Source organism: Myroides gitamensis, assembly GCF_029894455.1.
Classification (GTDB): domain Bacteria; phylum Bacteroidota; class Bacteroidia; order Flavobacteriales; family Flavobacteriaceae; genus Flavobacterium; species Flavobacterium odoratum.
The window spans coordinates 1,556,345-1,614,015 of record NZ_JARYHN010000001.1; the positions used below are offsets into that span (position 1 = coordinate 1,556,345).

Annotated in this window: 50 protein-coding genes, 2 tRNA genes and 1 pseudogene (2 of these 53 running past the window's edge); 25 read left to right on the top strand and 28 right to left on the bottom strand. The window is 38.3% G+C overall.

The window, feature by feature from the left end:
* Positions 1 to 145, bottom strand: partial view of an SDR family oxidoreductase gene (locus M2306_RS06770; RefSeq protein WP_259190038.1) — the start only. The gene continues 701 nt to the left of window position 1, outside the view; 145 of the gene's 846 nt are visible here — the first part of the coding sequence; the start codon lies at positions 143 to 145; the stop codon falls past the left edge of the window.
* A 410-nt stretch (positions 146 to 555) separates the two neighbouring features.
* Between M2306_RS06770 and M2306_RS06775 the strand changes: the two genes are divergently transcribed.
* A complete protein-coding gene (locus M2306_RS06775) occupies positions 556 to 1,305 on the top strand; it encodes a hypothetical protein (RefSeq protein ID WP_259190037.1) in 750 nt (249 codons plus the stop codon).
* A gap of 928 nt (positions 1,306 to 2,233) precedes the next feature.
* On the opposite strand, the gene M2306_RS06780 is transcribed toward M2306_RS06775, so the two are convergent.
* From M2306_RS06780 to M2306_RS06795, 4 genes are all read right to left on the bottom strand, one after another.
* Positions 2,234 to 2,428 (bottom strand): CsbD family protein, encoded by a 195-nt coding sequence (locus tag M2306_RS06780; protein ID WP_259188502.1) that lies wholly within the window; start codon positions 2,426 to 2,428, stop codon positions 2,234 to 2,236.
* A gap of 62 nt (positions 2,429 to 2,490) precedes the next feature.
* A complete protein-coding gene (locus M2306_RS06785; RefSeq protein ID WP_259188501.1) occupies positions 2,491 to 2,631 on the bottom strand; it encodes a hypothetical protein in 141 nt (46 codons plus the stop codon).
* A 101-nt stretch (positions 2,632 to 2,732) separates the two neighbouring features.
* Positions 2,733 to 2,897: a lmo0937 family membrane protein gene (locus M2306_RS06790; RefSeq protein ID WP_002991967.1), complete on the bottom strand. Its 165-nt coding sequence runs from the start codon at positions 2,895 to 2,897 to the stop codon at positions 2,733 to 2,735.
* A gap of 485 nt (positions 2,898 to 3,382) precedes the next feature.
* Positions 3,383 to 5,098 carry a 3-ketosteroid-delta-1-dehydrogenase gene (locus M2306_RS06795; RefSeq protein ID WP_259188497.1) on the bottom strand — a complete coding sequence of 572 codons (1,716 nt, stop codon included), beginning with the start codon at positions 5,096 to 5,098 and terminating at the stop codon, positions 3,383 to 3,385.
* A gap of 273 nt (positions 5,099 to 5,371) precedes the next feature.
* On the opposite strand from M2306_RS06795, the gene M2306_RS06800 reads away from it, so the two are divergent.
* Together M2306_RS06800 and M2306_RS06805 are read left to right on the top strand one after the other, a co-directional pair.
* Positions 5,372 to 5,941 (top strand): TetR/AcrR family transcriptional regulator, encoded by a 570-nt coding sequence (locus M2306_RS06800; protein WP_115090160.1) that lies wholly within the window; start codon positions 5,372 to 5,374, stop codon positions 5,939 to 5,941.
* A gap of 70 nt (positions 5,942 to 6,011) precedes the next feature.
* Positions 6,012 to 6,503: a GNAT family N-acetyltransferase gene (locus M2306_RS06805; protein WP_259188495.1), complete on the top strand. Its 492-nt coding sequence runs from the start codon at positions 6,012 to 6,014 to the stop codon at positions 6,501 to 6,503.
* A 387-nt stretch (positions 6,504 to 6,890) separates the two neighbouring features.
* Here M2306_RS06805 and M2306_RS06810 read toward each other — a convergent pair whose 3' ends face one another.
* The 10 genes from M2306_RS06810 to M2306_RS06855 all read right to left on the bottom strand — a co-directional run bounded on the left by M2306_RS06810 (position 6,891) and on the right by M2306_RS06855 (position 22,330).
* Positions 6,891 to 7,199 (bottom strand): hypothetical protein, encoded by a 309-nt coding sequence (locus M2306_RS06810; RefSeq protein ID WP_259188494.1) that lies wholly within the window; start codon positions 7,197 to 7,199, stop codon positions 6,891 to 6,893.
* The gene (locus tag M2306_RS06815) at positions 7,199 to 11,041 is read right to left on the bottom strand and encodes a DUF6443 domain-containing protein (protein WP_259188492.1); all 3,843 of its coding nucleotides are present in this window, start codon (positions 11,039 to 11,041) and stop codon (positions 7,199 to 7,201) included. The genes M2306_RS06810 and M2306_RS06815 overlap by 1 nt, the downstream gene beginning before the upstream one ends.
* Before the next feature lie 2 nt (positions 11,042 to 11,043).
* On the bottom strand, positions 11,044 to 12,597 hold the full coding sequence (locus M2306_RS06820; protein WP_259188490.1) for a T9SS type A sorting domain-containing protein: 1,554 nt from the start codon (positions 12,595 to 12,597) through the stop codon (positions 11,044 to 11,046).
* A gap of 4 nt (positions 12,598 to 12,601) precedes the next feature.
* The gene (locus tag M2306_RS06825; RefSeq protein ID WP_498882795.1) at positions 12,602 to 13,678 is read right to left on the bottom strand and encodes a hypothetical protein; all 1,077 of its coding nucleotides are present in this window, start codon (positions 13,676 to 13,678) and stop codon (positions 12,602 to 12,604) included.
* On the bottom strand, positions 13,647 to 15,986 hold the full coding sequence (locus M2306_RS06830; protein WP_498882796.1) for a hypothetical protein: 2,340 nt from the start codon (positions 15,984 to 15,986) through the stop codon (positions 13,647 to 13,649). Before M2306_RS06830 ends, M2306_RS06825 begins: the two co-directional genes overlap by 32 nt.
* 485 nt (positions 15,987 to 16,471) lie before the next feature.
* Complete coding sequence (locus tag M2306_RS06835; protein WP_259188488.1) at positions 16,472 to 17,446, bottom strand: LLM class oxidoreductase; 975 nt, start codon at positions 17,444 to 17,446, stop codon at positions 16,472 to 16,474.
* A gap of 85 nt (positions 17,447 to 17,531) precedes the next feature.
* Complete coding sequence (locus M2306_RS06840; protein ID WP_115090157.1) at positions 17,532 to 17,831, bottom strand: ArsR/SmtB family transcription factor; 300 nt, start codon at positions 17,829 to 17,831, stop codon at positions 17,532 to 17,534.
* A gap of 162 nt (positions 17,832 to 17,993) precedes the next feature.
* Positions 17,994 to 19,052 (bottom strand): NAD(P)-dependent alcohol dehydrogenase, encoded by a 1,059-nt coding sequence (locus M2306_RS06845; RefSeq protein ID WP_259188486.1) that lies wholly within the window; start codon positions 19,050 to 19,052, stop codon positions 17,994 to 17,996.
* A gap of 78 nt (positions 19,053 to 19,130) precedes the next feature.
* On the bottom strand, positions 19,131 to 19,988 hold the full coding sequence (locus M2306_RS06850; protein ID WP_498882797.1) for a helix-turn-helix domain-containing protein: 858 nt from the start codon (positions 19,986 to 19,988) through the stop codon (positions 19,131 to 19,133).
* 281 nt (positions 19,989 to 20,269) lie between these two features.
* On the bottom strand, positions 20,270 to 22,330 hold the full coding sequence (locus M2306_RS06855; protein WP_259188485.1) for a CLIPPER-2 domain-containing protein: 2,061 nt from the start codon (positions 22,328 to 22,330) through the stop codon (positions 20,270 to 20,272).
* A gap of 733 nt (positions 22,331 to 23,063) precedes the next feature.
* On the opposite strand from M2306_RS06855, the gene M2306_RS06860 reads away from it, so the two are divergent.
* Positions 23,064 to 23,987, top strand: coding sequence for a helix-turn-helix domain-containing protein (locus M2306_RS06860; protein WP_259188484.1), 924 nt, complete (start codon positions 23,064 to 23,066; stop codon positions 23,985 to 23,987).
* On the opposite strand, the gene M2306_RS06865 is transcribed toward M2306_RS06860, so the two are convergent.
* From M2306_RS06865 to M2306_RS06875, 3 genes are all read right to left on the bottom strand, one after another.
* Entirely contained in the window at positions 23,984 to 24,550 is a 567-nt protein-coding gene (locus M2306_RS06865; protein WP_259188483.1) for a Crp/Fnr family transcriptional regulator, read from the bottom strand. The two genes, M2306_RS06860 and M2306_RS06865, sit on opposite strands and share 4 nt — an antisense overlap.
* Positions 24,551 to 24,604: 54 nt before the next feature.
* A complete protein-coding gene (locus tag M2306_RS06870) occupies positions 24,605 to 25,882 on the bottom strand; it encodes an adenylosuccinate synthase (RefSeq protein WP_259188481.1) in 1,278 nt (425 codons plus the stop codon).
* Between the two features lie 376 nt (positions 25,883 to 26,258).
* Entirely contained in the window at positions 26,259 to 26,573 is a 315-nt protein-coding gene (locus M2306_RS06875) for a MerR family transcriptional regulator (RefSeq protein WP_172462241.1), read from the bottom strand.
* Between the two features lie 104 nt (positions 26,574 to 26,677).
* Between M2306_RS06875 and M2306_RS06880 the strand changes: the two genes are divergently transcribed.
* Positions 26,678 to 27,169, top strand: coding sequence for a nuclear transport factor 2 family protein (locus M2306_RS06880; protein ID WP_259188479.1), 492 nt, complete (start codon positions 26,678 to 26,680; stop codon positions 27,167 to 27,169).
* Positions 27,169 to 27,825 (top strand): cysteine hydrolase family protein, encoded by a 657-nt coding sequence (locus tag M2306_RS06885; protein ID WP_259188478.1) that lies wholly within the window; start codon positions 27,169 to 27,171, stop codon positions 27,823 to 27,825. Before M2306_RS06880 ends, M2306_RS06885 begins: the two co-directional genes overlap by 1 nt.
* Positions 27,826 to 27,973: 148 nt before the next feature.
* Here the strand turns inward: M2306_RS06885 and M2306_RS06890 are convergent, their stop codons facing one another.
* Positions 27,974 to 28,828 (bottom strand): AraC family transcriptional regulator, encoded by an 855-nt coding sequence (locus tag M2306_RS06890; protein ID WP_259188476.1) that lies wholly within the window; start codon positions 28,826 to 28,828, stop codon positions 27,974 to 27,976.
* 84 nt (positions 28,829 to 28,912) lie between these two features.
* On the opposite strand from M2306_RS06890, the gene M2306_RS06895 reads away from it, so the two are divergent.
* Entirely contained in the window at positions 28,913 to 30,289 is a 1,377-nt protein-coding gene (locus M2306_RS06895; protein WP_259188475.1) for an MFS transporter, read from the top strand.
* Positions 30,290 to 30,298: 9 nt separating this feature from the next.
* On the top strand, positions 30,299 to 30,697 hold the full coding sequence (locus M2306_RS06900; RefSeq protein WP_259188473.1) for a hypothetical protein: 399 nt from the start codon (positions 30,299 to 30,301) through the stop codon (positions 30,695 to 30,697).
* Between the two features lie 106 nt (positions 30,698 to 30,803).
* Here the strand turns inward: M2306_RS06900 and M2306_RS06905 are convergent, their stop codons facing one another.
* Positions 30,804 to 31,175 carry a winged helix-turn-helix transcriptional regulator gene (locus tag M2306_RS06905; RefSeq protein ID WP_259188472.1) on the bottom strand — a complete coding sequence of 124 codons (372 nt, stop codon included), beginning with the start codon at positions 31,173 to 31,175 and terminating at the stop codon, positions 30,804 to 30,806.
* 150 nt (positions 31,176 to 31,325) lie between these two features.
* Here M2306_RS06905 and M2306_RS06910 point away from each other — a divergent pair, with 150 nt between their 5' ends.
* The 12 genes from M2306_RS06910 (at position 31,326) to M2306_RS06965 (ending at position 43,906) form a co-directional block, all read left to right on the top strand.
* Complete coding sequence (locus M2306_RS06910; RefSeq protein ID WP_002991944.1) at positions 31,326 to 31,646, top strand: DMT family transporter; 321 nt, start codon at positions 31,326 to 31,328, stop codon at positions 31,644 to 31,646.
* Positions 31,647 to 31,779: 133 nt separating this feature from the next.
* Complete coding sequence (locus tag M2306_RS06915) at positions 31,780 to 32,418, top strand: CatA-like O-acetyltransferase (protein WP_259188471.1); 639 nt, start codon at positions 31,780 to 31,782, stop codon at positions 32,416 to 32,418.
* Between the two features lie 169 nt (positions 32,419 to 32,587).
* The gene (locus M2306_RS06920; RefSeq protein ID WP_115090145.1) at positions 32,588 to 33,616 is read left to right on the top strand and encodes a sensor histidine kinase; all 1,029 of its coding nucleotides are present in this window, start codon (positions 32,588 to 32,590) and stop codon (positions 33,614 to 33,616) included.
* Between the two features lie 13 nt (positions 33,617 to 33,629).
* The gene (locus tag M2306_RS06925) at positions 33,630 to 34,346 is read left to right on the top strand and encodes a LytR/AlgR family response regulator transcription factor (protein WP_259188469.1); all 717 of its coding nucleotides are present in this window, start codon (positions 33,630 to 33,632) and stop codon (positions 34,344 to 34,346) included.
* Between the two features lie 149 nt (positions 34,347 to 34,495).
* Positions 34,496 to 35,617, top strand: coding sequence for a serine hydrolase domain-containing protein (locus tag M2306_RS06930; protein ID WP_259188468.1), 1,122 nt, complete (start codon positions 34,496 to 34,498; stop codon positions 35,615 to 35,617).
* A gap of 19 nt (positions 35,618 to 35,636) precedes the next feature.
* The gene (locus M2306_RS06935) at positions 35,637 to 36,113 is read left to right on the top strand and encodes a DUF7000 family protein (RefSeq protein ID WP_259188466.1); all 477 of its coding nucleotides are present in this window, start codon (positions 35,637 to 35,639) and stop codon (positions 36,111 to 36,113) included.
* 87 nt (positions 36,114 to 36,200) lie between these two features.
* Positions 36,201 to 38,609: a TonB-dependent receptor domain-containing protein gene (locus tag M2306_RS06940; RefSeq protein WP_259188464.1), complete on the top strand. Its 2,409-nt coding sequence runs from the start codon at positions 36,201 to 36,203 to the stop codon at positions 38,607 to 38,609.
* Between the two features lie 310 nt (positions 38,610 to 38,919).
* Positions 38,920 to 39,747, top strand: a complete 828-nt coding sequence (locus tag M2306_RS06945) for a phosphatase PAP2 family protein (RefSeq protein WP_115090142.1) — start codon at positions 38,920 to 38,922, stop codon at positions 39,745 to 39,747.
* Positions 39,734 to 41,257 (top strand): phosphoethanolamine--lipid A transferase EptA, encoded by a 1,524-nt coding sequence (gene eptA, locus M2306_RS06950; RefSeq protein ID WP_259188459.1) that lies wholly within the window; start codon positions 39,734 to 39,736, stop codon positions 41,255 to 41,257. The genes M2306_RS06945 and eptA overlap by 14 nt, the downstream gene beginning before the upstream one ends.
* A 125-nt stretch (positions 41,258 to 41,382) precedes the next feature.
* A complete protein-coding gene (locus tag M2306_RS06955; protein ID WP_259188457.1) occupies positions 41,383 to 41,961 on the top strand; it encodes a porin family protein in 579 nt (192 codons plus the stop codon).
* A 150-nt stretch (positions 41,962 to 42,111) separates the two neighbouring features.
* Entirely contained in the window at positions 42,112 to 43,179 is a 1,068-nt protein-coding gene (locus M2306_RS06960; RefSeq protein WP_115090139.1) for a sensor histidine kinase, read from the top strand.
* Positions 43,166 to 43,906 (top strand): LytR/AlgR family response regulator transcription factor, encoded by a 741-nt coding sequence (locus tag M2306_RS06965; RefSeq protein WP_115090138.1) that lies wholly within the window; start codon positions 43,166 to 43,168, stop codon positions 43,904 to 43,906. Before M2306_RS06960 ends, M2306_RS06965 begins: the two co-directional genes overlap by 14 nt.
* A 91-nt stretch (positions 43,907 to 43,997) precedes the next feature.
* Here the strand turns inward: M2306_RS06965 and M2306_RS06970 are convergent, their stop codons facing one another.
* Positions 43,998 to 44,903 carry a DUF6268 family outer membrane beta-barrel protein gene (locus M2306_RS06970; RefSeq protein WP_115090137.1) on the bottom strand — a complete coding sequence of 302 codons (906 nt, stop codon included), beginning with the start codon at positions 44,901 to 44,903 and terminating at the stop codon, positions 43,998 to 44,000.
* Positions 44,904 to 45,088: 185 nt separating this feature from the next.
* On the opposite strand from M2306_RS06970, the gene M2306_RS06975 reads away from it, so the two are divergent.
* Together M2306_RS06975 and pdxR are read left to right on the top strand one after the other, a co-directional pair.
* On the top strand, positions 45,089 to 45,631 hold the full coding sequence (locus M2306_RS06975) for a DUF1697 domain-containing protein (protein WP_259188456.1): 543 nt from the start codon (positions 45,089 to 45,091) through the stop codon (positions 45,629 to 45,631).
* 206 nt (positions 45,632 to 45,837) lie between these two features.
* Positions 45,838 to 47,277, top strand: coding sequence for a MocR-like pyridoxine biosynthesis transcription factor PdxR (gene pdxR / locus M2306_RS06980; RefSeq protein ID WP_259188455.1), 1,440 nt, complete (start codon positions 45,838 to 45,840; stop codon positions 47,275 to 47,277).
* A gap of 2 nt (positions 47,278 to 47,279) precedes the next feature.
* On the opposite strand, the gene M2306_RS06985 is transcribed toward pdxR, so the two are convergent.
* The 3 genes from M2306_RS06985 to M2306_RS06995 all read right to left on the bottom strand — a co-directional run bounded on the left by M2306_RS06985 (position 47,280) and on the right by M2306_RS06995 (position 48,393).
* Positions 47,280 to 47,942, bottom strand: a complete 663-nt coding sequence (locus M2306_RS06985) for a phosphatidylserine decarboxylase family protein (RefSeq protein WP_259188453.1) — start codon at positions 47,940 to 47,942, stop codon at positions 47,280 to 47,282.
* A 203-nt stretch (positions 47,943 to 48,145) separates the two neighbouring features.
* Positions 48,146 to 48,215, bottom strand: a tRNA-Ala gene (locus M2306_RS06990).
* A gap of 108 nt (positions 48,216 to 48,323) precedes the next feature.
* Positions 48,324 to 48,393: transfer RNA gene (locus M2306_RS06995), tRNA-Ala, on the bottom strand.
* A gap of 1,461 nt (positions 48,394 to 49,854) precedes the next feature.
* Between M2306_RS06995 and M2306_RS07000 the strand changes: the two genes are divergently transcribed.
* Entirely contained in the window at positions 49,855 to 50,085 is a 231-nt protein-coding gene (locus M2306_RS07000; protein ID WP_002991915.1) for a thioredoxin domain-containing protein, read from the top strand.
* A gap of 689 nt (positions 50,086 to 50,774) precedes the next feature.
* Here M2306_RS07000 and M2306_RS07005 read toward each other — a convergent pair.
* The 4 genes and pseudogenes from M2306_RS07005 to M2306_RS07020 all read right to left on the bottom strand — a co-directional run bounded on the left by M2306_RS07005 (position 50,775) and on the right by M2306_RS07020 (position 54,603).
* A complete protein-coding gene (locus M2306_RS07005) occupies positions 50,775 to 51,173 on the bottom strand; it encodes an SDR family oxidoreductase (RefSeq protein ID WP_259188452.1) in 399 nt (132 codons plus the stop codon).
* A gap of 1 nt (position 51,174) precedes the next feature.
* Entirely contained in the window at positions 51,175 to 51,444 is a 270-nt protein-coding gene (locus tag M2306_RS07010; protein ID WP_115090132.1) for a hypothetical protein, read from the bottom strand.
* Entirely contained in the window at positions 51,441 to 52,460 is a 1,020-nt protein-coding gene (locus M2306_RS07015; RefSeq protein WP_259188450.1) for a cbb3-type cytochrome c oxidase subunit II, read from the bottom strand. The genes M2306_RS07010 and M2306_RS07015 overlap by 4 nt, the downstream gene beginning before the upstream one ends.
* Before the next feature lie 9 nt (positions 52,461 to 52,469).
* Positions 52,470 to 54,603: pseudogene (locus M2306_RS07020) on the bottom strand (cbb3-type cytochrome c oxidase subunit I).
* 717 nt (positions 54,604 to 55,320) lie between these two features.
* Here M2306_RS07020 and M2306_RS07025 point away from each other — a divergent pair.
* Entirely contained in the window at positions 55,321 to 55,845 is a 525-nt protein-coding gene (locus tag M2306_RS07025) for a c-type cytochrome (RefSeq protein ID WP_002991908.1), read from the top strand.
* Between the two features lie 17 nt (positions 55,846 to 55,862).
* A protein-coding gene (nosZ, locus tag M2306_RS07030; RefSeq protein WP_259188448.1) for a Sec-dependent nitrous-oxide reductase crosses the window boundary here: on the top strand, positions 55,863 to 57,671 show its 5' portion. The gene runs 150 nt beyond the window's last position; 1,809 of the gene's 1,959 nt are visible here — the first part of the coding sequence; its start codon is at positions 55,863 to 55,865; its stop codon lies beyond the right edge, outside the window.

Sequence of the window (57,671 nt, forward strand, 5' to 3'; positions counted from 1 at the left end):
CTATTCCAGAATCTCCTCCTGTAATCAAGACGGTTTTACCTGTAAATAATGCATGTCCTTTATACGTATACTCTCCATGATCCGGATAATTCTTCATTTGGTGCTCACTTCCAGGAGGCTGTTGTTTTTTTTCTTTTTCTCGCATAATGTTCTTTTTTATTTTAACTTAATAAAACTAAAACCATGCAATTCTTAACCTTCCCTTGTCATTCTTCACCTCCTGCTTTTACAATTCTTTTATATTGTAGAATTATTGGGTATTATTTCTACACTATGTATAACATCCCGTCAATAAAAAGATAAAAAACAAAATAGATTTACTACTGAATAATAGTTTGAAAAACAATTATTTAAATACAAAAAATACGCTTTACGAGGTATATACCTTTACTTCTATCTTTAGTCTAATGGAGAATTAATAACAATATTTAAATAAAATAATAACACTGTTTATTCTTTTGCATGACTTTTGCCTTAGTTATAACAACATTGAAGCAATGAAATAATAAATACTAGCTGTCACTACTTTTTATTAATCACAAAAACTTCAAGACTATGAATAATCGCAATAACAGCCGATCAAGATCAAATCGCCAAAGAAGCAACAGGAATAACTCAGGTTATTCAAGAAACTACGATAACCACAACGAGAATCAGTTCCAAGATAATTATCGTTTTGACGATTATAATCACAACACAAATGATAGAGAGGATTATCGATTCAATAATACGAGAAACCCACAATACGACAGTAATGTAGATTATGAAAATGACGGGTATTTCAATGACAATGAATACCACCCAAATCAACGTTCAAACTACATGGATAGCTATGACAGAAACTTGGAATATCCAATGAACCGTCAAAGAGATTACAACAAAGAAATCTACGCTAGAAACGATCATTACTCAGATCATCCCAATTACAATGATAATTACAATGATAATTACAATGATAATTACAATGACAATAGTTACGAAAACAACGACGATAACTATGGTTATAATGAAACGTTTCGCAATCGATATGATGAGGAGTACGATCATCCTTACCGTATGAACTCACCGAGAGAATACGGTCATCAAGATCAACGATACAACCAAAATCAGCCCTATAATCAAACGTATAACCAATCGCAAACAGGACGCAGTAGTCGTTCTCGTAACACTGCAGGAAGAACATCTCGCAACTACGATGCGATGGATACGTCAAGAGATTCAATCTTTACTGACTCTAATTCAGACTCATCCCACAACAACCGCAGATCGAAACGCTACGGTTTTGGAAGTCGATACAATTACTAGTTAGTACATTTTTATATTTCGTTATTTTCTGTATACAAAGAGGAGGCTTTATGTTTCCTCTTTGTTTTTTTATAGGGATGAGATTGGTGAGGGGGTGTTTCGGTGAACGGTTGACAGCGGACAGTTTATGGTATAGTGTCGGGGAACAGTGCCCTCCTTTTTTTATTAGGAATTACCAGTCCGATCGCGCTCACGAATAGTATGTCTCCCTGAGGCAACGAAGGGTCGCATTCCGCGCTCACCTATTACTAAACGGAATAACTAGCGTTGAGTGACGGATGCGGCCCCTCCTGCGTCGGGGAGACATACCGGGGTCGGGATGGGTGTTTCGGTTGACAGTTTATGGTTTTGTACTTTGTGAGGTTTGCTCACCGCCTTATCATCTCATCGGGAATTATCCAATTACTTGGCAAATTGCCATTTGCCACTACGGGATTTTACACCTCACTACCTTATCATCTCATTGGAAATTATCTTGTTACTTGGCAAATTGCCATTTGCCACTACGGGATTTTACACCTCACCACCTTATCATCTCATTGGGAATTATCCTGTTACTTGGCAAATTGCCATTTGCCACTACGGGATTTTACACCTCACCACCTTATCATCTCATTGGGAATTATCCTGTTACTTGGCAAATTGCCATTTGCCACTACGGGATTTTACGTCTCACCCCCTTACAAAAAAACAAAAACACAAAAAAACAAAACCCCATATGACCAGCATACAGGGTTTTTCTTCTTTTTCACAGACTTACGTTTTATATGGGGCCTAACAATCAAACCTTAACCCCATTGAGATGGATTACTCTTGATTATCAAACACCTATACTGTTTTAGTAAAAAAAGAGAAGCCTATCGCAGAAATACCTGTTTAGTACTTCTCTTTTCGTAAGTTTAGTATATTGAACTAAAACAGAATTATATTATTCCTCCTTCCAATTTCGGATTATATCTTCAATTTCTTCACGAGTTTTTCCGCTTTTCTCTTGCATCTTCCCTACTATTTCATCTAATTTTCCTTCAGCGAAAACTTTATCGTTATCAAACCATTCGCCATATTTTTGTTTAACGGCTCCTTTTACTCTTTTCCATTTTCCTTCTAATTCTAACTTATTCATAGGTATTGTTTTTATGATTATTATTTAATTTATACGGTGAACGGTATTGTCCACTTAAACATTTAGTCTTCATCGGTTGCACATTCATCTAGACATGCCCCTTGGCTAAATATTGTTTTCTTTAAAACCACGGCTAATACAGCTAGGCCTGCAGCCGCACAACAAAGGATTTTTCCATACTTGTAAATTTCATCTTTTTTCATCGGTTATCTTTTTTAAATTGATTTATAAAAATTGATCAAGCAACATTTTACAATTTATTTTCCTTTTGTTTTTATGCTATTCGTTGGGATGAGTTTGTCTATTATACGTTCCTTTTCGTTCCTTGAACAAGGCGTACAACTAACATGATTAAGGCTACTACCAACAAAATATGTATCAGTTCTCCAATTACTTGCCCAAAGGCAAAATAACCAACTCCCCATCCTAGCAGTAGAAGAATAACAATGATCCAAAAAATATCTCTCATTTTTTTTGATTTTATTATTTTTACTCTATCTATTTAGTCATCCTATTTTCTAGGGATAACTTCTTTTTCTTTGGTAAGAAAAAATTTCGTTCTAGTTGAATATACTCGTTATTTCGTATTTATTTTCTGTTTAAAATAGAACCGTGCATCGCGATACTGTACGTTCTGTTTTTCTTAAAAAAGAAATCGCTTTCTTACTTAAATAAATGCAAAAAGCATACTATATCGAGATTATTCACAAAAAATAACTAAAAAAATAAAGCTAAAAGTTAACGTAAAGCAAGTGAGCCCCTTCGTTCGCTCCCCCTTGTAAATAATATAGCGTTTAAAGGAAGTAAATCACAAAAAAACAAATAATGTAGAAAAAATTGGGGATATCATACACTAAATGCATACAATATCCCCGTTAAGTGTAATATAAAACAAAAAATAGGATGTATTTCGTATTGGGATGTTCTTTATACCCAAACGCTAAGAAGAAGTCCTTAAGAAACTTCGTTTATTTTCTTTTGATTTGCAGCGTGTTTAGCGGCAATATAACCGAATACCAATCCTTGTCCAATTGTTGCTCCAGCACCAGGATATACTGGACCAAAAACATTAGCGGCCGTATTTCCAATAGCATAGAGTCCTTCGATTTTCTCGTGATGCTCTAAAAGCACTTCTGCATGTTCATTCGTCAATACCCCACCACACGTACCCAAATCAGACAAGACAATTTTTACCGCATATAATTTTCCTTTGAGCGGGCGCAAACAAGGGTTCGGCTTTACTGTTGGATCCCCATAATATTGGTCATACTTACTTTCACCTCGTTTAAAATCTGTATCTACACCACTATTGGCTAGTGTATTAAATCGTTGAAAAGTTTGATCAAATACACTTGGTGCAACCTTTATTTTTTTCGCTAATTCATGAGCATTAGGTGCTGAAAAAGCAATTTTTGCGTCATACCAAGCCTTTGGAATAGGCATCATCGGAAAAACAGAACCTGCCAATAGATATTGGTTGCGGTACTTCTGATCAAAAATTAACCACATATCACCAACTGGTTGTTTTTCTTGTTCCAGTTGTAATATCTTTTGTCCGAAAGACATATAATCAACGGATTCATTAATAAATCGTTCTCCTGCTGCATTAATCATAAAACTACCAGGAAGTGAACGCTCTGCCAAAAGTACTTGAGGGCCTTCTTCCGCTGTTACTGGAGCAACTGCTGGAAACCACCACGATTCTTTCATATTGCCCAGTGTAGCTCCCATCTCTTTTGCTAGGACAATCGCATCACCCGTATTTCCTTCCGCCCCAAAACTTAAGTTGTTTTCCAAGGTAGGCGATTGATACTGTTGACGCATCAACATATTATGATCAAATCCACCAGCTGCTAAAACAATCCCATAGCGCGTTTTAATCTCTACCTCTTTTCCTTGCTGCACTACCGTAACACCTGTCACTTTACCCTCATTTACATGAATGGCTGTAAGCGCTGTATTCGTATATACGGGAATTCCCGCTCGCAATACCCCATCAAACATCCCCGCAGCAATAGCCTGACCACCAGCCACATATTTCTTTCCTAAAAGCAAGCCTCCAACTCCTTGAACTAATCGTTTTAAAATAATCGGAAAAGCTTTCCATGGTTTTTTCAGCATCAGGTTGATCCATTTATAATCATAGCCTGTTACTGGCATAGGCAGAGGTGCTTCCATTTTACCTAAGCGAAAGCGTTCTTTTTCTTTGCCCAGTCGATTTAAATCAAACGGCCTAGATTCACAAGTACGCCCACTAGCCGATCCTCCTGCTACTTCAGGATGATAATCGGAATAGCCCTTTGCCCAGAAAAAATGTAAGGCAGTTTGTCGATACAGCATAGCTATCGTGGCATTTCCTTTATTGAGAAAGGCCTCCCATCGCTCTTTAGGGTATTGTTTGGTAAGTAACGCCTCTAAATATTGTTGTCCCGCTTTTATATCATCCTTTGATCCATCCACCTGCAATACTTGGTTCCCTGGAATCCAAAACGCCCCACCGGATAACGCAGTTGATCCCCCTACATAAGGCGTCTTTTCAATGACAAGGGTTGATAGTTCATTTTCATGAGCAGCTAGCGCTGCCGCTAAACCTGTTCCTGATCCAACAACGAGTAAGTCTATCGTTTGCTGTTCTATTAATTTGCCTGTTGTTGCTTTTGTATTTTTCATCTGTTTAGAGTTAAATATTAGAGATAATTCTTTTCTATCTACAAGACAAACCGAATTGCTTTCTATGCTTTACCTATGTAGTACCCTCAACTAGTCGAACGAAGGAAGATGAACAATCAAAATAGGCTGTCCATGGGGCAGCAAGACGAGTTATTGTTTTATATCTGTAGTATATGAGTACTCTCCCTTATTAAACCTTCAACTAAAACCCTAAGATACAACATTTTATTTATATGTTACACAATGTAACACTTAAACACTTATCTTTGAAAGATGAAAACAAATCAAAGCCAACAGATGAAAGAGCAGCCAACAGCAAGAAAAGATGCCCAACAAAATAAACAAACGTTGATACAAACTGCACTAGAACTTTTTAAAACACAGGGGCCTGAAGTATCTTTAACGGATATTGCCAAGGCGGCCCAAGTATCGAGAATGACCTGTTATCGCAATTTTCCTGATAAACAAGCCCTCATTGCTGCGGTATTCCAACATAACTTAGATCAACTGGCGAGCTATGGCCAACAGCTGAAAGATGAAGATCAAGCTTTTTTTAAATTACTCCATGCCGTAGTAGAGTTACAGATAGATTACAGTCTTTTGCTTCCTCACATGAAAGAGGAACAAAACCGAGAAGCTTCTCAATTCTTATTTTCCATTTTCAGCGATTCGGTTACACAAGCGAAAGCGGCTAATCAATTGCGTCCTGATTTTACACTAGAAGAAGATTTAATTCTCGTATTGATGATGATGGGAGGTGCGATTGCTGCATTTACAGCGACGCAAGATAAGCAACAAGCGCAACGTGCCTTGACTTTACTTGTACAAGGATTGCAATACTAGCTCCCCTAAAAGAATCTAACACTCACAAAAGAAGAAATTCCTATCTTTGGTGCAACTTTCAATTCAACTTATGGAGCCGATTCAACTTATTCCCTACACCCCAAATGATTTTGCTATCTTTTATTCTTTAGTTAAAGAGGATGCTGTTATGCGTTATGTTTCTGGACAGGGACTGACTGAAGAACAAGCACAAGAAAAATTTGCTTCTATTCTTGAAGTAAATGCACAAAGTCCGATGTTGGGTTACTTTAAAATATACGATGCCACTGGCGCATATTTGGGGGATGGTAAAATGGAGTGGAACAAACGCGATCGCACGCAATTGGAAATTGGTTATATCCTTAAGGAGTCGTACTGGGGTAAAGGGTATGGAACCCAAATTTGCTCTGAGCTTTTAGCCCTTGCAGCACGTACCAATCCAACTACTTCTATCATTGGGATCATCGATCCAGCGAATATAGCATCACGAAAACTGCTTGAAAAATTTGGATTTAAAAGCTATTTTATTAGTATTGAAGATGGACTACCTACAGAAAAATTGATTTTAGAAAAAGGAGTTTGATTTTTTATTTAGGCACATGCCCTATAAGGCCTCAACTATAAAAACAACGATTAGTAAACCTTTTGTTTCTGTCCTTGATGCTTGGTTAACGAATCATCTTATTAAAAAACCAGCATCTACAATAGTGTATAAGCAATACTGATATCGTAATCGAAAAAAACTGCTTAAGAAAGTAAAGCGATCCAAAAACTCCTAGGCGACAAAAAACATGTAGATATAGAACTGCTCCACTCCTTCCTTAAACAAGTGAAACTATAAAGTATTAGGTAACATAAAACCCGCTAATCAAGGACTAGCGGGTTTGTTTTTTTATCTTTCTATCCTAGTATGAGTAAAATTAATCAACTAGATAATATCCTCTTTACTGTGAATTAAGTTTTCCAAAAGTTAGTTATTCAAATCACTTAAAAATATCTTTATTTCATGCATTAGTTCTTCCTCTCCTATATTTCTTCCTTCTTTCACAACATTAATATTTTCATTATCATCCTTATCTAATATTTCCAAATCAAAATCATACATTAATTTCTCATCGTCTACATAATTAAATGTAGAAATATAAATTAATTTATTCTCTTTCATTATCCCAATTGAGCAAAGATCTGACTCCCAGAAATCAACTATTTTGATTGCATTGAAATTAATCCTTAATCGCAATCTTTCTATAAAATCCAATATTGTTATATCCTTCTCCATTATTTTACAAATCTTCCATCTGTTAATAATTTTCTTAACGTTGTATTACCACTTCTCAAAGCTTCTTCTACTGTTTGATTTAAATATTGCCCTGGAATTTCAGCTCTTATAGACGATTTTCGATAGGTTGATATAAAAGACTCTACAGGCTCATCTAAACTATTTAGTACTTGTCTTGTTGTCGGGCTATTAATATTCATCTTTAATTTTTTTGCCAACATTTCTGCTTTTGATGCAGCACCAATACTTTTAATAATAGGCCCTGAATTAGGAAGAGCTGTTTTTATAGCAACCTTTGTCACTGTAGCACCAACTCCAATAAATGGAATCGTGGCAGCTAAACTCAAAGATCCTTCTACGTACCTACCTCTACCATACGAAATACCTGCATTAATCAAATCAATCGGTTCGCCTATTATCGGTACCATCCCAATAATATCTAACCCTGATTGTAAATTATCTAATTGTGTTTCTCGAAGCCCATCTCTGAAATACTGATAACCCGATGCATTTTTATACACATGGTCCTGAATCAATATTCCACGTTGACTACTGCTAAAACTACTCGAAATTGTAATATTAGGCAAACTTTCATAAAATGTACTCTTCCCTGTTGTACTATTTACACCTATATTTCCAAAATCATTAAAAAAGTTGTCTCCCTGATTCGTCCAAGTATTCCAACCACTACTAGAACTATTATTCCATAAACTTTGAAGAAAAGCTTGTGATAAAAGACCACTCGGATCACTCATCATAATAGGATTGTTATATCCAAAATGAAAAGGTGTTATTCCAGGTATAGCCTCCGTCAACTTATCAATCCCGTAAAATCTTCCCAATGCATTATCATACATTCGAAAATCCATGGCTGTTATATTCAGACCTAATTCATGTTGCCACTCTCTATCATTATACTGATACTTATAGTTTTGGGCTATTGTATTATTCTTCTCATTATACCCTTGATGTGCCAATCCAAATGGATAGTAATTCGTTTCTTCAATAATCTCACCAACGTCGATTTTATCGTTTTTGTTTGCGTCCGAATAGCTTAAACGGACGTTGCCTAAATGGTCTCGGTATTGGTATACATAGCTACTAGTCTCTGCATTGAAATACCCTTCTGCTGTAGGGAAGAAACTCAATATACCATCTACATACTGGAAGCCATCCACATAATCCGTAACGACTGTTGTACTGCCTTGGGTTACTTTTTTCTGTACTTTTTCACCTGTGGCTGTATAAAGGTAAGTAATTTTTCCCGCTGCAAAAACTACTTCAGTAGGTAAATTCAAATGGTTGTACTTCATCGCCGTAATCCCCTTGTTTCGGTCTACTTTCAGGTTACCAAAACTATCGTAATCGTAGTGTTTATCAGCCGTACTCCCTTGTTTAAATCCATCAGTATTGTTAGAACTGTCTACTACTTTTTGTAGGATATTACCCTCATAACTGTAAGTCAGTTGATCCAAATCTAACGCAATAGCTGTATTCACACTGCGTCCTTTTCGATTTAAGTAGGTAATATTACCATTGGCATCGTAGCTCATTTTTTCATCATACAATCCGATGATAGGTGTGATACCTCCAGGTTCTTGGTAGCTTCCTGCTTTTAGACGATTAACTTTATCATACGCATAGCTATAGCGACGCAATACATTGTCTTGGGCTGTTTTCCAGGTTTGTTCGGCAATGTTTCCGTTGTATAATTTCTTGACTCCACTAATTCCCTCACTATCCAAGGTATTGTAGTTCAGCTTCATTGCAAACAAAGCTTTCTTGCCAAAATCACCAGCCTCTAAATTACTCGTACTGTTTACCTGGGTTAACCAACCTCGAATATTATACGTATAGTTTAACTCTTGCAAAAAAGAGGAACGAATAGTACTATTAATATACTTTATAATAGGAGAATCAAGAGCAGCTGGTCTAATTACAGGATCTGTTACCAAAATAGCCGTTTCTCGACCACCTATTCTCTTTTGTTTTACACGCCCTAATTCATCGTATATATTTTCAAAAAGAACTACTGGATCAGCATTACCTATTTTATGGGTTTGATACAACAGACGTTCAGCCTTATCATAATAAAGACGCTGTTCTATAGTGGTGGGTTCTACTCCATTTTTATACTTATGACTGGTCAGCGTTTTGGTTGGAAGACCTCGGAAGTTGTACTTCGTATCAACTTGGATATAACCTCCCAAAGTATTGGTTTTATAACTTCTCAATACGCGTTCTTTGTAATCGTAGAGCATATAACTGAGTGTTCCTTGTGCTTCATTCGCTGTGGTAATCACTCGAGTCCAAGCACCTGTAGGCAATCCCTTAACCTGGGTGATTACTTCTTCTGCTTCTATCGTTTCAATAGCTGCAGGCGCTCCTGCAAAGCCATAATCATCATAGTAGTTGACTCCTAAAATTTTGATTGCGGTTTTAGGCATAGTTGCATTGGTATAGGGAACTGATACTTGATCGATTGTACTAACCGTAGCTTTTTTCTCGTGAAAATCAACTGTTGTGTCCACCTGTCCTTGAAACGTAGCTCTTCCTGCCGCTGTACTTGGAGTTCCCGTATAGAACCCAGTATATACCACACGCCCAAAAGCATCGTATTTGCTAAACATCCAACCCTTCGCTTCATCTCCAAAAGGGCTATACACCGGGCCTTGTGCCAATAGGCGATCGGCTTTATCATACACCATAAACTCCCACTCTTTCCCAGGGAGTTTCTTCGCTACCAAGCGATTCTTGTGGTCGTATTTGTACTGATAACACAACTTATCTAAAGTAGTAGCATCCGTCTTTCCATAAGCCAAAGGAGGTAATACATACGTTAAGTTATTATACTGGTCATAGACATAATAAGTATAAAGCGGAATTCCAAAATATGGGCTCAAAGTACCTGGATCTTTTGGTATGACAGGTGGAGTAAGTGAGTTCACTCCTTCGGATACCTGATCCGTCAAGTTATTCCCGATGTCTTCCGCATGATCGATGATTTCACTTACACTTTTACCTGCTAGCTCATTTGAAATGCCTCCAGTGATGCCTCCAGATAACGAACCACCTGGCCAAGTAGGATCTACAACAGCTAATTCACGGTCTAACACCTGAACCGTAACCAAGACTTTGTCCTCTTGATCCGTGAAACGATCCGAATAATTGCCATCCTCATCTTTGGTTGAAATCGAATACAGCTTATTAGCTGCGAAATACCCCTCATCCACCAGGCGAATGTCATACGCTTTCAAACTCGCATTCCAAGTCGCTATCGCTTTGAATTTCTTTACTTGATTGGCTTTGTTAAAACCATAGGTGTGTTTAACCGTATGACTCGCATTGGCTGCCATTTTCCAATCTTCCCCAGGGGAAGCCTGTTGTAATACCCGTTTTAATGGCGATTTCTCAAACTCCGTTTCACTATACGGGTTGGTCGTGCGTTCGTATTTTGCACTGTTGTAAAACTCCTCCGTTTGACTTTTAGCATTGGGTATAAAATCTCGTTTTGCACTGAGATGCAATTGAAGTGAATTATCTGGATAATATTGTTCTACAAAAGGTAAATAGTCCTTTGTTTGGCCTACATTCAACTCATATTCGATATGTTTAACCACATTGCGATTTAAAGCGCCTATACCCACTGCAATTTCCTGCTTCGGACGGCCTAAACCATCATAATACACCACAGTTTCTAACTTGGGCGGATTATACAAAGAAGTAAATGAGCTATTCGTTGCGTACTGAGGTTGTGTCGTCTTGATGTAGTTTTCTGTGCGAGTTTGTCCGAAAACACTAACTCCCAAACAAAATGCTACCAGTATATATATCTTTTTCATTTTTATCTTCTTACTACGTTAATACTTCCACTTTCCGTATCCGTTTTCACCCAAATAATATAGGTCCCTCGAGATAGCGCTGTTAAATCAACAGGTTCCGTTTGATACTCAATCGATCTGCTGTGCAACAAGCGTCCACCTAAATCGTAAACTTCCATTTTTCCTGTGGTATAGGCAAAATTCATCACGATATTCGAAAAACCAGTCGTTGGGTTAGGAAAGGCCTCCAATGTAATACGCGTAGGCTCTTCTCTTTCTTTCTCCTCTGGTTCTACTTTGACAATCCAAAAGTCATTCCCTCCTTTTTGTGTGGCCTTCACCTTACTCTTTTCACCATTGGACGTACCCGCAAAAACATACCCTCCATCGCGGGTTTGAATTACTTTAGTCAACACATCGTTGCCTTTGCTGCTGATGGATTTCTCCCAAGCAACACTGCGTTCTCCATCTAGGCGAGTACCTAAATACTCAAAAGTCGATGCCTTTTCCATACTAGCGATACTACTCCCACCTAAAAAGAATTCTCCCTTAGGGTTTACAAAACCATTGGTTAAGATATTATAATCCCCATAGCTATATACAAATGATTCGACTTCGCTGCCGCGTTCATCTACTTGAATCAGCCAATAGTCTAACTGACTTTCTTGTTTGTTGGTTTTATTTCCCGATACATCCGAATTAGACATACCAAACAACGCATAACCTCCGTCTTTTACTTGTTGAATTTCTTTTAGTTCCTCTTCTTGTTCTCCACCATAGGTGCGTTGCCATTGCTCTTTTCCTGTGGCATCTAACTGAATCAACCAATAATCCATACCTCCATAAGCTTCAGCTGTTTTAGTGCCACTGCGAGGAGAATTCGATTGGGCTCCTATCAATAATCCTCGATTAGCGGTTTCAATGATATCGATCCCTACTTCTTTATATTCCCCGCCATAGCTCTTCTGCCATAAAATAGTTCCCTGTGCATTTAATCGCAAAACCCACAAATCCATTCCTCCATAATAAGGAGCTGTTTTATCACCTGACACAACGGAATTACTATTGGCTAGCACGGCATAATCCCCACCTTTTAAAGCAATCACCTTGACGATTTCCTCCGTTCCTATTCCGCCATAACTGCGTTGCCATTCGATTGTTTTAGCGGCATTGAGCTTCACCAACCACAAATCTTCCTTGCCTTTATTCTCTTGTGTTTTATCTCCTGATATTCCAGAGGTAGACGTAATGCCTAATAAAAAACCACCATCTGCCGTATGGCAAATGCTGTGCAAATAATCATTCCCATCTCCTCCTAGGCGATATTGCCATTCTTGGGCGCCATCCTCTTTCATCTTCCATAACCAAGCATCGATATTCCCACGGCGCTTCGCTTTGATATCTCCTCCTTCATTGGATAGCGAACTCCCCGCTAATAAAAAGCCATAATCCGCTGTTGGTACGACATCAAATAGGTATTCCGCATGGGTACTACCCAACGTTTGCTCCCATTTTACTTTTTGACTAAATCCAAAAGTGGAAACCAAAAGAGCTACTGCTAATAATTTTATCTTCATACCGCTATTGTTTATAGTTATATTCATATTCAATTAGGGTATTTTTCTTACCATCTTGCACTTTTTTCAAACGTCCAAATCCATCATACTCGTAGTATTCTTTACCCCCTCTTTCATTCTCTTTATAGATTAATCCTTTGATAGGGTCATAGAGATAATGATTTATAACAGCTTCTTTTAGATCTGAACTTTGTTTTAAAAGAGTATTAACAGCTTGTACATCGGCTTCTAAGGGCACTAAATCACTTCCTATTTTAGAAATTTTATCACCTAATAAATCACTGATTGAATAATAAGGAGCATTAGCAATTACCCAGACAGGTAAACTCCTATTATATCCCCAGATATAGCTGGTTTCAAAACCTGTTTTATCTTTAGAACTTACTAGATTATATTTTAAATCATAAGATAAAAAATCAACTTCTTTCTCCCAATCCCCTTGTTTGTTTTGCTTTTCTATATTACGTAAGACCGGCAAATTACCTAATAAAAATATTGGTGGATTTGAAACATTATTTTGAGGAGTTACTTCAGGTTCGCTAGTAGAATTGAGAACAAGATCTCTCCAACCTATACTTAGAAACCAAGTATCATAGTTATTCTTTTGACTAAAAACTTTTTCACCATCAATGTATTTTTCCTCTAAAATAACAGGAGAAATCATATTCTTTTTCTCCATATTTATATAAACCGATGGATATATATAATCAAATGGATATTTATAAACCGTTTTATAGACTTTATCTCCTATTTTTTCTTCTTTTTCCCTAATCATTTTATATTTTTCATGATACCTATAAGAAGTCTCATTTTTGACTATGCTATTTGAACCGAAATAATCAATTTCACTAGCCTTTACTAAATAAGGAGTATAAGTATAAATCTTACTCGTTATGTACGTCCACGACAACATATCTCTTGTTGCAGCATAAAACAATTTATTTTCATATCGATTAATTTCTCTAATATGATTATTAAATCTTTCTGGATCAGAATTATACTCAAAATTAAATTCTTTGACTTTCTTTTTATCCTGATTAAAGTAACTCTTATTTAAAAGTTGCCCCCGTTCTAAATCCAATGCTTATTACATCATATTTTTTCCAAAAATCTTTATTTTGTCCAAATTCATCTTTTAAAATATTGTCGTGATTTGCAAGCCACTGTAAAATAGGCTGATCCTGGTATCCATTATCGAAATTCTTATACTTATAAGTAACAAAACTTCCATCCATATCATCAATTTCTGTTACTTCACTATAAGTAATATGATTCCCCCTTAATCGATTTGCAGGATATATATCTGACGTGCTCCAATTCAAATAATCGATTTCATAAATCTTAACAGCATCTGATTTCTCTCCTAAATAAAAGTTATCTGTCCTAATAATATCAAAATAGGTAGGTTCATGAGTTAGAATTCCACTAGAACTAGTTCCTCCTTGATTATAATTTTTAACATACATAAAACTTTTTGACTTTTGCAATTTCCCCGCTTCGTCATAACTTTTTATTCCTTTAATTCTAACTCCTCCAGTAATTTTAGCAGTATTGGATTGTACAACAAAAGGGTAATTTTTAGCAACACCTCCATACATATTTGATTCATATTCAAATTTGGTAACTCCACCTGTTGGGTATGTTATACTAGTAAGAATTTCGTTGGTATTAAAAGTAGTTTTAGAATCTCTTGAAGCGATATAGTTGTTTCTTTCTTGTGTAGAACTCCAAAAATTCGTCCATATACTATTTTTATCACTTACATCTAAAGCATTGTTAGATTGACTTTGGTGATATACTCCATTATAAAAACCTTGATTATCTACACGATATGAATCATAATTAGGGAGTTTATTTGTATTATAGTTAAACTTATATTTTTCAGAAACGTAACTTGATGATTCTAAGCTTTTAATTTCTATATCTAATAATTTTAATCTTTCTTGATAATTACTAGTAAAATTGAAGTCTATTTCTCTTATCTTCGTCCCCACATTGTTATATACTTCGATTTTATCTAATTGATCAGGCAATTGTTTAAACTTTGTAAAATCCGTATAGTTAATATCGTCAACGAATCTATAGAAAAAACTATTTTTTAAAGGTAAATACAGACTTGTAAAAAAATCAAAATCACAAGTAAATCCTCTTGGATTCTCTCTATACACACAATTATTAAATCCCACTAAATCTTTCAAATGCGTCTCCAATTGTTTTGATTTAGAATACTTATACACTATTTTTTCTCGTGGAGTAGTTATTTTTTCTAGATAAACTGGATTTATCAAAGTAGAAGTAACAATATTCCCGAAAGTGAACATATTTCCATAATGATCCCTTGGTTGTGAATGACTTGGTCGAGTATGTAAATTTTTTTTTAAATTTGTCTCTGTAAAACCATTATATAAAACTTCTCCTCTTCTATATTGGAATGATACATATTCTCGATTCGGATAAATAATTTCTGTTATATGCCAGGTTAAAGGATAAACTCTTTTATCTGTATTAGGAACATCTCCTTCATACCCAGAATGTCCGAATCGACTTAATTCTATAGCATTTTTATCTCCACCAAAAATATACTGTACCCCATTTGCATCAGTTAGTGTTATTCGATAAACATCATCACTATCTAAGGTAGCTGCACCAGGATTCAAAAGATGTTTGGGCAAAATATTTATATAGGGATATGTTTTCGCTACAGCATCTCGATTAAAATATTGATTCATCGGTGGTAAATCAATAACAGGACCATCGGAACTACTAGATACTAATTCAAATTTCACATTAAAGTAAATATTATCTTTCGATCGTATTTTAGGTTGTTCATCATGATCAAAGTAAATTTCACCTGACATATTATTAAAATTAAACGCAAAAACATTTTTTTGCAATGACTTATATCCATTATTAATAACCGACTTTGCTGAATATGGGTATTTAGGATCTCCAAAAAAACTTTTAAGGTGGTCTAATGATGCCCAATTATCTGCTTTTGTCACATCAAAGCTCGTCGACATCAACTCTCCTGTATTAATATCCATTTTTCTAGAATCTACTAATGTAATTGTACCTCCACTTGTCAAATGCCAACCTAATCCGACAGAACCTGGCACAGAATTAACGATATTTCCCATTCCATTGTGATATCTCAATGCAACGGCATAATTTGTATTCCTAATTTCAAAATCATAAAGAGGAATACTTATGTCTGTAACTCCAATAAAATTACTAGGAGGAAACTCTCCGAAAGTTCGAAAAGATGCAGCAGTTGGGGAGTTAGTAATTTCGAATAATGCATTGTTATTTCTACTCCCTACAATATTTGAATTGAGCTGGGCGAAACAAGTTGTTCCAAATAACAAAATAGTTGCTTTAAGTAGTTTCATTTGATTTAATATTAATAAAAAGTACATTTAACGCAAGTATTTAATCAAAAAACAATACATTAAATTATCATAAAATTTATGCAAATTTAATATATTAATTAAACTTCGCATATTTTCTACGTATTTTTATATTTTTTTGAAACACAAAAAAGATATTCTAATTTTCTATCAAGAAAAGTTTCTTATTTATAAACAAAAACAAACATAAAATACAATGCATTAAATATAACAAAGTGCTCATTTTCTTGCTTTGTACTAAAAATAGTTTGTACATGGTGCACCACAATACCGCAGGATATAGCAGTAGACTATAACCTTTAGATTTACTAAATAAGAAAATTATAAATTTATAAGAATTAATAAAACCATATATTTCACATAAAAATCCCTAAATAGAGAAGTAAAAAAACAAAAACAGAAAAAAAACAGAAATACAACTTTTTATGCAGCGTATTTCTGTTTTACAAAAGTGCATCACCACCAAATCATCCCTTGTCCTCCTTAAAATAAGGCAATACCTCTTGAGCCAATTCTGCCAGTGTTTCACCGATATCTCGTTTGCCAAACTGTATTCCTAGAGCAGCGTGATTCACCCCAATTTCCTCCCACTGATGAAGTAATTCCAGTAAACCATAGCGCCCTGTTTTCAGGACAAATCCTCCCCTTAATGGCGTTCGTGGAAAATGCGGATCTTCATCCAATTCAATCCATTCGTTGGTCATATGTGGTTTGAATTCCCCCTGAGGGATTAGATTTCTAAATGCCGCTATTTTTTGTTTTAATCCCAACGTATCCTCCTTTGTTGTTGTAGGTCCGGGGTATGTGATCCAACCATCAGCATGAGTAGCAATCCAATCTAAAGATTGTTGACTCGCCCCTGTGACTAACATCGGAACCCCTTGGTGTATGGGTTTAGGCACCACGTTTAAATCCTGCATTTGCGTTAAGCTCGAATTCATTTTAGGCGTATCGATGCGATGTAAGGTCTGTAGATCTTGGAAAACCTCGCGAAACAATTCCCCTCTACGCTCAAAAGACTTCCCAAAAGCTGGAAACTCAGCATAACGATCGCCAGACCCTACCCCTAAAAGCAATCGACCATTGGCCAATTGATCAATAGAAGCGGTTGCTTTGGCCAAGGCAATAGGATGCTGTAAAGGCAAAACAATACTCGCTGTTCCTAAAGCCACCTGCTCCGTTTGTCCTGCGAGATACGCCAAATACGTCAAAGGATCATACACCTGCCCTACATCCCTGAAATTCGGATCATAGACAGGAATATCCCTCACCCATAGCGCGTCAAACCCACTGCGGTCAATTTGTTGGATATACCTTAAGTGCTGATGTAAGGGCTCCGTATAGGATTCATAAACCCGTAGCGGTAAGAAAATACCCAAGGTCAGTTTCTCTGGGCGAAACACGCGATTAAAAACCGAATGTGTAGTAAAAGAAGTATTCATATTAATAGATATTTAGATATCGGGAATTATAGATATAGTAGAATATAACAATAGCGCAGTTAGTCGACATTATCGAGTCAATGCTTTACAACGTATGTTGAATATAATGCGCCAATTCGGCTATCTTCTCTTCATTGCGTTTGTAATACGTCCATTGACCATTGCGGACAGATACCAGCAATCCAATAGCAACAAGGGAAGTCAAGTAGGCTGATGTTGTAGATTGAGACAGTCCTACCTTTTTTTGAATGACACTCATACACACCCCAAATTCATGAACTTCAGGTTCGATGTCTTCCAATTCAAAAAAGTCATGAGGCGATTTAAGCCACTTCAGTATTTGAACGCGATGTTCATTCGATAAAGCTTTAAAGAGTTCTGTCATTTCTATATATCGAGAATTTACGATACAAAGAAAGTAAAAAATACCAACATAGTATAGATAAAATGTTTATTTTGTTTTCAACAAGAACACAAACACTTATTATACACTGAATACCAACAATATAAACAAAAAAAGACCTCCTTATGTGGAGGTCTTTCAGTTTTACTTATTTTTTAAAGAAGCCATATCAATTACAAATCGATATTTCACATCTCCTTTTAGCAAGCGTTCGTACGCTTGGTTGATGTCTTGCATCTGAATCATTTCGATATCTGAAGTGATGTTGTGTTTACCACAAAAATCTAACATCTCTTGCGTTTGTGCAATTCCCCCAATCAAAGATCCCGAGAAACTAATGCGATTGAGAATCAAGCTGAATGCAGATACTGGAAGTGGATGCTCTGGTGCACCTACCAACGTCAATCTTCCATCGCGTTTTAATAAGTTAATATACGCATTGATATCGTGCTGAGCCGAAACACAATCCAAGATAAAGTGCAACGTATGAGCATTGGCTTTCATTTGCTCTTTATCCGTAGATAAAATAACATCATCTGCACCAAGGCGTTTTGCGTCTTCTACTTTAGAAAGAGACGTTGTAATAACAACAACTTCAGCGCCCATCGCTTTGGCAATTTTTACCGCCATATGACCTAAACCACCAATACCAACAATCCCTACACGTTGCCCAGGTCCTACATTAGCATGACGCAACGGTGAAAAAGTAGTAATTCCAGCACAAAGTAAAGGAGCTGCTGCGGCTAAATCTAAATTTTCAGGCACGCGTAATACAAAGTCCTCATCCACCACTACAGCTTCAGAATAGCCTCCAAAAGTTTGTTGGTTTAAGTGAACATCAGGACTGTTATAGGTTCCAATGTTTCCATTTTCACAATATTGTTCCAATCCCTCTTTACAGCTCTCACACGTACGGCAGCTATCAACCATACAACCTACACCCACTAAATCCCCTACTTTAAACTTAGTTACCCCAGTTCCTACTTGGGTTACACGTCCAACGATTTCATGCCCAGGTACATTCGGGTATTGGGTTCCGCCCCACTCATTGCGAGCGGTATGCAAATCAGAATGGCATACACCACAGTATAAAATATCGATCGCCACGTCTTTTTCTGTCACAGCTCTACGATTAATCTCCATCTGTTTTAAAGCCGCATCTGGAGCTTCCGTTCCGTATGCTTTTACATTTTTTATTTCCATTTTCACTTTTTTTTATTTCGATTTTATTGGTTTTATGCTGAGGTAAAAGTACCCGTTAAATTCTATATTTCCATTGCTCTACAGCTCAAAGTTCATTGCTCTACGGCTCAATTCACACCAATTTACAGAAGGTGGAATTCCATATTGTTTTTTAAAAGCAGTAGAAAAATGGGACGGGTTTTTAAACCCAACTTCCCAATAGACATCCTGCACTTTAGCTTGTTCTTCTTTGAGCTTGATATAAGCTGTTTCTAAACGCTTTTTAATGATCCATTTCTGTGGGGTGAGCGTACTAATCTTTTTAAAATCCCTTTTAAAGGTCGCCAAACTACGTCCAGTATAAGTCGCCATTTGTTCAATTGTCAGATCATCCTTATAATGTTCATGTAAGAAATCGAGAATATCTATTTTCCACGGTTCTGTAAAATCAAAAAGCAGCGGATAAAATACCGTCGCATTATTGAGTAGCGCGTATATTCCCTCCAATAATTTAAGGTGAATAACTTCCTTACTGGGTTGTATATTTTGATCAAAATAAGGCGTGAGCGACTCAAATAAACTAGTAATATCGGGGCGTTGTTCAATAGCAAAGACATTTTTATCTGAAACCGATACCTTTTTAGGCAATTGCGTTTTGTCTAATTTACTGTAAAACTCGCGTAAAACATGGCGATTAAAGGTTAACGAAATCCCTTTATAATGTTCATTTCCAGCACTATTTTTATGCATCACCAACTGATGATTGCGTCGAATGAATACACATTGACCCGCTTTTACTCGCGTTCGCTTGTTTTTATCTTCAATAATCTGTTCTCCTGAATACACATAAACCAAAACATGTTCTGGCGCTGCATGAAAGCATTTCTCGCTAAAATCTGTATAACAGGAAAGAAAGATTCCTTCATAGTTTAATGTTTTTAAGGTATTCTTCGGCATAATTCATCCTTTTTTTAGTATGCTAAATATACGAAAAGGAAGAGGGTTTATCTTACTCTAAGGCTCATTTTTATTTTCTCAAACGTTCATTTTAGCACATAAAACTTCCTTAAGTAGATCAAAAGGGCACTCCAGGCGATCTAAACCCTATTTGGACAATAAAAAAACCCATCCAAAAAGATGGGTTTTATTTATCGCGTTTTACATCCTACTATAATTAAGTGTTATACATACCACTAGTCACCTAAATGGCTATTGATTAGATACTTTGTATACTATTTTTAGTACAACAAATGAATCCATCCTGTATATTGATCTCCAAGTATATTGTGAATAATATAATAATATGTTGCCGAAGGGAGTAAGGTAGAACTAGAAGAATGTTGTCCATACCATTCTTTGCTATAAGGAGCTGCACTGTATACTTCAACACCTAGTCTATTGTATATTTTGATATCAACGATATCATAATCAGCGAGATCCAAAGCATCATTTTTCCCATCTAAATTTGGAGAAATTCCTCTAGGAATAAAAACATCTTGGTAGCTAATATCCGTACAAGTATCACATATTGGATTCGGATCTTCGTTTTCCTCTGCGCTTACATACACGATATTAACGAATTTTCCGCGATGTGATTCAGGAATTGTTAGCGTTACAGTATAGGTTACTTTATCCCCCACTTGTAAAAAAGGAATACTATCATATAAATCTCCCACACCCGATGTATTTCTTGAACTCGTCCATTCTTTTTTATCAACTGTTGGCATAGGGTCTTCTACTATAACGTCAATAGCAGAACCTGGTCCTTTATTCTCTACTACCACCGTATAGGTTGTTGTTTGTCCTGGTTTATAATAGGCTAGATTATCATCTTTAGTGGCATGTAAATCTGCCTGATATTTTAGAGGGGTTACGGTAGCATCATTAGGCGTAGATGTTGTAGGGTCATCGGATAATAGAGTAAGATTACCACTACTTGTTTTGCCTTCTAAAGTAGCTTGATTAATCACCTCTTTCGCCCTAAAATCTTCAATTGTAATAGTATGCAATGCTTTTACTATTTTTTCTTCTCCTTGTTTTAGTTCGCTTATCGTTGAAGGTACCAAAGAACCTACATCCGCATTTTCATCTGCCAGGATAATATCCGTTACAGTAGTCTGACCTACATTTTTAACTAGAATCTCATATTCAATTTGATCTCCCACCAAAATATAATCCTTGGGTATATATCTTTTGGTAAATACTAGTTTTCCCAAGGCTACAATAGCTTCGGCTTTGTTATTAGCTGGATTCTTATCAGGATAAGAACCTGAAACAGAGGCTTTGTTTAAGAATTCACCACTGGTTTTTATTTTTACTCTTATTTCTATGGTTTCGGTTTGTTGCGTTGTTAGTTCTCCGACAGTCCATACGCCAAGTACCTTGTCATACGTTCCTTGAGAGGCAGTATAAGAAATAAACTCATAACCACTTGGAAGTAAATCTTCTACGACAACCTGTTCGTCATCAAATTTTTCACTATTATTTTTTACCGTCAATAAAAAAATAGCTTCTCCATCTTCTTGTTTTTTTACTTTCTTTTCAATCGATAAGTCTATATTTTCACACTCTCGAACAGATAATCCATAACCAAAGCCTTGTATTTGGGTCGGACCTGAAATGGACTGGGTGACTTGAATCACATTATCCGAATCGGTATTCCACGGCACTGTTGCTAGTTGCACTACCGCACCTGTCGTTTTATCAAAGATCTCCAACTCTTCAAGTTCTCCAGTATCTGATCGTTTTCCAAACAACCTCACATTTCCATCTTTATCAATTACTACTCGTATCGCGGGTGTCGGGTTATTCTCGCGAACATTGAGATCGATGGTAGCTGTTTCATTGATTTTCCAAATATCAGGAATACCATTTGCTTCCCATTTTGAACCATCTGATTTAAAACGCACATTTTGGCCTGTTGTTCCAGAAATTTGAAACTCAAGTTCTTCAAAATGTAAGGTAACTCCATTAATAATCATATTAAAAGAGTTATCTAACTTGTAAATATCCAATACAAAACCTCGGTCTGTACCGGGTTGTTGAAAGTTTTCTACGATAGGATTGCTTGGTGCACGGCCTTCCGCATATTTCCATCCAAATCCCTTTCCTTCTATATCACTATAGCATTCTTCCTCTTCTTCCTCTGCTAGGAGTGTAGGGTAACGATTTAATGCTAATTTTTCTTTTTTCAAAATAGGTGTTGAAATAAAAAAAGGAACACTTTTTTCTTCAGCCCGGCTTATAAAAACACTGCCAAGACAAAGTGCACCTAATAAAAATAAACGTTTAGTTTTCATTTGTTAATTTTGGTTTAATTTAATATAATTTTAATTGTTATTGTTTTTTGAATATTATTTATATATATTTATTTTTACCACTAATATATTATTTTATTACACTTTTCACAGTTTATTTAAATATTTTTAGTTTCCATGTATATATGCAAAAAGAATTCAAAAGGATTTATACTATAAAAAAACAACTAGTTTAAGTAGAAAAACCTCTATTTTTAGCGGTGTAGACTAAAGAATGGTACGTGCTATTGGTGAACAAAATGTGTTGAAAACGAATGCGTTTTATATACCTTTTATCACATATCTCCTCTACATCGAAAAAAGGAAATCTAAATGAGCTAACCTGCTGTGATTTAGTTTACTTCCTAGACTATATCAAATGTGGGGGACAGTTGGAACAACAAAAGAGATCTTGCGTATAAACTTCTAAATGAGGAAACTAGTTTTCTAGAATGATAAAATTTGATCGCAAACAAAAAAGGGAACCCTTAATGGATCCCCTTCTTCAGTTTGACTTATAAATTAGTCCCCAGGTAAAACTTGAAAAGTGTTTTTATTAACAATGATTTGTTTCTTATTTCATCCCGAATGAAAACGAATATATTGAACGAATTATTCAGCTACATTCAGTTCAACAAAATTACAGGTAGTTTCGTCATTTTCATTTTCCATTTTTTGAACACTTCATTCATTTTGTAATATATTGCACGCCCTAATCCTTAAATTTATACTGATTATGTCTCTTGCTGTTACTCTTGATGACCTATACAAATTATATGAAGCTAATCACCCGCAACATGCAAGAGGGATTATCATCATGAATCAAGTATATCAGCCTATGGAGGAGGGAGTAGATTATCGCCAACAATTTGATGGCCTTATTTTGAGTTTTATGACGCAGGGTCACATGGACGTTCGCATTCAGACTGAAGCCTATCGCATCAACAAAGGAGATATTGCCGTTATTCTGCCACAGGTGATTATTGAACCCTTAGCTGCAAGTACAGATGCAACCATGACTACCGTAGGGCTTTCCTTGGATTTTCTAAGTAATTTTCCCGTTCTGCTTCAGTTGATTCACAACACTACCCTACGCAATCATCCTTTAATTCAATTAAACGAGGAAGACACCGCTGTTTTTAAAGAGTTGCTGCACTTATTGCAAAATATATATGTGAGAAATAATGCGTTGAAAACAACGGAAACCCTACATTACCTAACGCTTTCGCTTATTTCATTTATTCTTGAGGCCTATGCACCTACGGATCAAACCAATCACAAACCGATTAGTCGATCTTCTGCAATTATACACGAATTTTATCAGCTGGTATTGCACCAAGCGACACGCCATCGAAGTGCCAAATTTTATGCAGCACAACTGCATCTAACGCCTCAATATTTAACCACGTTACTCAAAGCAGAAACGGGTAAATCCATCTTGGAATGGGTTACCTTCTTTGTGATGATACAGGCAAAGACCTTATTAAACACCACCAACCTGTCCATCAAAGAAATTAGCCACGAGCTGCATTTTACGGATACCAGTTTATTTTGTCGTTATTTTAAACGAAATACGGGTCTTTCACCGGAGAATTATAGGATACAAACGGGATTACCCACAAATCTGGCAGCAAATCTAGCTGGCAATAAAGTGCGTTAAACACTGCGTCTAATTCGACTCAACGAAGAGGACGTAATCCCCAAATAGGAGGCTAACATACTCAACGGCACTCGGTTGACTAATCCTGGATAATGAGCTAAAAAAAGCAAGTAACGTTCCTTCGCTTCTAGATTCAACATCATATTGGCCGTCTTTAATTTGCTTTCGGTTGCAAAGGTATGTAGTTTAGCCATCAATAAGGGCCATACCGAGATTTCCTTTTCAAGCTGGCAAAAATCAGCATAATCAATGCTCCAAACACAAGCATCGGTAAGTGCTTCTACATAGTCATTCGCAGGAGCTTGAATAAAGAAATTGTGTAAATCGCCAACAAAACGCCCTTCATAAATGAAGTAACGCGTAAAATCATCCCCTTTTTTATTGTAGTATAATGAACGGAATACCCCCGATTCTACAAAGGCAATCGCATGGCTATTCTTACCACTTTCTACAAAATACTCCCCCTTAGCAATTCGTTTAAACGTGAATACGGCTTGTATGCGTTCGCGTTCCGCTGCTGTAAGTGTGGCAAATTTCTCAATATAGATTACTAGTTCTTCCATGTTTTTTGATTTCCCGTCACGATAAAGTTAACGAATCTCCTTTTTAATCTCTTTTTAATTTCCTTTCAACTTCAAAATTTCTTCTCTTTGAGGTCCTGTTGAAAGATACGTGACAGGTACACCAACGGTGTCTGCAATAAAATTAAGATATGCTTTATACGCTAAAGGCACTTGATTTTTTGTTTTAATTTGAGTGAAATCACCCGTCCAACCTTCAAAGGATTGATAAATGGCTTGCGTTGTTTCTTCTTCTTGATGAACACTGAAGTACGCCTGTTGTTTTCCTTCCACTTCATAGTGGGTACAAACAGGAACTTCTTCCCTATCACTGAGAATATCTCCTTTTGTGACAATCAGTTGGGTAACGCCATTCACCATACAGGCATACTTTAATGCAGGTAAATCCAACCAGCCCACACGTCTTGGTCGTTTCGTATTGGAACCAAACTCCCCTCCTTTATTGCGTAGTTGCTCTGCTTCTGCTCCTGCTAATTCTGTCGGAAAAATCCCTTCCCCAACACGGGTTGTATACGCTTTCGTTACGCCAAATATCTCTCCTATTTTTTTTGGAGAAACCCCCAATCCAGTACAAGCACCTCCAGCAACTGTACTCGACGAAGTTACATACGGATACGTACCGTGATCGATATCCAACATCGTCGCCTGCGCTCCTTCTGCTAATACCTTTTTTCCTTCATTTAACGCTTGATTGACATATAGTTCTGTATCGGTAATCAGTAGTGTTTTCAAGAATGCAATCCCATCCATATAAGCCGCTTCCATTTCCTTCAAAGGCGGCAAACCGCACTGGAACTGCTCCAATTCTCGGTATTGTCGGGCGAGTATAGCCTGTAATTCGCTGGTAAATTGTGCACTATAAATATCACCCACACGCAAGTTTTGGCGGAGTATTTTCGCTGCATACGCAGGTGCAATTCCATTCTTTGTAGTACCTATCGTTCGATAATCGGGATGGGCTTCATAAAACTGATCAAAATAAGCATAAGTCGGTAAAACCAAATGAGCTTTAGCCGAAAGCAACAACCGCTTAGGTAAAGCCAAAGTAGCATCCAAAGCCATCAACTGTTCTATTTCTTGTTGCAATTGGATTGGGTTGACAACCACGCCTGTTCCAATTACATTCATCGTATTCGGATAAAAAACACCCGATGGAAGCAGTTTTAACGTTACTTTTTCTCCGTTGTAGTAAATGCTATGCCCCGCATTGGCTCCCCCGTTAAAGCGAGCTACAATGTCGTATTGGCTGCAAATGTGATCGATAAACTTACCTTTTCCTTCATCTCCCCATTGGAGTCCGACTAAAATATCCATACTCATGTTGTTCAAACGTTAAAGAATTAAACAACAAAAGTAGAAGGCCTCCTTTCAAAGGCAATTGCCATATGACAAAAAAGGTTTTCTATGACAAATCAGTACACTTAAAAATCTGATAATCAATATTTATAACTAGCCATCTTCTAAAGTAAAAAATAATACTAAGGCGTACAATGATCAAATTTTGCCCGTAAATATTCTTCATACAAAGGGGCTTGTAATGCTTTTGAGTCTAGGGAGTCGATGGTGCTCCTCAATACCTTTGGCTCTTTCGCAAATCGCGTTGTGCCATTATACTTCAACAAGAAGAATAACAGCAACAGACTCACAATAACCAAGCTATAGCGCACATATCGCATCTCGTTCCACTCGTTTAGGGTTGTCTCAATTTATTTAAGGTCGCTTCAATCATTTCCATGCGCTTCTTCACTTTCTCAGCAGAAGCATCCAAGGTATACCCTTCTTCCATTAATTCCTTGATCAATAACATTTTTTTAATGTTCTCGTAGTTGTAGCGTCTGTTTTTTCCTTCCTCTTCCGTTAAACTGCTAATAATACCCTTCTCTTCCCAATAGCGAATTTGACGTGTCGGAATGCCCGTAATTTGAGCAACTTCCCCAATACCCACAACCAATTTATCTAAAAAATCAAAGTCAAATGACAGCTCTTTATTTTCCTTATTCTCCATGATTTGTAAATAACTTACAATTAATGTTGTAAATATAAAATATAAGTCCTTCATTTGCAATTGTAGATTATTTACAATTAATGGCATTTAAAAACAATTTAGGTATGAAAAGAACAATTTTAATCCTTTGTATTTGTTTCACCTTTCTTTCATCTTTGACTATGACAGCTCAAACTCCTTCGACAGAACAAGCAAAAAAAGAGATTCTTCAACTTGTAGAAGACACCTTTTCTCAAGGCGCTTTAAATGCGCTAAACTATGAGACGATGTACCAAGGCTTTCACACTGACTTTGCCATTCTTATTCCTACAGAGACAAACGGCCTATTTAAACTGCCACTAACCACCTGGGTAGCCTTAGTAAAAGCCTACAAAGAGGATGCTCAACAAATGGCTTCTGGCGTGCGCAACTTGGAGTACCTCATCGAGGTACTAGATGTAACGGATACGATTGCCCTTGTAAAAGTGCAATACTTTAGAGCCCAACAGCTCATCATCACGGACTACCTCTCGTACATCAAATTTGACTCCCGTTGGTTGGCCGTTTCAAAAATTTCCAAAGACCATATTACTAACCCTTTAAATCTCAATTTATAATGAAAAAATTCGTTTTAATCACGCTTAATTTAATTTTTATGATGACGATACAAGCACAAACAAAGGAAAAAGCAGCTTTACTTTTAATTGAAACACAAAATGAGTGGATGCATCCACAAGGCAAGCTATACAAGGCTTTAGTAGAAGATCAAGCCCTAATGCAACAGTCGATCCAACAGATTGAAAAGGCGTTGGCTTATGCGCGTAACCATAACTTAACGGTTATCCATGTGGGTTTGAGCTTTACTGCAGGATATCCGGAACTGGGTCTAGCTACGAGTGGTTTACGCCATGCCATTCCCAAAGCGGGTACGTTTCAAGCAGGTGCTTTTGGCACTTCTTTCTATGAAACGGTTCAACCCATTGAAGGCGAGTTTATCGTTAAAGGTCGCACAGGAGCGAGTGCCTTTACTGGTTCAAACCTCGATGTGTATTTGAGAAATAACCACATAGAAAAACTTTTTTTAGTAGGCTATGCTACCCATGTTTGTGTAGAAAGTACCTTTCGAGATGCACATGAAAGAGGGTATCATGCGGTTGTGCTCTCTGATGCTACAGCAGCCTTTAATGCGACACAACAACAGTATTTCTTAGATGAAATCGTCCATCACTTTGGAAGTCAGCAAACAACGGAAGCATTTACATCTAGCAAGTAAAAACAACAAAGACTCGTTCTCACTTTTGTAAGAACGAGTCTTTGCTATCTCCACCAACATCAATTCCCACGGTAGAGGAAAGGTTGTATTTTTTCTGTTTGCTGGTTGATACCCATTGACATCTATCTCAAATCACAGCTTCAAATCATTACTGTTTATGCGCAGCTCTATACTGAGAAGGAGTCATCCCCTTGTACTTTTTAAACAATTTAGAGAAGTGACTCTCATCGTTAAAATCTAATTCAAAGGCAATTTCTTTTAATCGCATCGTACTGTATTTCAAGCGGATTTCTGCTAATTTCAACTTGTAATCCAAAATATAATCTTGCAGCGATAGTCCCACTTGTTTTTTAAAATACGCCCCAATATAACTCTTAGCCATGCCGAATTCCTGTGCCAAGGACGCAATAGACAATTTATCTCGATTGGCAATATGTTGTTGAATGTAGGTAATCACCTTCATAACATCGCGTACTTTCTGCTTTTCTGCTGTAGAATTGTAATCACTTTGAATCAAATTACGCGCCACGAGATTGAGCAATATTCCCATTGCTTGGCGAATAATCAGGTAATCTTGAATTGGGTTTTGCGCTTCTCGCTCCATGGCATACAACAGCTGTTCTGCCAATACCCCATCTTCAACAATGCGAAATACACAACCGGCTTTAGCGTGGTAATTATGTGTAATATAGCTCAGCTTCGTCAAGTTATCGCAGGTTTCGATGCGATCTGCTTCTAAGCGAATTTGCGTAATAAAACTTTGTGGACACGCAATCACCAAAAAGCGACTGTGCTTCGCACTATCGAAGCTGTATTTTGCATCAAAAGGAATCAAAAAGAGCTTGCCTTGCTGAAAGGGAATCGCTTGATCTTCAAAATGAGTCACCCCCTCTCCTTCTAACACATACACCAAGGTTAATTCTGCTTTAAACTGCATCGTATAGACATCAGCAATACATACGACTTGTTCAATAAGAATGGGATCAATTCGATTTAACTGCATGGCTTAAACCAACAAAAACCTTTTTAGATACAATTTATTTTGTATCGAGCGTGTTTTCTTTGCAAAGAAATAAAAAATAATCGAATGAACGAATATAAAAACAGATGGACCATCTTGCGTTACCTCGTCGTGGGGGCTTTTTTATCCCCTTTGGATTACTTCATCGTCAACATGGCTTTACCAGCCATTAAAACCTCTTTTCAAGCAACAGACAATCAACTGCAAATGGTGATTGCTATTTATGGACTAACCTATGCGGCTTTGGTTGTTTGCAGTGGAAAATTAGGGGATATATACGGCCGAAAAAACATTTTTACGCTGGGCTTGTGGATTTTTCTCTTCTCGTCCATTGCCTGTGGCTTATCCCCAACGATTCAATTACTCATCTTTGCTCGCTTTTTACAAGGTATTGGAGCTTCTTTACTAGCACCACAAGTATTGGCTTCGATTAAAATACTCTTTGAAGAACAAGAACGTGCCAAAGCCTTGGGATTCTTTGGGTCTGTATTTGGATTAGCCGCCATTATGGGGCAATTATTGGGAGGCGTTCTATTAGAACTCCAACTCGGAGGCTTGACCTGGGAAATTATCTTCTTCGTCAATGTTCCTGTTGCCGCTCTTTGTTTATATGGAATCTACACCAATATGCCTGCAGAACCCCTGCGAAAACAACGGTTGGACTATGGTGGTGTTTTACTGATTATCAGCACCCTACTTTGTTTTATAACACCACTTATCTACGGGAGAACGTTTCATTGGGCCTGGTGGATATGGGGACTTATCGGCTTGAGTTTTATCTTATTGACAGCGTTCATCCAGTATGAAAGAAACAGAGAAAAACAACATAAAAATGTAGTGATATCCTTGCGTTTATTCCACAATAAAGCCTTTGCATTGCATCTGCCGATTATCTTATTCTACAACTTTACAGCTGGACTATTCATTTGTTATCCTTACTATTTACAAACGCATTTACAATGGTCTGTTTTAGCTACTGGATTGGCAATTGTCCCTTATGGCATTGGATTCTTTTTAGGTCCAATCCTATTTGCTAAAATAGAACGAAGTGCTGCTTTTTGGATTCCATTTGCCTTAACGCTCTTATGTCTTTCTTTTGTCTCACTTGGCTTGTTCTTTTACAACTTCCCTACCCCTAATCTCCTTGCACATGGTTTATTTTTATGCGCAGGTCTAGGTCATGGGCTCATTATGCCCGTCATGATGAAGGAGAGCATTCGCCCCATTACCGTAGAGCAAGCCGGTCAAGCGTCGGGTATTATCAGTACCATTATTCAAGTGGGTAGTGTATTAGGTGGAGCAATTCTAGGTACTGTCTTTTTTAGTTTGAGCGAAACCCTTGGATTTCCAATCGCTTTTGCCACAGCTTTAGTTACAATTGGAACGGTACAACTCTTTGGTATCAGTTTCTATTTAACCAATAAAAAAAATAAAATCATTTAAATCAATACAATGCATACAACCGCGCTTATCGAACTTGGTAAAAAACAAGTTCAAGATTTTTGTCACCACATCGAAATGTGGTTCAATGGCACAGCCACAGACCAACAAGCCCTATATGAAGCAATAACCAATACGTTTGATCCTGCCTTCCAATTAGTCAACGGAGATGGCAATACGGTTGACTTCCCTATGTTAACGCAATGGCTACACAAAGTGTATGGGCAATTTCCACAGCGAAAAGTGGAGGTAAAAAACATAGAAGCACAAGCAACTTCGCATCATGTTCTTGTTTCTTATACTGAAATTCAATATACCGATGACAGTCAAAACACAAGACAAGCTTCTGCGGTTTTTCGCTATGAAAATGGACAAACCTTGTGGTATCACTTGGTTGAGGAATGGGTGTAATACAAGAAAAAGCGCTAATCTTACTTAGCGCTTTTTCATTTTATTTATCTGCTAAACCAGCATGTTTACTAATTTCTTATCCCAAACTGTCGCATGAGACCACTAATTAACCCATTTGTATGCTTTCATTTCTATTCACTGCCAATTGAGTTACTTTTTCTGCATATTGATCTCCCCAATGTTCCATAGCAGCAATAATGGGTAATAAAGTTGCTCCAAAAGCAGTTAAATGATAAGCTACCTTTAAGGGATATCCTTCGTATACCTCTTTTGTTAAAACCTCATATTCGACCAATTCTGACAGCTGCTTATTAATTACGCGTAAACTGGTGTGTTTAATCGCTTTTTGAATATCAGTAGGTCGTTGAATCCCAGTAGCAACACAATCGATGATGCAGGGTTTCCACTTCCCTCCCATCACCTTCAATGTCACGGTTACACCATAATCCAAATGCTGTGGTATTTTATTTCTATACATAATCTAAAGGGCAAAAATCAAAACAAAATTAAGAAGAAAACCGCAAAGCAGTTGCTTTTGTACTAGTGGATAAAATTGTCCATAGGATTAATTTGTGTCTTATTCCAGATTTGAAAGCATCAAAATACCTTTGCCTCAAATTCGAAACACATGAAATACATTTTTCTTATCGCTGCTATTTTAGCTGAAGTTATTGGTGCATTAGCCACTAGACAATCCAATGGTTTTACAAAATTAATTCCCTCAATTATCGCGGTTTTAGGTGTTGTAGGGGCCTATTATTTACTGTCACTTTCGCTCAAACAGGGAATGTCTATAGGAATTGCCTATGGTATTTGGGCAGCACTTGGTATTACCATACTCGCCCTTATTGGCTTAGTCGTTTTTAAAGAAACCCTAACCATCATCCAGCTTTTCGGACTTGCACTGATTATCGCAGGGGTATTAGCTCTTGAACTAGGAAAAGCTTAAGCTGAATCCTAAATTAAGCCTTACTATTCATCCCTTTATTCATCCGTTCCACTTCCTTCTTTTGGGGATATACCCCCTCTAAATCGAATAATCCTTGTACTTTTGCTTTCTTTATTAAAATTTGCATGACAAGATGAGTTACAAAAAATTCGACATAGAAACATGGAACAGAAAAGAGCATTTCTACCATTTTAAAGATCAATTGCGTTGTGGATTTAGCTTAACCACAAAAATAAACATCAGCAAAGTCCTTCCTTTTATCAAGGCGAACGACTATAAATTCTATCCCACAATCATTTATTTACTGGCAAAGGCAGTAAATAAGCATGCTGCTTTTAAATTTGCCATGAAAGAGGGAGAACTTATTCAATGGGATATTATCCATCCTGCCTATACGATTATGCATCCAGAGACCGAAACATTCTCTGAATTATACACGATGTATACCGACGATTTAAAGGTATTCTTAGCAGAATATGACCGAACACACGACCAGTATAAGGACAATTATGCCTTATCGCCTCAACAAGGCATCGAAAATATATTCAATATATCGATGATTCCCTGGGTAAATTTTGATGGTTTTAACCTGAATGTCCCTGGTTTTGGCGATTACTTTGCACCTATTTTTACTTTGGGAAAATACTCCGTTCAAGGGGATGAAATTTTAATGCCGATTTCCATTCAAGTGCATCACGCTACTTGTGATGGTTTACATGTAGCTCAATTATTACGCAGTTTACAAGAATTGTGTGATGAAATTGGGCAATAGTTTTTTTGCTTTTTTGTGAAGAATAAACCGCACAAAAAAGCAAAAAAGCCCATCTCCTTACAAACTGCACGTACAAACTTATATTTTCCCCATGACGAACTGCGTTCGTCATATTTTTTTGTAACTTAAGGTGCAATACAACTATGTTTGTCCTTAAAAGTAGTGTCGAATGGAGAAAACGCAAAAATGGTATACCAAACCTTTCGTAGAGGAAGTGATTTACTTCTGCGCCTTGTTTGTACTTATCATGCTGCCCGAATTAATGAAGTCCATCTCACAAGCAGATTTCATTAAAACCCTCCTATTCTTTTCCCTTGTCTATGGGCAAGCGATTTTTCATCGCTACTTTCTTTTTTCTTTATTTCTCAACAAAAAATACCTCCTTTATGGAATAGCAGCGGTTATTTTCACGCTACTAGGAGCGGGTATATTACTGGCTGCAGATTATTGGTGGATTGACCCAACCTACTATTTAACGGATGAAGATACACTCCTAGACCATTATGTCTCGCATCTCGTTCTTTGTGTAATTAGTACAGCGGCCATTCTATCCATCCTGTTAGTTCGCACCTATTCGCATGAAGTGCAAAAACGCAATGAAGCACAATTGATGCTGAGTGAAATTCAAATCAAATACTTACATGCCCAACTGAACCCCCACTTTGTTTTTAATATGTTCAATAACCTCTACGGGGTTAGCTTAACGGATCCTACGCGTACGCCAGATCTCATTCTCCAACTTTCAAACTTGATGCGGTATCAATTGGAAAATTCTAAAAAAGATACCGTTACCTTAGAAGAAGAATTGGCCTTTATCAGCAACTATATCGCACTCGAAAAAGAGCGCGTAGGACAACGTTGTGTCATTACCTACACGATTGAGGACCCTGAAGATTTAGCTCCACACTATGTGATTGCACCCCTATTGCTCATTACCTTAGTAGAGAATGCATTCAAACACAGCTTAACCATTCAACACCCTTGGTTTGTATCCTTAGCGGTAACCATAGAAAAACAAGTCATTCATCTAAAAGTAGCCAATTCATTAGGCGATCAACTCCTTCAGAACAATTCAACAGGCATCGGACTAATCAATATCCGTCAACGGCTTGAATTACTATACCACAATCGTTTTACCCTAGAAACAACACAAGATCAAAACACGTACACCACGAACTTAATTATACATTTAAACTAACACACCCACACCCATGAACAAGACACTCAAATGTATGATCATTGATGACGAAGAAGGCGCACACTTAGTCCTCCGGCATTACATTCAAAAACTAAAGCAACTCGACTTACAAAAGTCGTTCTACAATCCCATCGAAGCCATGGAATACATGTATGAAAATCCTGTAGACCTCCTCTTCTTGGATATCAACATGCCGGGTATCACAGGATTAGAAATGCTCAAAGCCCTTCAAAATCCGCCCCTTGTTATATTGACCACCGCTTATAAAGAATATGCATTAGAAAGCTATGAATACCGCGTGGTGGATTATTTGGTTAAACCTTTTGATTTAGCGCGCTTTATGGCTGCAATAGACAATGTATTTTCCCGCTATAAACCCATCAGTGAAACGATAGACACAATACCGAAAGAACAAGAAACATCGTATATTTTGCTTCGCGTAGATGGTGATACACTTAAACTGCACTACAACGATATCACCCACTTGCAAAGTTGGGGAAACTACGTCAAAGTATTTACCAAAGAAAAACAGTACCTCAGTCCAATTACAACCACTGAAATAGAAAAGAAATTAGATCGCAATCACTTTATGCGCATCCACAAATCGCATATTGTTGCCTTGAATCAAATTAAAAAGATTTCAGGAGGTCAAGTGGAACTAGAAAGAGGAGTTATCCTACCGATAGGATCAACGTATAAAAGAGAATTACTCGATAAATTAGAAGAGTAAAATAGTGATCTACATCCCCTAAACCGATGTTGCTGAATGCGTTTGGTCATAAAAATCAGCCCGTTCATCCTTTTTTTTTGATGGAAAGAAAATGCAAGGAGATATTTGCCTCATATATTGAAACGATACTCCTTTCACATCCATAAAACATGAAAAAGAAACTTTTATATATCGCCTTGGTCAGTGTATGCACTGTAGGAAGTCTAGGACTACTTAGCTGTTCGGATAAATCAGATAAATCCGAGACGCCCACAAAAAAAGAAGAACAAATGACAACAAAGTTGGAAAGAATTGCACAACAAAACGGCAAAGCAGATAAACCTGGTTTTACGTACCAAGTACATTTTGACCAAGGCGCAACGTATACGGGAGCTGTTGGTTTGGCTACGCTAGATCCTGCTCGACAATTACAGGTTGATGATGTATTCAATATTGCATCCATCTCCAAGCAATTTACTGCTTTTGGTATCCTGTTGTTGGAACAACAAGGAAAGCTAGCCCTTGATCAGTCCCTATACATTTATATGCCAGAATTGGGGGACTATGTAAAACCCATTACCCTTGCGCATTTAATCAGCCATTCTAGTGGACTATCTGATTATATGCAAATTGCCTATAACAAAGGACTTGATGGACAATATCCGCTAAGCAGTGCTGAAACAGTACAACATTTGTGTGAATTAACCCATACAGAGTTTGAAGTAGGCACCCAACAAGAATACAGCAATACGGGCTACTTCTTATTGGCGCAGATTATAGAACGCGTAAGTGGTATGTCAATGAAAGACTTTAGTCAGCAGTATATTTTTACCCCTTTAGGGATGAATAATACCTTCATCGTCGATCAGTACCCGATTGAACGCCATCACGTTTTATCGTATAATGAAGCGGATCAACCCGATGAAGTATTTTGGACCCACACCGGAGATGGTCAAGTACATAGTACCGTTGGTGATTTAGTCCGTTGGGGTGAAAATATGACCTCGGGAAAAGTAGGTGGATCAGCACTTGTCAAAAAGTTTGCTACGGCTTTCCCTTCGGTTACCCCTGAGGGCACAGACATTGTCGATTATAGTCCCTATGCCTTTGGTATTGGATTAAGTAAAATACAAGGCCTAGATGCCCTAGAACATTCTGGAGGATGGATGAGTTACAATTGTAATTTGATTCGCATTCCAAGTAAAAAATTAACGCTAGTTGTCCTGAGCAATAGTGCCAACATCGATGCTGTAGCAATCAGCTATCAACTCGCTCAAGCGGTACTAGAATAACCCCAATTTAAAAAAAACAATGAAATCTATTCATACCCTACTCCAGCATTACCAAAAAGAAATTCAAAACAAGAAGATAGCCCAAGCCTATCATTTTCTCTTGCGCTTTTTGATGCAAACCAAAGCAGATTTTGCTCTTCATCATAAAGCGGAATTTAAGGTAGGGAATATTGCACCTGGGTATCTCGATTACAGCTATTTTTCTTTTTTTAATCGAGAACTAAGAGACAAGAAGTTGAGATATGGCATTGTGCTCAATCACGCTGAAATGCAAATCGAACTTTGGTTAATGGGGCAAAACGCTAAAGTGCAACAAGCGTATTGGAAAACCTTGAAAAAAAGCAAATGGAACGCACACCGCATCGCCATGCCTCAGTATGCTATTTTGGAGGTGGTTCTATTGGATGAGCTCAACTTCGATCGGACGGAAGATATGCTCTTGGCTATTCGGACCAAAGCCTTACAAACCATAGCGGAAATTAATCCTTTGCTTTAACTCCAAACCCCTTTAGCATTGTACTTCAACTAGATGGTCTTACAAAAAAGAAAAAGTACAGTGCCTCTCAATTTTAATTTTACGGAAATGAAAAAAACAATACTCTTAGTATTCCTACTCTTGAGCGGAGTACTCTGTGCACAAACGCAACTGATAGGCACGGTAAAAGACACCCAAAATCAGCCTGTTGGATGGGCTACTTTACTCTTACAAGCGATCGATAATCCCAAAGAGGAATACGTGACCATGAGTGAAGAAAATGGAAGCTTCAGCTTTACAGTAAACAAGAACAAGGGAGATTATAAACTACTGGTAAGCTTTATTGGTTATCAGACAGTAGAACAGCAACTTTCCTTAGCTGCTGCCCATACGCCGCTAACAATTACCCTTGCTAGTGATGAAAACATCCTCGATGAAGTGCTTATTACCAGCCATAGAAAAGCATTGAAGGTAACCCCTGGTAAAGCAACCTTAAATATTGAGCAAAGTAATTTAGCGCAAACACAATCGGCTTATGATGTATTGAAATCATTACCTGGTGTGACCATGAGTCAAAGTGGAGAACTCAAAATCAAAGGAAAATCAGGTGTAACTGTACTCATGGACGGACAACCGACACAGCTCACAACAGAGCAATTGAAAACCATCCTCAAAGGTACCCCGGGTTCTACCCTACAGACAATTGAAATCATGAATATTCCACCCGCCAATATTGATGCTTCAGGAACGGGTGGTGTTATTAATATTATTTCGAAAAAGAAATTAGTACAAGGTTTCTACGGTTCGGTAAACTCAACAGTGGGTATTAGCCATAAAGTTAGTACCGATCACGCCTTGAACCTCGGATATGGCAATGACCATTGGAACTATAATTTGATGTATTCCTACAGTTATGCGCCCGATCGATGGAGAGAAAACTATGAGAAAAAAGACGTAGCAACGGCGAATCAAGATTGGTTGAATCAGTCTCAACGTACCTTTTTGAACAGCAAATCACATCTCGTTAAGTTTGATGTCGCGAGAACCTTTGAACGAGGTCATGTCTTGCGCTTATCAACATCTTTCGACTATAATGATACGCCAAGTACCGTTAAAACACATACAACGACAGGTACAAGGGAAGTTTCTCCTGAGCAATCCATGCAAAAAAATGACAGCAAAAGTAAATTGACCACGTTTAAAACGGATTTACAGTACACCCATAAATTGGCAGAAAAAGAAAGTTGGACTACCTCAGCGGGTCTAGTATATGTCAAATCGGATGTCACAGATTTTATTGTAGGAAAGGTAGCTCCTTTTGTACCTGGAAATCCTTGGATGACGAAGCAACATAACGTATACCCAACGGATCGCAAAGAGTTTAATTTTAAATCAGATTATCAAAATACCTTATGGGACGAAGCACAATCAAGCGCTAAAGTTGAATTTGGTATCAAGAGCAATTATGCGAGTTTGCAGACAGATGAGCGTTTACATACCTTACTTGCACAAGGCGAAGGTGTCAATCAGCTGAACCGAAGTAAATTTGAATATAAAACGGGGGTACATGCCTTTTATGGATCTATTGATATAACACAGGGTAAATGGGCTATTATAGCAGGTTTACGTGGAGAATACACCCACATCAAAGGGGATACCCTACAGCATAAAAACTTAGTCAAACAAGATTATTTCTCTCTATTTCCAACCGTACAGGTTACCTATACGCCTAGTGAAAACTACGCCATCATGGCATCCTACGCTCGAAGAATAGAACGACCTGAATTTGACAAGTTGAATCCTGCGGTTCGCTACCTCAACAACACCACAAAAACCTGGGGTAACCCCAATTTGCAACCCGAATTTTCGAATAATATCGAACTAACGCAGCAATTTCTAGGTTTTATTGATTTGACTTTAGGATATAGCCGCATTACAGATCCGATGTTGTATAGCTATTTTAATGAAAGTGTAAACAGCGCTTACTTTACTAGTGTCAACGGAAAAAGTAGAAGCGAATGGCAAGCGTCTTTATCGTTGCCCATTCCAGGATTCAACGGTTGGGAAAATTATCACGGTGTCTATTTTTACAATACTAAGTTTGATAATAACCGCATCAATACAAACAAAAATAGCATTGGTGTATTTACGTACAACAATTTTAAATTACCGGCGAAGTTCAGTTTGGAAGTAACGGCTTGGTATCAAAATGGCGGTATCGACTCTAACTTCAGCTATCGCTCGCTAGGGGAAGTTAATGTAGGGGTAAGTAAGAAATTTTGGCAAGATCAATTCACTGCCACCTTTGCCGTAAGTGATTTATTCAAAACAGGTGGTTTTAGAACATCCATTCTAGAAGACCCTAATCAACAAACGCGTTTTACATTCAACAATGATATGAGGGTATTCAAGTTGGGAATCACTTACAATTTTGGAGGTAAAAACAAAAAAGAAGAACACAAAGAAGAAGATCCAACACTAAATAAAGCGCATCCTGCTATAAAGGTTATAAAGTAACTATTAATAACTATGTTTAAACACGACCAGTGCATTCAAAATTTTTACGTGATCTCTTCATTCATAATGCTTAATGTAGAATCATTGGTCAAAAAGGAACCCGAGAGGGTTCCTTTTTTTATGCTCTTCTATTTCTGTTGGCCTATAGCCCAACGCAGTATATCATAATTCCCCTCCTGTTCATCCTTATTATTTGATAAGGTACTATAGCACAGCTATTTTGCACCACCAAAAGGAAGATACATGCTCCACTACACCGATGGATCACTTCCTTTTTACTACCCTTTTGCAACCTAGTTAATTTCTATACATGAACAAGTTGATTCACACCCATTATTCAAAACCTACAGTTGTCTTTTTTTTACTGCCTTTTGCGCTCTTGTTGAAAATTGCACTTGTACTTTATAGTCTTGATTGCCTATCGGTCCACGGCTATATTTTTATTCAAAAGGATTGGTTTTACTTTATCAATCACCATGTACAACAATCTCCCGAAACCCTAGCAAACCTCACTCAATTGGGTGATGCCTTAATCTTGTTGTCTTTTTTAACCCTTTTCATTCTGTATGCGCCTAAACTATGGGAAGCACTCTTGACTAGTTCTCTCATTTCCTTTCTCTTTGCTATCATAACCAAAGAGGTATTCGCAATTCCCAGACCTGCAAAAGCCTTTGACTACACCACATTCAACATCATTGGAGAAAAATTATCAGGGTCGACAAGCTTTCCCTCAGGGCATTCTATAACGGTATTTACCGTATTGACGGTTGTACTGTTTGCGCTTAGTCCGCAAAATAAAAAGTACAAAATCCCTTACTTTGTTGGAATGATCGTATTGGGCTTACTTTTTGCTTTTACCCGTGTTGCCGTAGGGGCACATTATCCCTTGGATGTACTTGTAGGCTGTATATTAGGATATACTTCAGGGGTATTGGGAACCTATATTAGTCAACGTTATGCTTTATGGCCCTGGATATACCACAAAAAATACTATCCGGTATTCCTTGTTATTTTTCTGATCTGCTGTATTATTTTGCTCTTTCGCATACAAAGTGAAAACTTATTTATTTATTATTGTGCTTTACTCAGCTTTCTATTTTCGCTCTATAAAATGACACAACGCTATGTTCAAAAATAAATATCAAACCCGAACATTTGCCTTTTGGATGAGTATCATCAATACGGGGCTATACCATCTTCCCTTTTTTCAATTTGTATTTCAACATATTGAATCCAAAGGGACTCATAAACTTGCCTTAATCTGCAGCCTATTTCTCCTCATGATCTTGGCTAACTTCTTTGCTTTTTACCTCTTCCTTTCGCTCGCACATCGATTAGGCAAAGGGCTCTTGAGTTTGTTTTTTGCACTGAATGCAGTAGCCCTCTATTTTATCCATACCTATGGCATCATTATAGATGAAAGTATGATTGGCAATCTATTGAATACAAATTATGAAGAATCGAGTAGTTTTTTTTCCTTTAAACTGGTGGGGTATTTTCTGTTTTTAGGAATTGGACCTAGTATCTTAATCTATCGAATAAAACTAATCAAAGATCAGCTGAAAACCGTTCTCCTTAGCTTTGGGGCTTCACTCCTCGGAATCATTCTCTTAGTCTTGATGAATGCGACCAATCTACTGTGGATTGACAAACACTCCAAACAATTGGGGGGCTTAGCCATGCCTTGGTCCTATACCGTTAATACTGCGCTTTTCTATGTTCACCAAGCACAGCAAAACAAAAAAGAAATACGCCTACCTGATGTGACGCATACTACAGATGAAAAATCTATTGTTGTACTTGTAATAGGGGAATCGGCAAGAAAGCAAAACTTCTCCCTCTATGGCTATGAAAAGAATACTAACCCACTCCTATCTCAGACCAAACAGCTCTATCACTTTGATGCACAATCCTCCGCCACCTATACAACTGCTGGAGTAAAGAGTATTTTAGAGTACAAAGAAACCAACGACCTATATGAGATATTGCCCAATTATTTATACCGCAACCAGGTTGACGTCATTTGGAAAACAACCAATTGGGGAGAACCTCCCGTACATATTTCAAACTATCAGAGCAAAGAGCTATTGCGCCAAAATTGCATAACAGGCAATTGTGACTATGATGAAATACTACTGACCAACCTCAAAGAAGATATTTTAGCGAGTACGAAAAACAAAATACTGGTGGTCCTACACAGCAGTACGAGTCACGGACCAACGTACAACACCAAATATCCCCCTGCCTTTGAAGTATTCAGTCCGGTTTGTTCTAGTGTAGAACTAGCCAATTGCGCACAAGAGGAACTCATCAATGCGTATGACAATACCATTGTCTATACGGATTATATCTTACACCGCATCATTGAAGACCTTCAAACCTTGCCCGATTTCAAGAGTACATTGGTATTTGTTTCGGATCACGGGGAATCACTAGGAGAGAAAAATCTGTATATGCACGGCTTGCCCATGAGCTTTGCGCCTAAAGAACAATATGAGATTCCATTCCTTGTCTGGGTGTCTGACGATGCTATAAAACTCAAACCCAATCCTTTATTATCTCAATATCACGTCTTTCACAGCGTCCTCCATTTCTTAGGTCTAACGAGCCCTATTTATGATGAAAAGATGAATATTTTTGAACCGTAACGCAACAAACATACCGTTACCCTTCTTTCGGAACTACTAATCAAAAGAGAGCTTCCGTTGGTCAAAGAAAATTGTCCAAATGCCTAAACTGAAGGTTATTTGCTTCCATAATTTAAATCATTAAAATGAAAGCAACAATTTTTAGTTTAGGTATGCTATTAGCCGTTTGTAGTGTAAATGCTCAAAACCAAAATCCTTTTCAACTGGGGGTAAAAGTAGCATCAAATCACGCGAATATTGCAGGTAATTTAGAAAACCTAAGCAAATCAAGTGCCATGGGATTCTCTGCTGGGGTTACAGCAAAATACCACATGGATCGTTTTTTTGTTCAAACTGAACTATTGTACAGCGAATCTAAATCTTCTCTGGACAACCCTTTAATTGACCGTGCGAAATGGAAAAGCATTGACCTTCCTGTTTCGATTGGTTATACCTTGTTTGATTTCAATACCATACGTCTTCACGTATTAGCAGGAGGTGTTTATTCTCGAGTAATCAACGACAAATTAAGCGCCATTGACAATCTGACAACGGGCGATTGGAACTTCAACAAAAACAATGTCAAAGCACAAGTAGGTGCTGGGGTAACGATGGGCCGATTTGCTGTTGAATTAACGTATGCGCGTCAATTAAACAGTCTTTCTAAAAACTTCAAATCCAAATCAAATCAAGTGCAACTAGGGGTTAGCTATATGTTCTTGTAATAAAAAGAAAAAAGCATAGCTTAAGTGCTGTGCTTTCTTTTTTTCAAACGAAACCATTCATCAAAAAATTCATTCCATTGGTCAAAAAATAGTTCTTTGAATCAAATGATTATCCTTTATTTACCTTTGTAGTTCAAATTTAAGTGATTCATGCATCCAACGATCAATATAAGCAAACACAAACGCCTCTTTTTTATTTTATTCTGGTCCGTCCTCGCTCTTTCGGTATGGCCCTATATCCACATCAATAATCGCCCGCTTTATTGGCTTTTACATTGCTTGACGGTTATGTTATGTTTTATTACCGTTGCTCATTATTTAAGTGATATTGTACTGCCAAAAGCCTTAAAAGAGGGGAAAATGAAACGCTTTATTCTGGTTTTCTTTGTGGGCATCCTTCTCCTAAATATACTGATTTCCTTCTTCTTTACGTTATTTCCATACTACGTCAACGATACTGTTGTACTCCGCGATGCAGGTGCCGTTACCTGGCAACAGTTTTTTGTACACAAATTGTTTAGCTCCTTTCCTTCTGCTATGGCTATTGTGACTACAACTTGTGGTATTCGATTCTATGAGGAACACTATAAAATTGAACAGATAAACGCCAAATTGAAACAAGAGCATTTAGAGGCCCAAATTAAGCTCCTACAGGATCAAATCAATCCGCATTTGATGTTCAACATCCTCAATCACATTCACATCCTGATGCAAAACAACGTAGAATTAGCGTCAACGGTACTACTTAAATTCTCGGATATCCTGCGTTATCAGCTCTATGAATGCAACCAACAGCATGTTTTCTTGCATCAAGAAATTCAATATTTACAAGATCTAGTAGCCATTGAAGAAATTCGATGGCAAGAGGAACTCACGGTTCAATGTGTATGGGAGATCGAAACCAAACAGCTGCAAATTGCTCCTTTACTTCTGGTTCCTCTCGTAGAGAACGCTTTCAAGCACGTCTCCCGATTGCCTCATCAACAGGGTTATGTACACATCCGCTGCAAAGAAGAAAAAGGAAAGCTAACTTTAGCCATCGAAAATTCCTATAACGACCGATTCAAAAGAGAAAAACAACAAGGTGGTATTGGAATTGTCAATATAACAGAACGATTAAAAATACAATATCCTGATGCACATACGTTTCAATTAGAGGAAAAAGAAGATACCTTTACTGTAGTGCTCCAAATTGATTTAAACCATGACAACAGATAAAAATACACTCCAACTAAAATGCCTCGTCATTGACGATGAACCTCTAGCGCGAAGAGCTATTGTGGATTTTATTGCGCAAGTAGACTTTTTAACTGCCACAGCTTCGTGTGGATCTGCATTAGAAGCTCAAGAATTAATGAGTAAGGATAAGTTTGATTTGCTATTCCTCGATATCAATATGCCTTATTTATCGGGTATTGATTTCTTAGAAGCTATTAGTCAACCGCCCATGGTTATTTTTACAACGGCTTATTCGGAACATGCGTTAGAGGGCTACCGTTTGCAAATTGTAGACTACTTATTAAAACCCATCGCCTTCAAACGCTTTTATCAAGCTGCCCTAAAAGCCAAAGAATGGTATGAGCTGAAACATCAACAGAAAGCAGAGCTAGGTTTAGCGGATGGCTCCATGTATATCAAACACGAGGATAGTTTTGTCAAAATTCAATGGGCAACCATCCTCTACATCGAAGGCATGCAAAATTATGTCCGCATTCACACCCCTCAAAAAAGTTATATCATCCATCAAACAATGGTAGCCTTAGAGGAGTTATTACCCCAAGAACACTTTTTTAGAATACACAAATCCTATCTCATTAACATCAACCACATGAGTTCTATTTCTGGGAATAAAGTCCTCATCCAAGGTACTTCTTTACCCATCGCTCGTTTGCGTAAGGAAGCACTCCTCAATGATATTATCTATAAAAACTTATTAAGCAAATAAAAATTTCTTAAACAAATAAAAAAGAGACGAATTAAAATTCGTCTCTTTTTTATTTGCTTATTGTTTTGTAAGGGGCAAATTGCCATTTGCCCTACAGGGCCCATTTTAATTTTACGGCACCATAAAACGTCGTGGTAAATCGTGGATCAGCTTCTTTTTTCTCTTTAAAAATATTCTTAATCTTACGCTCATTATACGAAAAGGAACGAACAAGGGAACTACCTGCGGTAAGAGACAAAGTTAGATGATCATTAAACTTAAACTCCGGTCGCAAACCAGCAACAACCTGTTGGAATCCCAAGAGCATATTTTTGTCGTCTTGTTTAATCACCGCCGTCATCCCTTGTAAATCAGCTGCTAGTTTTACATCTACCACTTCATTGACCTTATACCCTACTTCTGCGCCTTGAGGGAAAGCTACGCGTACATAGAAATCGCCATGGGTTTCCCAATTAAAATAAATACCTGGTAAAACCATAGGCACCCCAAAGCTATTCGTCAAAACAGGTCCTATTCCCAAGGCTACTTTCTTGTTGAAATGCTTGATAAAAAACACCCCTCCTTGTCCCAAAATAGCTTGACTATTAATCACTTCCATATCCGTATATAAACCAACGGTTCCCATCACTAAAAGAGACCAAGAATCACTAATCGAACGAAAGTGTTTAACCCCAATTTGCGCATTTAATAATTCAGTTGGGAATAGCTCTTCTTCATATAATTTATGCTGCATTTTAGCATAGGCTCCTTGTGCAATAATGGACCAAGTACGCGGTTTTCCACGCTGATCCATGTGCATGGATAGGGGAATTTCAATGTTTATTTCTGCTCTTCTAAAATCTGTTTTCGCAGGTGTTTTCAAACTGTCTATCGGTCGTACATAGTTGGAAAAAGGGACATAATCCACCTTAAATTCTCCTATCATCTTTTCTTGTGACTGCATCGTTAACATTCCAAAAAGGAAAGCCCAACAAACGGCAACTAAACGTATCTTCATTTCTTTGATTTTGGTGCAAATCAATTCCAAATCCCTCAACCGCCCGAATCTCTTTGACCACTGGTTTATTTTATTTGATGAATGGCACGTTTACACGCTTAACCTAATCCAACAAAGAGAAGTCGAAAGGCAGCTAAATAAAGGGAATCTGCTATCTTTGTGGCATCAATATCAACCTGAACCGTATGACAACCTATATTGCTTTGCTTCGCGCTATTAACGTAAGTGGTAAGAATAAAATTACGATGGATGTTCTAAAACAGCTCTTCCACACAATCGGATTCGCCCAGGTACAAACGTATATTCAAAGTGGCAATGTCATCTTTCAATCGGAAGAAACGGATGTCAATACAATCACAAATCGCATCGAACAGGCCTTAACGGACCAACTGGGTTTACTCGTTTCCGTCCTTACCCTGCCGCTTACTTCCCTGCAAACAATCCTGGACCACTGTCCTTTTACGCAGCCTGAGCAACAAGCACAGCTGTATATTTCCTTTTTTAATTCCAAACCTACAGTACTCGAACCCACAGCCTTGTTGAATAAAAAAGCACCCGAAGAACACTTAGTTCTGACGGATACAGCAGCTTATTTCGTCGCTGCAAATGGATATGGTAAAACCAAAATCACCAATGCTTTACTGGAACAAAAACTGCATGTCGTGGCTACTACCCGCAATTATAAAACCTGTTTGAAACTACTGGAACTAGCAGCACTACGCCAATAAACCTATATGTAATAGAATTACGCTACTTCAAGCGGCCAACTTATCTTTTATTTGGTGTATACTTCATTGTATATAAACGAGATAACCTCATTTTATTACCTTTAAAACACTGGGTATAAAGAAAAAATAAGCATTGGTCATTAGCGTCATATTGTGTATCTTTGGTCTACTTACTCTCGTTTAATAAACATTATAACGTAGTCCATATGAAAAGGCTTTGGAAACTAGAAATTCGCTTCGATCAAACGGCTGATAAACCCATTTATTTGCAAATAGCGGATGCTATTATTGATGCTATCCAACAGGGCAGACTTCAAAAAGGAGATATTCTACCGAGTACGCGAACCTTAGCAGACATGTTGACGGTCAACCGCAATACGATTGTCAAAGCTCTTAGTGTTTTATTGGATGAAGAATGGTTGGTATCTGTAGAGCGCAAAGGCATCTATATTGCGCAAACGATGCCCCAATCTAGACCGGTAAAAAGTAAAACTCCTTCCGCTACACTAGCAGCTGCAGACCTACAGCACCCTGCACCACTTGTTTTTGACAATGGATATCCTGATAGTAAAATTGTACCAGTCAAAGAATTAGCCCGTGCCTATCGACAAATTTTCAACCGAAATGCAAAATGGCAAATGATGGGGTATGGCAATGCACTAGGGGATCCGCGATTTATTCAACACATTGCGCATATGCTCAACCACCAACGAGGCATGCACGTAAAAGAAGATTGTGTATGCATCACACGCGGAGGGCAGATGGCCATCTATTTGATTGCGCAATGTTTGCTTCAAAAAGGAGATGCTATTTTAGTGGAAAACCCCGGTTACCAATCCGCTTGGCAAGCTTTTGAACACGCAGGGGCAACCTTGGTTCCCATTCCAGTTGATGCAGAGGGCATTTGCGTGGAAACCATGAGAAAAAGACTGCAACAAAATGAAGCAATCAAAGCCGTTTACCTCACCCCTCACCATCAATTTCCGACAACCGTAACACTGAGTCTACAACGACGCCTAGAGATTATTCAACTGGCGAATCAGTACAATATTACCGTCATTGAGGATGATTATGACAATGAGTTTCACTATACCTACCGACCGGTACTACCACTGTGTAGTTACCCCGAACTGGAAAACTATGTCTACATTGGCACCTTAAGTAAGGTTGTTGCGCCAGCACTCCGCGTCGGTTTCTTAGTGACAAGTCACAACAGCTTGATTGAAAAAATAACCCAATTGAGAAAGATCATTGATATTCAAGGAGATCGTATCATGGAACAAGCCGTACTTCAACTTATTGAAGACGGCATGATCAAAAAACATATTAAAAAAGCGACAAGTTTATACAAAGAGAAAAGAGACTTCACACGTCAGCTCATTCAAAAATACTTAGGGGATCGAGTAACGTTTAACCTGCCAGACGGCGGATTAGCCTTTTGGATTAAACCGTTGTATCCCCTTGATTATTCCCTATTCATTCAACGCTTAGCAGCGAAAGGCGTTCAGCTAGTCAATCCAAATGACTACTATGCACCTTCCACTACTGCGGATGGATTGCGTTTGAGTTTTGGTACGCTTTCTACCCTAGAACTAGAAAGAGGAGTTCGCCTCATCAGTGAATGCCTACAGGAATATGAACCCTAAGCTTATTTCCATTGCGCTAAGGTTGTGATTCCCCCTTCTACTTTATCCCCCAATTGTACATTCACCGTACAATCCAAAGGCAACAGTAGATCCACTCGTGATCCAAACTTAATAAACCCCATTTCTTGTGTTTGCACGGCTCGTTCACCCACGCGCAAATAGTTGACAATGCGATTGGCCAAGGCACCTGCAATTTGCTTTGCCAGCACTTCTTTGCCATTAGCATGCTTATAAACAACACTATGACGCTCATTTTCAGTAGAGGACTTCGGATGCCAAGCCACCAAATTTTTCCCTTTGTGGTAACAGCTATACACGACTTCGCCTTCAATGGGATTGAGATTGACATGTACATTAAGCACACTCATAAAAACGGAAATTTGCAAGCGCTTTTCACTGAAATACTCATCGGGTTCTACTTCTTCAATCACTACTACGGTACCATCACAAGGCGCTTGAATACAGGATTCGCCTTGAATCAATACACGCTTTGGAATTCGAAAGAAAAAAAGGACTAAACCCAATAAAACGGAAGTTAAGAGCAAAATAAACCCTTGTACATACCACAACGTTGTACTCAGTAAACCAAACGCTAATCCGTTGCATACTAAAAATACGCAACTCGCAACAGTAATCGGACCTTTTCCTTCTCGGTGTAATTTCATGAAATTGATATTTAAAAGTGAGTCCCTCCAAGTACCTGCTGCGGTCAACCGAAATGACAGCGAGTTGAAACCAAACAGCAGATGACAAGAAGGATGTAAAAAATTAAAGATGATGTTGTGTGTAGTGCACAGTTTACAGTTCACGGTATACAGTTTACGATACACCACTGTTAACTGTTCACCGTCCACCGTAAACTAATTTGAGGTTCCGGTTGGATTCGAACCAACCTACTGGTTATTGCGTAACCAGGCCTACCACTCAGCCACAGAACCATTTTTTGGTGTACAGTTTACTGTGCACGGTGTACAGTTTTCAGTTTACGGTTTACGGTTTACGGTTCACCACTGTCAACTGTGCACCGTCAACCGTCAACTAATTTGAGGTTCCAGTTGGATTCGAACCAACCTACTGGTTATTGCGTAACCAGGCCTACCACTCAGCCACAGAACCATTTTTGGTGTACAATTTTGGTTTACGGTTTGCAGTGTACTACCCTTAACCTTTAACTAATCTGATACAAACATACAGCCTCTCTGGAGGACTAGAATGATACAGAATTGCGATTTTAAAGGTGGTCCAGAAAGGGGTTTGTGAGGTTTGTTGCAAGAGGCTTTTTTGCAAATCGCCTTTAATCGATAAACCCTACGACTTCACAAAAAAGCAACTTCACGTTTGTGCGGGGTGTATGTCATGCTGACGAAGGAAGCATCGCATCTGTTACTCGACGCTTGTTACTCTTCCTAACACTCCGATTAGTTACTCCATAGCAGGGTGTGAGCGCGAGATGCGACCCTTCCTGCGTCAGGGAGACATACAGGGGGTGGATACTAGAGGTAAAAATCAACGCTTGTAACACACAAGAATACTCCGATTAGTTGTTCCGCTACAGAGTGTGAGCGCGAGATGCGGCCCTTCCTGCGTCAGGGAGACATACAGGGGGTGGATTACGATACGATAAAAGGGTAAGGTGATGAGACGGTGAGCAAACCTCACAAAGCTCCCTTTCTTTTTTAAAGGGTAAAAAAGAAACAAAAAACCCTTCAACTAATCCAAATAAAGGTCAAATTAGTTTTCTATTATCTGCTAAGTCGTTTTTTTGTTTTTTGTGAAGTTGTAGGTTTATCGATTAAAGACGATTTGCAAAAAAAACTCTTTAAACAGAGTCTTTCTTTAATCAATAAAACCCACGATTTCACAAACCTCACAAAGCACAAACCTCACCTCCTCAAACACCTTTTATTTTTACAGCCTTTTCAAACATTTGACGCTCTTTATTTGACTTACGTTGGAGGTAGATTATCTTTTGTAAAGATGTTTTTTGCTTTTAAGTAAATTGGTTTTGTTTTTTTGCAAAAGGCATTTTTGTAACAATCCTCTTTAATCGATAAACCCTACGACTTCACGTTTGTGCGGGGTGTATGTCATGCTGACGAAGGAAGCATCGCATCTGTTACTCAACGCTCGTTACTCTTCCTAATACTCCGATTAGTTACTCCATAGCAGGGTGTGAGCGCAATATGCGACCCTTCCTGCGTCAGGGACACATACTGGGGGTGGATTACGATACGATAAAAGGGTAAGGTGATGAGACGGTGAGACGGTGAGCAAACCTCACAAAGCTCCCTTTCTTTTTTAAAGGGTAAAAAAGAAACAAATTGGTTTTCTATTATCTGCTAGGTTGCTTTTTTGTTTTTTTGCTAGAAGCTTTTTTGATAATTTCTTCGGTTAAAGAAGAATATCTCATCTTCACACCTCCTCACCTCCTCACCTCCTCCTCACCTCCTCACAAAGAGCAAACCTCACAAATCCCTCCTGGCCCACCCTCATATTCCAATACTGTACCACAGCAATCCCTTCAAAGGGTCTTACTTTTAACCTACAATTTGAATAATCAATTTAACACGATGTAAAATGAAAAAAGTAGTTTTTTATCATGCAGGTTGTCCCGTTTGCGTGAGCGCAGAGCAGGACTTATTACACTTAATTGCCGATCACCCGATTGAAATTATTCACTTAGGAGAAGAGCAAGAAAAGGTACAAGAGGCAGAACGCGCCGGAGTACAATCCGTTCCTGCTTTAGTTTTACCGAATGGCCATGTGTTACACATCAACTTTGGAGCTTCTATTGCTGATTTAAAATAGAACACAAAAAACGCTAAGAGTACCACTCTTAGCGTTTTTTTTTATTTAGGCAATACCAATCCAGTAAAACTTCCTTTTTTAGTCCTTTTTTTCCTTTTTTACTCCTTTTTGGGCTATTTTAAAAAACACAAAAACCTGATTATCAAAGTTAATTAAAAACACCCTTAGAGGTTTGTTCGGTAGTTGTTCGGATCATCCTAGGATTTACGTGGGTTAAACCCCATTTTACCGAAGGTGACTCAAACGAAACCCAAACAAGAGTCAAAGGAAGATACGGTTTATGGTGGACAGTGGACAGTTTTCATTTTCAGGGTTATGAGGTAAGGGTTATGAGGTAAGGTACTTCACCTCATCACCACCACACCCCCTCATCACCACACCCTCTATCTCATGGGTTTATATTTATTTTCGTATTCAATGAATATATCTCACCGAGTTACTATTTTTCACTCTTAATCAAACAAATTATCCAGTTACTTGGCAAATTGCCATTTACCACTACGAGATTTTACATATCATCACCACACCTCCTCACCATCTATCTCACCGAGTTGCTATTTTGTTTTGGCGTTCGATGAATATATCTCACTGAGTTACTATTTTGTTTTGGTGTTCGATGAATCTACACTGCGTTCCGATTTTCACTTCGTTCCGATTTCACCCTCTCACCCTTAACTCTTAACCCTTAACTAACCCAAATACCTTACCATATAATAAATACCCCAAGCAATAACGACAATTATAGTAATCCACACCCAATACGGAATACTTTGCGGTGTTTCACTACCCGTCACCAAAAACGTTTTGGGATCTCCTTTTCCATAGGCATTAATCATAATATCGACAACGCCATCCACCACTGCTTGTTCTTTGATGCCTTCCACTTCAATCGAAGGGCCATTCTTAACCGTAAAGGGAATCGTTCGAATTCCCTCTTTTCCAGTATAGTCCTGACTGACAATTTTTAATACATGGACACCATCTGTCAATCGGTGGGTATCCAACTCAAACGTAATGGGTGTTTCCAATACAGCCAGCGGTTGTGTATCCTCATCCATAAAGAGATACACCTTGCTTTTTTGCTCCATACTATGACTCATTTAAAACAGTTCTTTTGATGTGATTCCCTTGCTTCTCCCCTGGTTTTACCAACCATTTCACTGAAAAGAACAAGGTCAATACTACAATAATCGCAACGATTCCAATAATGAGATAATCCCATTGACTATCAGGTCCAGCGCCATGCACAACGCCTTTTAAGAGCTTGGGTTGATTGCGTTCACAAACAGGACAAGCGTATAAGCCTGTGGTGGCTAACAATCCTACCACCAACACGAGGATACTTTGTTTCACTTTCATTTTTTCTCTTTGATTTGGTTAATATAATCCATGATTTGCTGTACTTCTTCCACGCTGACTTGTGGGGCTTGATTTCCCCAATTGTTGCGTTCATAATTGACGATGGCAGTTACTTCATTAGCGGTCCAATTTAAATTAGTTCCCACTGCAGGCATAACCCCGTATTCCCCCCTAGCATCATAACCATTCAAGATGATATCTACAAAAAGCTGTAGATTGTCACTCATCACAATGGGGCTATTTTTCAAAGGCGGAAAGGCTCCCGCTAAACCTTCCCCATTCGCCTGATGGCAAGTGGCACAATTGGTCATATAGAGGTTTTTTCCATCCACGCCAGTATCTACTACTTGAGTTCCACCTGTTACTGTGGCGGTTGCCTCTTTTAAAGGATATAGAAATTCTGGCGCTACCGTTGCTTCTGGTAATTTGGCTTGTTTCAATTCTTGTAGATAGGCCACTAAATCTAAAGCCTCTTGACTGGCAACAACTTGTCCTTTGCCTGGTTTCATCATTCCTTCCGGAACAGCCACCACCACATCCGTATCGGTTGGATGTTGCTTATAGTCAAACAAAAAAGGATACGCCGGCATAATGGATTCCTTTACTACAATCCGCGGATTATACAAATGCACCAGATGCCAGTCGATACTCGGCTGACGCGTGCCTATATCCGTTAAATCAGGTCCTGTGCGTTCTGTTCCCATCAACGTGGCCGTATTAGTCCACACATCGATGCGCTTATTTCCGGCATAATCCGCAGACATTGAAGGTCGACCTCCCCATTTGCGATCCATTTCAACATTGCGCACCTGCTGACTATGACAAGCTACACATCCGTTGGCAATAAACACTTGTTTGCCTCTTACTGCGGCATCACTCAAGGGTATCGCATCTGGTAAAGGCTGTATTTTAGCTTGATTATCTAGCGCTGGTACAAGCGCTACAAAAAGAGTCAACAGCACAAATAGCACACTCGCTAGGAGGTATAATTTCTTGTGATTATTGAAGATTTCCATAATTGACAATTAAGAGTTGGTAGTCGATTTCATTCGTTGTTGTACTTGTTCCAGGGCTATATCCGTCTGTATGAGTTCCTCGGGTTGCAGTGTACGTGTCATGCGATAAAAATTAAAAGCAAAAAACAGATGAGAAACCCACATCAGGGTTCCACCAATGGCACGCCATAACCAATAAGGCATCATGAGTTTGACACTTTCAATAAAGGGAGCATCCCCCCATCCAAAGGATACCACGTAGAGTTCCGCCATACATCAACGGAATAGAATAAAACAACAACCCTATCAGTGCCAGCCAAAAGTGCGCGCCTACGGTAATTTGAGGCGCTTCTTTTCCGGTTAACTGCGGTACAAGAGCATAAATACCACCCCAGAGTAAAAAGGCGATAATTCCATACATCGTCAGGTGCGAATGTGCCACTGTAAAATCGGTAAAATGCCAGAGGAGATTGGTAAATCGAAATGATTCGGCTGTCCCTTGTAAAGATCCTGTAAAGTAGAAGATAATCCCCACAACAAAGAAAGGAACGGTATAGCTATCTCTCATTTTGTGCCAAGCCCCTTTGAATGTCATCACAAAATTGGTTGTACCCGCTACAACGGGAATGACCATCCCTACACTCGCTACAATCGCAACCGTTTGCAACCACCAAGGAATAGCACTGAACACAAAATGGTGCGTTCCAATGAGCGTATAGAACAAGATCTGTGTCCAAAACGCCAAGATGCCCAAGCTATAAGAGTAAATGGGTTTATTCAACTGTTGAGGCACAAAGTAGTACACAATGCCCAAGGTAAATAACATAAACCACATCCCTACCGCTTGATGCATATAGTACCCTTGTACAATAGTTTCTCCTAATCCATCTTGCCAAAAAGGCAAATACCCCACGATTGCCACCACGGTAATAAAAATTACAGCCGCTACGATATACCAATTCGAGATATAAATTTCTTCTGTTTTGCGTTGTGCAATCGTTTGAAGGTAATTTCTCAAGGTAAAGTACAACCCCAAAGCAAACAGCAACATAATCGGCCATATATATTCTCTATATTCTCCTCCTCCATTGTTTATTCCCATCATCAAACTAATGGAACCAAAGAGAACCGAGGCATTAATCAAAATAAGCGAATACCAAGCCCAAGAATAGTTGGCCAAAGCAGTATTGCTAACCCGAGGAACGATATAGTATCCCAACCCAATCATCCCCAAGGAAGACCATCCCCAAAATACAGCATTGGTGTGTACAGGACGCAGTCTTCCAAAACTCAGCCAGCTGTTGTGATCAATATCAGGGGCAACAAACTTAATACCCAAATATTCCCCTACTGTCGTTCCTACGAGTAACCAAAAACTTGCAGTACCCAAAAACCAAAGAATAACTTTCGCCAATTGAGGATCAACAGTCAGTTGGGTTGCATTGCGTTTCTTCGCGGACACAACAGGCAATCCTTCTCGTTCTTGAACATGAATCAATCCGCGTTGATCAGCGGCGGCCTCATCGCTCAGTAGCGTTTCTCGAGAAAGCGTATAGTCCAAAGCCTCCTTGCGCTGCATGAAAACTTCTAAATCTTCTTCTGACAAATTTTCAAAGTAATGCACCAGGTGGTCGATATCTTGCTTGACCATCTTTTTTCTTTGATTCTGAATCAAACGGCGAACTTGTATCACCATCATCCATACACCCAAAACAATGGGAATCAAGAGTAAACCAATGGTGATTAAAATTCCAGGTTCTTGAAGCAACGGCCGATCTTCTAGCTTCATCGACGTCTGCGCCCAAACAGCGGGCATACAAAACAAGCCCAAGAACAGCAATAAGCCGTGTTTTTTTGATCGCAAAACAAGCAACAGTTTTTTGATTTGCTGGGGCGTTAAACGGATAAATGGCCGAGCATCCTTCCCTAGCAGTTGGGTTTTATTTTGCTGATACGCCTGCAGCAAGCTCTTCGCTTCCATATACAAAAATCCACAGGCAAATACCATCAGCATTCCCATAACCACTAGGAACAAGATGGCGGTATTACTCCCATTAAACGCAAAAGAAATAGGTTGCATCGTTTGCGTCTCAACCGCTATTGCTGGTGTAAAAAACAACGCGCTAAGCGAAACAGAACACTCCGTAAAAAAGACAGTTTTCATTCTAAGTATGTATTACAGTTGATTTCAAAGACAAGTTTACCCTAAAGAAGGATGCTCAACTAGGAAGTATAAACCCCTATTTTATAGTGGTTTCCCTCTTCCTTCTCTGGATCTCCTCCTTATTTACCTTCAAAGGTATAGCTCCACTGCACTATAGGTATGGTGCAGATTTTATAAAAAGGAATAGACCAGGTAGGGGTGAGGTTTGCTCTTTGTGAGGTTTGCTCTTTGTGAGGTTTGCTCTTTGTGAGGTTTGTGCTTTGTGAGGTTTGTTCACCCTACCACACCTCTTTTTACACCCAGTAATCACCCCGACGAAGGAGGGGCCGCATCCCGCGCTCCCAATCTCACCTCCTTATCTAGTTACTTGGCAAATTGCCTTTTGCCACTACGGAATTTTACATCACACACCTCCTCTTCAACTCACCTCCTTATCTAGTTACTTGGCAAATTGCCATTTGCCACTACGGAATTTTACATCACACCCCCTCATCAACTTACATCCTTATCTAGTTACTTGGCAAATTGCCATTTGCCACTACGGAATTTTACATCACACCCCCTCACCAATCTCCCCCACCCTTAACCAATAACCCTTAACCCATAACCAAAAAAGACAATTTCCTCTTTTATTTACACACTTGTGATTTGAATCATAAAAAACACCTACAAGAAGGCGGTAACTTTGGGTTAAAATAATATCTAAACTATATCAAGATGAAATCAAAAGTCCTATCATTTATGCTACTTGCAGGCTGTTTAACACTCGTATCATGTGGTGATAAATCGGCAAAACCTATGTCAGAAGAAAGTGTAACAACGAATGAAAGAAAAATAGAAACGACAACTCCTACCCCATCGAGTTCAGCAACCACAGATGCAGCCAATGCACCTGCTTCTGAGCGAATTGATTTAGTAAATAAAGGGAAAGGGCCAATCAAAACGTTAATGCTGGGTGATATTGATCAAGCCATGGCAGCAAAAGGTCAAGAAGTATTCAAAACCATGTGTACTGCTTGTCACAAACCAGACAAAAAGTTTATTGGACCAGCACCTAAAGGCATTTTAGAGCGTCGTACGCCAGAATGGGTAATGAACATGATTCTAAACCCTGAAAACATGCTGGAACACGATGCCTTAGCACAAGATTTACTTAAAGAATTCAATGGTGCACCAATGGCGAACCAAAACCTGACAGAAGAAGAGGCTCGCGCCGTACTAGAATATTTTAGAACACTGTAACCTTAATAACATCAAGTATGAAAAAGTTTATAAATCTCACTTTAGTCAGTTGTCTGGTTGGACTTACCTTCATCAGTTGCAACAAAGTTAAGCAAAACAACAAAGGAGCGCTTTCCTCCAATGCAGCTGAAAAAGTGTATGTAGCACCTGGTGAATACGACGAATACTATGGTTTCTTTTCGGGGGGATTTAGCGGCCAATTATCAGTATATGGATTGCCTTCAGGGCGATTATTCAAAGTAATTCCGGTATTCTCACAAGATCCAGAAAAAGGCTACGGCTATAGTGAAGAAACAAAACCCATGTTGATGACTTCCCATGGTTTTATTCCTTGGGATGACTCCCACCACCCTGATATTTCTCAAACCAATGGGGAATTAGATGGACGTTGGATTTTCATCAATGGAAATAATACTCCTCGTATTGCTCGTATTGATTTGGAAGACTTTAGTACAGCCGAAATTGTTGAAATACCCAATAGTGCAGGAAATCACAGCTCGTCTTTTGTAACGGAGAATACCGAATATGTAGTGGCAGGAACTCGTTTTTCTGTGCCTATTCCACAACGCGATATTCCAATTAAAGAATACAAAGGAAACTTTAAAGGAACCTTATCCTTCATTAAAGTAGATCAAAAATCAGGAGAAATGGATTTGTCTTTCCAAATTCAGATGCCTGGTTTTAACTATGACTTATCACACCCTGGGCGTGGTAAATCACACGGATGGTTCTTCTTTACAACCTATAATACCGAAGAAGCGCATAGTTTACTAGAGGTAAATGCTTCTCAAAACGACAAAGATTTTATTGCTGCGGTAAACTGGAAAAAAGCAGAGGAATACATCAAAGCAGGAAAAGGGAAAAAAATGCCGGTGAAATATGCACACAATAAGTTTGACAATGCGACGCATACAGCAACGCATACCATGAAGGAGGAAGTGCTTATTTTAGATGCGAGTGAGTTTCCTGATTTGGTGTATTTATTACCTACGCCAAAATCACCCCATGGATGTGATGTCGATCCCTCAGGAGAATACATCATTGGAAATGGTAAACTCTCAGCTAACTTAACGGTGCACTCTTTTACCAAAATGCTAGATGCCATCGAGAAAAAGAAATTTGATGGAGAAGCTTATGGTCTTCCAATTTTAAAATTTGAGGATGTATTGGCTGGTGTAGTAGAACAACCTGGATTAGGTCCTTTACATACTGAATTCGATGGCCAAGGAAATGCATATACAACCTTCTTTATTTCTTCGGAAGTAGTGAAATGGAAATTGGGTACTTGGGAGATTATTGACCGCAAACCTACCTTCTACTCTGTTGGACACTTGATGATTCCTGGTGGAAACTCAAGAAAACCAGACGGAAAATACTTGGTAGCGATGAATAAAATTACCAAAGACCGCTATTTACCTGTAGGTCCAGATTTGAACCACTCGGCTCAGCTCTATGACATTTCTGGCGATAAGATGGAATTATTACTTGACTTCCCTACGATTGGAGAACCGCACTATGCGGCAGCCATTAAGGCAGACAAGATCAAGGATAAAGCCCGACAGATTTATAAGCTAGATGAAAACAAACACCCGTATGCGGCAAAATCACCTGCCGAAACAAAAGTAACGCGAAACGGAAAAGAGGTACACATTTACATGACGATGATTCGCAGTCACTTTACACCGGATAATATAGAAGGAATTAAAGTAGGAGATAAAGTATATTTCCACGTGACCAACTTAGAGCAAGACTTTGATGTACCGCATGGAATCAGTATGTTAGGTGCCAATACAACCGAACTCTTAGTTACACCTGGAAAAACAGAA

Excerpts from the sequence above, each read along its gene's own strand:
- M2306_RS06775 (WP_259190037.1), top strand. The coding sequence starts at position 556 with ATGAATAATCGCAATAACAGCCGATCAAGATCAAATCGCCAAAGAAGC.
- M2306_RS06780 (WP_259188502.1), bottom strand. The coding sequence starts at position 2,428 with ATGAATAAGTTAGAATTAGAAGGAAAATGGAAAAGAGTAAAAGGAGCC.
- M2306_RS06785 (WP_259188501.1), bottom strand. The coding sequence starts at position 2,631 with ATGAAAAAAGATGAAATTTACAAGTATGGAAAAATCCTTTGTTGTGCG.
- M2306_RS06790 (WP_002991967.1), bottom strand. The coding sequence starts at position 2,897 with ATGAGAGATATTTTTTGGATCATTGTTATTCTTCTACTGCTAGGATGG.
- M2306_RS06795 (WP_259188497.1), bottom strand. The coding sequence starts at position 5,098 with ATGAAAAATACAAAAGCAACAACAGGCAAATTAATAGAACAGCAAACG.
- M2306_RS06800 (WP_115090160.1), top strand. The coding sequence starts at position 5,372 with ATGAAAACAAATCAAAGCCAACAGATGAAAGAGCAGCCAACAGCAAGA.
- M2306_RS06805 (WP_259188495.1), top strand. The coding sequence starts at position 6,012 with ATGGAGCCGATTCAACTTATTCCCTACACCCCAAATGATTTTGCTATC.
- M2306_RS06810 (WP_259188494.1), bottom strand. The coding sequence starts at position 7,199 with ATGGAGAAGGATATAACAATATTGGATTTTATAGAAAGATTGCGATTA.
- M2306_RS06815 (WP_259188492.1), bottom strand. The coding sequence starts at position 11,041 with ATGAAAAAGATATATATACTGGTAGCATTTTGTTTGGGAGTTAGTGTT.
- M2306_RS06820 (WP_259188490.1), bottom strand. The coding sequence starts at position 12,597 with ATGAAGATAAAATTATTAGCAGTAGCTCTTTTGGTTTCCACTTTTGGA.
- M2306_RS06830 (WP_498882796.1), bottom strand. The coding sequence starts at position 15,986 with ATGAAACTACTTAAAGCAACTATTTTGTTATTTGGAACAACTTGTTTC.
- M2306_RS06835 (WP_259188488.1), bottom strand. The coding sequence starts at position 17,446 with ATGAATACTTCTTTTACTACACATTCGGTTTTTAATCGCGTGTTTCGC.
- M2306_RS06840 (WP_115090157.1), bottom strand. The coding sequence starts at position 17,831 with ATGACAGAACTCTTTAAAGCTTTATCGAATGAACATCGCGTTCAAATA.
- M2306_RS06845 (WP_259188486.1), bottom strand. The coding sequence starts at position 19,052 with ATGGAAATAAAAAATGTAAAAGCATACGGAACGGAAGCTCCAGATGCG.
- M2306_RS06850 (WP_498882797.1), bottom strand. The coding sequence starts at position 19,988 with ATGCCGAAGAATACCTTAAAAACATTAAACTATGAAGGAATCTTTCTT.
- M2306_RS06855 (WP_259188485.1), bottom strand. The coding sequence starts at position 22,330 with ATGAAAACTAAACGTTTATTTTTATTAGGTGCACTTTGTCTTGGCAGT.
- M2306_RS06860 (WP_259188484.1), top strand. The coding sequence starts at position 23,064 with ATGTCTCTTGCTGTTACTCTTGATGACCTATACAAATTATATGAAGCT.
- M2306_RS06865 (WP_259188483.1), bottom strand. The coding sequence starts at position 24,550 with ATGGAAGAACTAGTAATCTATATTGAGAAATTTGCCACACTTACAGCA.
- M2306_RS06870 (WP_259188481.1), bottom strand. The coding sequence starts at position 25,882 with ATGGATATTTTAGTCGGACTCCAATGGGGAGATGAAGGAAAAGGTAAG.
- M2306_RS06875 (WP_172462241.1), bottom strand. The coding sequence starts at position 26,573 with ATGGAGAATAAGGAAAATAAAGAGCTGTCATTTGACTTTGATTTTTTA.
- M2306_RS06880 (WP_259188479.1), top strand. The coding sequence starts at position 26,678 with ATGAAAAGAACAATTTTAATCCTTTGTATTTGTTTCACCTTTCTTTCA.
- M2306_RS06885 (WP_259188478.1), top strand. The coding sequence starts at position 27,169 with ATGAAAAAATTCGTTTTAATCACGCTTAATTTAATTTTTATGATGACG.
- M2306_RS06890 (WP_259188476.1), bottom strand. The coding sequence starts at position 28,828 with ATGCAGTTAAATCGAATTGATCCCATTCTTATTGAACAAGTCGTATGT.
- M2306_RS06895 (WP_259188475.1), top strand. The coding sequence starts at position 28,913 with ATGAACGAATATAAAAACAGATGGACCATCTTGCGTTACCTCGTCGTG.
- M2306_RS06900 (WP_259188473.1), top strand. The coding sequence starts at position 30,299 with ATGCATACAACCGCGCTTATCGAACTTGGTAAAAAACAAGTTCAAGAT.
- M2306_RS06905 (WP_259188472.1), bottom strand. The coding sequence starts at position 31,175 with ATGTATAGAAATAAAATACCACAGCATTTGGATTATGGTGTAACCGTG.
- M2306_RS06910 (WP_002991944.1), top strand. The coding sequence starts at position 31,326 with ATGAAATACATTTTTCTTATCGCTGCTATTTTAGCTGAAGTTATTGGT.
- M2306_RS06915 (WP_259188471.1), top strand. The coding sequence starts at position 31,780 with ATGAGTTACAAAAAATTCGACATAGAAACATGGAACAGAAAAGAGCAT.
- M2306_RS06920 (WP_115090145.1), top strand. The coding sequence starts at position 32,588 with ATGGAGAAAACGCAAAAATGGTATACCAAACCTTTCGTAGAGGAAGTG.
- M2306_RS06925 (WP_259188469.1), top strand. The coding sequence starts at position 33,630 with ATGAACAAGACACTCAAATGTATGATCATTGATGACGAAGAAGGCGCA.
- M2306_RS06930 (WP_259188468.1), top strand. The coding sequence starts at position 34,496 with ATGAAAAAGAAACTTTTATATATCGCCTTGGTCAGTGTATGCACTGTA.
- M2306_RS06935 (WP_259188466.1), top strand. The coding sequence starts at position 35,637 with ATGAAATCTATTCATACCCTACTCCAGCATTACCAAAAAGAAATTCAA.
- M2306_RS06940 (WP_259188464.1), top strand. The coding sequence starts at position 36,201 with ATGAAAAAAACAATACTCTTAGTATTCCTACTCTTGAGCGGAGTACTC.
- M2306_RS06945 (WP_115090142.1), top strand. The coding sequence starts at position 38,920 with ATGAACAAGTTGATTCACACCCATTATTCAAAACCTACAGTTGTCTTT.
- eptA (WP_259188459.1), top strand. The coding sequence starts at position 39,734 with ATGTTCAAAAATAAATATCAAACCCGAACATTTGCCTTTTGGATGAGT.
- M2306_RS06955 (WP_259188457.1), top strand. The coding sequence starts at position 41,383 with ATGAAAGCAACAATTTTTAGTTTAGGTATGCTATTAGCCGTTTGTAGT.
- M2306_RS06960 (WP_115090139.1), top strand. The coding sequence starts at position 42,112 with ATGCATCCAACGATCAATATAAGCAAACACAAACGCCTCTTTTTTATT.
- M2306_RS06965 (WP_115090138.1), top strand. The coding sequence starts at position 43,166 with ATGACAACAGATAAAAATACACTCCAACTAAAATGCCTCGTCATTGAC.
- M2306_RS06970 (WP_115090137.1), bottom strand. The coding sequence starts at position 44,903 with ATGAAGATACGTTTAGTTGCCGTTTGTTGGGCTTTCCTTTTTGGAATG.
- M2306_RS06975 (WP_259188456.1), top strand. The coding sequence starts at position 45,089 with ATGACAACCTATATTGCTTTGCTTCGCGCTATTAACGTAAGTGGTAAG.
- pdxR (WP_259188455.1), top strand. The coding sequence starts at position 45,838 with ATGAAAAGGCTTTGGAAACTAGAAATTCGCTTCGATCAAACGGCTGAT.
- M2306_RS06985 (WP_259188453.1), bottom strand. The coding sequence starts at position 47,942 with ATGAAATTACACCGAGAAGGAAAAGGTCCGATTACTGTTGCGAGTTGC.
- M2306_RS07000 (WP_002991915.1), top strand. The coding sequence starts at position 49,855 with ATGAAAAAAGTAGTTTTTTATCATGCAGGTTGTCCCGTTTGCGTGAGC.
- M2306_RS07005 (WP_259188452.1), bottom strand. The coding sequence starts at position 51,173 with ATGGAGCAAAAAAGCAAGGTGTATCTCTTTATGGATGAGGATACACAA.
- M2306_RS07010 (WP_115090132.1), bottom strand. The coding sequence starts at position 51,444 with ATGAAAGTGAAACAAAGTATCCTCGTGTTGGTGGTAGGATTGTTAGCC.
- M2306_RS07015 (WP_259188450.1), bottom strand. The coding sequence starts at position 52,460 with ATGGAAATCTTCAATAATCACAAGAAATTATACCTCCTAGCGAGTGTG.
- M2306_RS07025 (WP_002991908.1), top strand. The coding sequence starts at position 55,321 with ATGAAATCAAAAGTCCTATCATTTATGCTACTTGCAGGCTGTTTAACA.